Here is a 57671-nt window from a genome sequence, read left to right on the forward strand (position 1 = left end):
TTCGTTTATCGTCCGTAGACGTTAAGATATCAGTGCCCCGAGTGCCCACACAGATTGTCTGATAAATTGTTAAAGAGCGGTGCGACGCGGCATTCAGCCTGCTGTCGCGAGGTGGCGTATATTACGCCTTCCTCTTTCAGAGTCAAGCGTTTATTTTCGCTTTCCTCCGCCTGACGGGCCGGCTCATTTGCCGTTGTGCCGTGTCAGTGGAGGCGCATTATAGGGAGTAATCAGAATCTGACAAGAGGAAATTTAAAAAAAGTTTTCAAGCGCGCTTTTTTTCACCATTTATCACGTAAAACCGCCATATAGCCTGTTATTTGCCGTTTTTTACATCAGATCATGCTCTGCAGTGGCATACTACTGCGCGAAGTAAAGCTGAAGGAATTGCCATTATGTCGTTACTGGCGCATCAACAGGCCGCTCAAAAGAACCTTTCTTATGTCCTGGCCGAGAAGCTGGCGCAACGCATCCTTAAAGGAGAGTTCAAGCCAGGCGATATTTTACCTGGCGAGATGGAGCTGGGTGAACAGTTCGGCGTGAGCCGCACGGCGGTAAGAGAAGCCGTGAAAACGCTAACCGCCAAAGGGTTGGTTTTACCGCGCCCGCGTATCGGCACGCGCGTGCTGCCTCAAAGCCAGTGGAATTTCCTTGATAAAGAACTGCTGACCTGGTGGATGGGCATCGAAACCTTCACCACGGTGGTTAATCACTTTCTGGTGATGCGCTCAAGCCTTGAGCCTCAGGCCTGCGCGCTGGCTGCGCTAAACGGTACTGAAGAACAAAAGCAGCGCTTCAGGAAAACGCTTGATGAAATGGCCGCGCTACAGATCTCGTTTAACCGCGAGCGCTGGATAGAAACCGACATGGCCTATCATGAACAAATCTATGCAATGAGTGGCAATCCCTTTATGACCGCTTTCGCGAGTCTGTTCCGCTCCATCTATTACAATTATTTTACGTCGATAACACACAACCAGGTTATCAAGCCTGACATTCATCAGGCGATTGCGGACGCTATTCTTTCTTCCCAAAGCGAAGAGGCCTATCGCGCCTGTCAGACACTTTTGCAGGCGACCGCATCGCAGGAAAAATAACAACAGGATCCGCATGACTAAAAAAGCGCGCAGTATGGCGGGCCTGCCGTGGATAGCGGCAATGGCCTTCTTTATGCAGGCACTGGATGCCACTATCCTCAACACCGCCCTGCCGGCTATCGCTCAAAGTCTTAACCGCTCGCCGCTGGCGATGCAGTCTGCGATTATCAGCTACACCCTGACGGTCGCGATGTTAATTCCCGTCAGCGGCTGGCTGGCAGACCGCTTCGGCACCCGCCGCGTCTTTATGACCGCCGTCTCCCTGTTTACGCTGGGCTCGCTCGCCTGCGCCATGTCCGGCTCATTGAGTGAGCTGGTCATCTTCCGTATTGTGCAGGGTATCGGCGGGGCCATGATGATGCCAGTGGCGCGCCTCGCGCTTCTGCGCGCCTATCCGCGCAGCGAACTTCTGCCGGTGCTGAATTTCGTGACGATGCCAGGCCTGGTCGGCCCGATTCTCGGGCCGCTGCTCGGCGGCGTGCTGGTCACCTGGGCGAGCTGGCACTGGATCTTCCTGATTAATATCCCAATAGGCGTCGCGGGTCTGTTCTACGCGCGCAAATACATGCCGAACTTCACCACGCCGCGCCGCCGCTTTGATATGCCGGGTTTCTTTCTGTTTGGCCTGAGCCTGGTGCTGTTCTCAAGCGGCATGGAGCTGTTTGGCGAGCGTATCGTCTCGACGTGGATGGCCATTGCCGTTATTGCCGGTGGGTTATTGCTGATGATGGCTTATATCTGGCACGCCCGCCGACACAGCGCGCCGCTGATTTCGCTGTCTCTGTTCAGAACACGCACCTTTTCCGTTGGCATCGCCGGGAATATCGCTTCCCGTCTGGGCACCGGCTGCGTGCCGTTCCTCATGCCGCTGATGCTACAGGTGGGCTTTGGTTATCCGGCCTTTATCGCGGGTTGCATGATGGCGCCCACGGCGGTTGGGTCGATTATCGCGAAGTCTGGCGTGACGCAGGTGCTGCGCTGGTTTGGCTACCGAAAAACGCTGGTCGGCATCACGCTGTTTATCGGGCTGATGATTGCGCAGTTCTCACTGCAGTCGCCGGATAATCAGGTGTGGCTGCTGATCCTGCCGCTGTTTGTGCTGGGGCTTGCGATGTCCACGCAGTTCACCGCGATGAATACCATTACGCTTGCAGATCTCACAGATGAAAGCGCCAGCGGCGGCAACAGTATGCTGGCGGTCACACAACAGCTGTCGATAAGCCTTGGGGTGGCGGTCAGCGCCGCGGTGCTGCGCTTCTATGAGGGGTTCGATAACGCCAACACCGTTGAGCAGTTCCACTACACCTTTATTACGATGGGCGTGATTACGGTGGTGTCATCGCTGGTCTTCATGCTGTTACGTCCGAAAGATGGCCGTAACCTCATAAAAGATCGCCATAAAGCCTAAGCGGAGCCGCGTACCATCAGCTCTGGCGTTAACTGCAAACGCTGCTGCTGCAGCTCCGGCTGCGCCATGCGATGAATGAGTACATCGATGGCCAGCTCGCCCAGCTCATCTTTGGGCTGATGAATAGTGGTCAGCGGCGGCGTCATATAGCTTGCGAGCTCGATATCGTCGTAACCCACCAGCGCGATATCCTGCGGAATGCGAAGGCCAGCCTGATAGAGCGCCTGGTAAGCGCCGACCGCCATCGCGTCATTCCCCATAAATACCGCCTGCGGCGGCTCGGGCAGCGTCAGTAGCGACTGCATCGCCCGCAGGCCGCCCGCGAATTCGAAATCGCCGATCACTTCATAACCTTCTGCCACCGGCAGGCCCGCGCGCTGCATCGCGGTGCGATACCCTTCCAGGCGCAGGCGCGCCGGCGTTTTATCGAGCGGGCCAGTCACACAGGCGATGCGCGTATAGCCTTTGTCGATTAAATACCGCGTGGCGATATCGCCGCCTAAAAGCGAATTATCCTGAATCACGTCGCTGCCGCCATCGAAAGGCGACCAGTCCATCATCACGGTCGGGATGGCCGGGTAGCGTTTCATAATGGCGGGTGAAGGCTGATGCGTTTCGGTGCAGAGCAGCAGCAGTCCGTCGACGCGTTTTTGCAGCAGCGTCTCCAGATTGCGGTTCATGCGCTGTTCGTCGCCATCGGTATTACATAACACCAGGCTATAACCGCGCTCAAAACAGCTACGCTCCACGCCGCGCACCAGTTCCGAGAAAAAGGGGTTAGAACTTGCGGTGATCAGCATCCCGATGGTGCGGGTCTGGTTGAGCTTCAGGCTGCGCGCCAGTGCCGACGGCGCGTAATTCAGCGTTCTGATGGCCTCCTCCACCCGCAAACGGATAGCCTCACTCACAAAACGATCTTTATTAATGACGTGAGAGACGGTGGAGGTGGAGACACCCGCAAGGCGGGCGACATCTTTCATTGTCGCCACGATGGCTTACCCCTGCGCCTGTAAGAAGGCGTCAATCTCATCGCGCCACGGCACAGAAGGCTGCGCGCCAGGGCGCGTCACGGCAATAGCCGCGGCCGCATGAGCAAAACGAATGGCTTCAAGCATCGGCGTGCCTTCCAGCAGCGCCGTCATCAGCGCGCCGTTAAAGGTATCGCCAGCGGCGATGGTATCGACAGCTTTGACGCGAAAGCCGGGCACGCGTTGCCCTTCGCCGTTAACGCTCAGCCACACGCCGCGGCTACCGAGCGTAATGATGACCGTTTCAATGCCTTTTTGATGCAGCACCGCCGCGGCCTGCGCGGCACTCTCATCATCAGAGACTTTCACGCCAGTCAGTTTTTCCGCTTCAGTTTCATTCGGGGTAATGATATCCACCAGCGCCAGCAGTTCGTCAGAAAGCGCGCGGGCAGGGGCCGGGTTAAGAATCACTGTGGTCTGATTTTCATGCGCAATGCGCGCGGCCGCGATAACGCTTTCTACCGGCGACTCCATCTGCATCAGCAGCGCGCGGGCGTTGGCGATTTTCTCCCGCTGTTCGTTAACGCGCTCGGGCGTCAACGCCGCGTTCGCGCCAGCGTGAATGCCGATCACGTTTTCACCTTCGCCATTAACGAAAATGAGCGCCACGCCGGTCGATTCGCCCGCAACGGCGCTGACAGGCGCGACATCAATATTGTCGCGTGAAAGCTGCTGGCGGATACGCTCGCCGATATCATCCTCACCCACACAGGCGATAAACGCGATATCCGCGCCGCTGCGCCCGGCCGCGACGGCCTGGTTGGCCCCTTTACCGCCGAACGCCACCTGATACTGGCTGCCGGTGACAGTCTCGCCCGGCGCGGGGAAGGCTTCAAGGTTAAGGATATGATCGGCATTGATACTGCCGAAAACGACGAGTTGGCCAGCGCTTTTCATGATGTTTATCCCTGTAAAAGCGCCACATCCTGTGGCGCGTTGCCCTGCTTTTCTTAATGTCGGTTTTATTTGATAACCAGCTTCAGGTCGACCGGGATGCGGGCGCGTACTTTCTCGCCTTTCAGCACTTTATCCGCGGTCTGAACGCCGATAACGCCGATCTGCTCCGGCTGCTGTGCTACGGTCGCGCTCATCTTACCATCCTGAACGGCTTTCACGCCGTCGGCGGTGCCGTCGAAGCCAACGACCATGACATCGGTTTTACCGGCGGTTTGCAGCGCACGCAGCGCGCCCAGCGCCATTTCGTCGTTCTGTGCGAATACTGCTTTCACATCAGGGTGCGCGGTCAGCAGGTTCTGCATGACGTTCAGACCTTTGGTACGGTCGAAATCCGCCGGCTGGCTGGCCAGCACGTTCAGCTTGTGCGCTTCCACCGCCTGTTTAAAGCCTTCGCCACGCTCGCGCGCGGCAGAGGTGCCTGCAATGCCCTGCAGTTCAATCACTTTCGCGCCGTCACCGGCCTGCTTGGCAATATAGTTACCGGCGATTTTACCGCCTGTGATGTTATCAGACGCGATATGGCTCACCACGTCCCCTTTCGACGCCATACGGTCGAGGGTGATTACCGGGATTTTCGCCTGGTTAGCCATCTTCACGGCGTTACCTACCGCGTCGGAATCGGTCGGGTTAATCAGTACCAGTTTGGTGCCACGCACGGTCAGATCCTGCACGTTCGCCAGCTCTTTCGCCGGGTTGTTCTGGGAATCCAGCACCACCAGCTCGTAACCCAGTTTTTCCGCTTCTTTCTGCGCGCCATCTTTCAGCGACACAAAGAACGGGTTGTTCAGCGTTGAAACCACCAGAGCAATTGTGTCTTTCGCCATCGCGTTGGCACTGACGGTCGCGCTTAACGCCACGGCGGAAACCAGTGTAGCCAGCTTTTTCATATTCATAATCAGATGTCCTGTTGAGTAATGAGTTACTGCTTTTTGTTATCCACCAGCACCGCCAGCAAAATAACCACTGCTTTGACGATCATCTGGTAATAGGGAGAAACACCTAAGAGGTTCAGACTATTATTCAGGAAACCGAGGATCAGCGCGCCGATCAGCGTCCCAACAATGCGACCTTTACCACCGGCGAGGCTGGTGCCGCCGAGCACGACCGCCGCGATGGCGTCCAGCTCATAACCCGCGCCTGCCAGCGGCTGCGCCGACGAGAGACGCGCCACTTCTATCACGCCCGCCAGCGACGCCAGCAGGCCCGACAGCGAATAAACAATAATTTTGATTTTATTAACGCTGATACCAGACAGACGCGTCGCCGCCTCGTTACCGCCCAGCGCATAGATATAGCGGCCCAGACGGGTGTGATGCAGCACATACCAGGTCACCAGGAACACCAGCGCCATGATCCACACCGGTGTCGGCACGCCCAGCGGGCGGCCAATACCGAACCAGCCAAACAGATCGGCGTTGTCATTAAACCCCGTACTGACCGGGCTGCCGTTGGTGTACTGAAGCGTCACCCCGCGCAGCAGCAGCATCATCACCAGCGTAGCGATAAACGCCTGTACGCGGCCCTTCGCCACAATCACGCCGGTCACCGCGCCGATAGCCGCGCCAAGCGCGAGGGCGGCAGCCACCGCCACCAGCGCGTTGACCTCAATGCCGACGAGCGAGGCGGCGACCGCCCCGGTTAGCGCCAGCAGGGAACCGACGGACAGATCGATACCCGAGGTAAGGATCACCAGCGTCATCCCGACCGCCATGATGGCGTTCACCGACGTCTGCTGGAGAATGTTCAGCATATTGTTAACGGTAAAGAAATTCGGGCTCAGGGTGGAGACAATCGCAATCAGCACCAGCAGGGCTATCAGCGACTTTTGCTCCATCAGCCAGGCTTTGGTGAAAAAGCGACGAGTCGCAACGGTCTGGGTAGTCATACGTCTTTTACTCCTGGGTCACGCGATTGAGCTTGCCGACAGCCGCCGCCATCAGCAGTTCCTGGGTGGCCTGCTCGCGTGTGAATTCACCGCCGAGATGCCCTTCATGCATCACCATGATGCGATCGCTCATTCCCAGTACTTCCGGCATCTCAGACGAGACCAGAATGATGCTCAGCCCGTCGGCTTTGAACTGGTTAATGAGCTGATAAATCTCTTTTTTGGCACCGACGTCCACGCCGCGGGTCGGCTCGTCGAGGATTAGCACTTTCGGGCGCGTCATGAGCCCGCGGGCGATCGCCACTTTCTGCTGGTTGCCGCCCGAAAGCAGGCCAATGGCCTGATCCATCGACGGCGTTTTAACATTAAAGAGACGAATAAAATCGCCTACCGCCTGCTGTTCATCTTTATGCTTCAGGCTGCCGACATCGCGGCTGAAATAGCGCAGCGCGGTCAGCGACATGTTCTCTTTTACCGACATGCCGAGCACCAGCCCGTCGCGTTTGCGGTCTTCGGAGATATAAACGATGCCGTTGGCAAGCCCGTCCTGCGGGGAGCGCGTCACTACCTCGCGGTTATCCAGCGTAACGCGACCGCCCGTGCGCGGCAGCGCGCCGTACAGCACTTTCATGAGTTCAGTACGGCCCGCGCCCATCAGCCCCGACACGCCGAGAATCTCTCCCTGACGCAGCGTAAAGCTCACGCCGTTGACGCCAGGGCCGCTCAGGTTGTCGACTTTCAGGCGGATCTCGCCCGGCGCTTTGTCGAGATGCGGGTATTGATCTTCAAGCTTGCGGCCCACCATCATTTCGATCAGCGTCTCTTCGGTGAGTGAGCTGACCTCACGCTCGGCGATAAACTGGCCATCGCGCATCACCGTCACGTCATCGCAGATCTCAAAAATCTCTTTCATGCGGTGGGAGATATAGACAATCCCGCAGCCCTGCGCTTTCAGCTCGCGAATGGCGCGGAACAGGGATTCGGTTTCGGTATCGGTCAGGGCGTCGGTGGGTTCATCCATAATGATGACGCGCGATTCAAAGCTCAGCACTTTGGCGATTTCCACCATCTGCTGATCGCCTATCGACAGCTCGCCCACCAGCCGACGGCTGTTAAAGCGCAGGTTGAGCTTCGCCAGCAGTTTATCGGCTTCGGCATACATCTTTTTCCAGTCGATTTTGCCGAAATGGCTGACAAACTCGCGCCCTAAAAAGATGTTTTCCGCAATCGAGAGCTGCGGGATCAGGTTCAGCTCCTGGTGAATGATCCCGATACCGGCTTCCTGAGAGGCTTTCGGCCCGTTGAACGTGGTCTCCTGGCCAAGCCAGAGCAGCGAACCGGCGTCGCGGGTATAGATGCCGGTCAGCACTTTCATCAGCGTGGATTTACCGGCGCCGTTTTCCCCCACCAGCGCCATCACGCGTCCGGCGTAGACATTCAGCGTCGCGCCGGAAAGCGCCTTAACGCCGGGGAAGGATTTATCAATGCCTTTGAGCTGGAGTAAAGGTTCCATGGCGGCCTCAGAACGTGACGCCGGCACAGAGAATGATATTCGCATACGGGGAACACTCCCCGCTGCGAATGACCGCCTGACTGTCTGCGGTTTTTAGTTTGAACTGTTCATGTGAAACATAGCGAACAGTGATGGTATTCCCCTGGTGCTGCTGCAGCCGCTCGATCTGCCCGAGCAACGTTTCGTGGAGCTGCGGATTATGCTGTTTAATCTCTTCTGCGAGGATCGCCGCTTCAACCTGCATTTCTTGCGTGACGACATCAACCACCTGTAAGAATCCCGGCACGCCCTGGGTCAGCGCGAGATCGATACGTTCAGTCGTGGACGGAATCGGCAGCCCGGCGTCACACACCACAACGGTATCCGTATGGCCAAGACGCGAGATGACGGATGAAATGCCGGAATGAAGAACGGTGCCTTTTTTCATTTTTTGCTCCATCAGCGAAACGTTTCGCTAACAGGGAGTGTATCCGGCGAAAAGAACAATAAACAAACACCACGTTGCGAAACTGTGATCGCCATCGAAACGTTTCGCTTAAGGAAAAACTGAGGAAAAAAAGAGAGCGTGCCTATCAACAAAAAACGCCTCCCGGAGTTCGGAAGGCGTTTCGCTTAAGGATTAAATCTCGACCTGTGTTCCCAGCTCGATAACGCGGTTTGGCGGGATCTCAAACTGGTCTGGCGCGCGTAAGGCGTTGCGCTGTAAGAGGAGGAACAGCTTGCCGCGCAGGCGTAAATACCAGGGCCGTTTATCGCCGATGATGAGCGACTCGTGCGACATAAAGAAAGAGGTTTCCATCATCCGGCAGCTTAAGCCCTCAAGCCCACAGCGGTGGAAAATTTCTTCCACGTTCGGCGTTTCGCGCCAGCCGTAGCTCGCCACCACGCGCCAGAACGTCGGCGACAGCTGTTCGAGCGTCACGCGCTTCACATTATGAACGTAAGGCGCATCTTCGGTGCGCAGCGTCAGCAGGATCACACGCTCATGCAGCACTTTGTTGTGCTTGAGGTTATGCAGCAGGGCGAACGGAATGACGTTCAGCGCGCGCGACATATACACCGCGGTGCCCGGCACGCGAACCGGCGGCGATTTCTCAAGCGAAGTGATCATCGCGTCCAGTGAGTTGCCGTGCTCGTGCATGCGGCGCAGCAGGCGGAAGCGCTCGCTTTTCCAGGTCGTCATAATGATGAACATCACCAGACCCAGGCTTAACGGCAGCCAGCCGCCGGAGAAGAGTTTCTCCAGGTTCGCTGAAAAGAGTGGCACGTCGACACACAGAAACGCCACCACCATCAGGCCCACCAGGATGCGGCTCCAGTGCCAGTTTTTGCGTGCGGCGGTCGCAAACAGAATTGAGGTGAGAACCATCGTACCGGTCACCGCGATGCCGTAAGCCGCCGCGAGATTGCTGGAGTGCTCAAAGCTCACGATGACAATCACCACCGCGAAGTAAAGCAGCCAGTTCACCACCGGGATATAGATCTGGCCCGATTCCATCTCCGAGGTGTGAATAATGCGCATCGGCGACAGATAGCCCAGACGCACCGCCTGGCGGGTCAGCGAGAAGACCCCGGAAATGACCGCCTGCGACGCGATAACCGTAGCGAGCGTCGCCAGAATCAGCATCGGGATCAGTGCCCAGTCGGGTGCTAACAGGAAGAAGGGGTTTTTGATGGCTTCCGGCGTTTTTAGCAATAATGCGCCCTGGCCGAAGTAGTTCAGCACCAGCGACGGCAACACCACCGAAAACCACGCCACACGGATTGGCAACTTACCGAAATGCCCCATGTCGGCGTACAGCGCTTCAACGCCGGTGATAGACAGCACCACCGCGCCCAGCGCCGCAAAGGAGACCGCTTTATATTCCAGGAAGAAATGCACCGCCCAGACCGGGTTCAGCGCCTGCAACACTTCCGGGTTGTTCAGAATGCTGCGCGCGCCGAGCACCGCCAGCACCAAAAACCAGGCAAGCATAATCGGCGCAAAGAGTTTCCCCACCATGCCGGTGCCGTGCTTCTGGATCATAAACAGCAGCGTCAGCACCACGATAGAGAGCGGAACGATATACGGATCAAGCGACGGCGCTGCGATCTCCAGACCTTCAATGGCCGACATCACCGAAATCGCGGGCGTAATCACCACCTCGCCATAAAAGAAGCTGCCGCCGATAAGACCCAGGATCACCAGCACCGACGTCATGCGCGCCGAGGTGTTGCGCCCGGCCAGCGACATCAGCGTCAGGATACCGCCTTCACCGGCGTTGTCGGCGCGCATCACGAAGGTGAGGTATTTAAAAGAAACAACAAAAACCAACAGCCAGAAAATTAAAGAAAGAAAGCCAAAAACGGCGTCCCGCTCCACGCCAAACCCAAACTGGCCGGAAAGACACTCTCGTAATGTATAAAGCGGGCTGGTGCCGATATCACCGTACACCACCCCGATAGCCGCCAGCGTAATCGCAGGCAACGATTGCTTATTCTCAGTGCTCATAGACTAGTCTTCGTTGAAATCCCGTGTGCGCTTCGTCCCTTGGCCCACAAAAAGCGCACAGTATGCACGATTCGTTAAAAAATCGTACCCCTCAATCACCGAGTCTTTACCCAAATCAAGCCAAATAGATAATGGCATCAATCCATTATCAGCATGAATATGAAACGTCTATACTCGCACCAGAAACCAGGCGGCGTAGTCAGAATACAGAGTAACTATTATGGCTCAACCCAATTTATTGGCGGAAAGAATTTCACGTCTCAGCGCAGCGCTGGAGAAAGGGCTGTTTGAACGCAGCCACGCCATCCGAATGTGTCTGCTGGCGGCGCTGAGCGGCGAGAGCGTGTTTCTGCTCGGCCCGCCAGGCATTGCGAAAAGCCTTATCGCCCGGCGGCTTAAATTCGCGTTTCAGCACGCGCGCGCGTTTGAATATCTGATGACGCGCTTCTCCACGCCGGAAGAGGTCTTCGGGCCGCTCTCGATACAGGCTCTAAAAGATGAAGGGCGTTATGAACGTCTGACCGCAGGTTATCTGCCGGAAGCGGAAATCGTATTTCTGGATGAGATCTGGAAGGCGGGCCCGGCGATTCTGAACACGCTGCTCACTGCCATTAATGAACGCCGCTTTCGTAACGGCGCGCATGAAGAAAAAATTCCGATGCGCCTGCTGGTGACGGCATCCAACGAACTGCCCGAAGCGGACAGCAGTCTTGAGGCGCTCTATGACCGCATGCTGATTCGCCTGTGGCTCGATCGGGTGCAGGAGAAAAACAGCTTTCGCGCCATGCTGGTGAGCCAGCAGGATGAAAACGAAAATCCGGTGCCGCCAGGCTTGCAGGTGAGCGATGAAGAATATCAGCAGTGGCAGACCGGCATCGGCAACGTCAAACTACCGGATACCGTCTTCGAGCTGATCTTCACCCTGCGCCAGCAGCTTGATGCGCTGCCGAACGCGCCCTATGTCTCAGACCGCCGCTGGAAGAAAGCCATTCGCCTGTTGCAGGCCAGCGCCTTTTTCAGCGGGCGCGATGCCGTGGCGCCTATCGATCTGATCCTTTTGAAAGACTGCCTGTGGCATGACGCCAGCGCTATGACACTGATGCAGCAGCAAATCGCGCAGCTGATGACCTCACACGCGTGGGGCCAGTACGCGATGCTGAGCCGTCTTGGCGCTATCACCCAGCGCCGCATGCAGTTAGAACAGCAGCACAGCGATAAAACGGCGCTGCGCCTTGAGAAGCAGAGCGGCATGTTCAGCCGTCGTCCGCAATATCAGCTGCCCGCAAGCCTCACGGAGCCAACGCTGACGCTGCTGCTGCAAAAACCGCTGAAGCTGCACGATATCGACGTTATCCATGTGACGTTCGCGCGCGAGGCGCTGGAGACGTGGCTGCAAAAAGGCGGCGAGATCCGCGGCAAGCTGAACGGCATCGGCTTTGCCCAGGCGCTGGATCTGGAAGTGGACGCGAGCCAGCATCTGGTGCTACGCGACGTCAGCCTGCAGGGTACGCGCCTTTCGCTGCCGGGCGCGGCGTCTGCCAACGGCATGCCGGATGAAATCAAACAGCAGCTTGACGATCTGGATAACGAGTGGCACCAGCAACATACGCGCTTTAGCGAGCAGCAAAAATGTCTGTTCGTCGAAAGCGACTGGTTAGGACGCATCGAGGCCAGCCTTCAGGACGTCGGCGAGCAGATTAAACAGGCGCGCCAATGCTGACAGCGGATTCGCTGAACCTGATTCTGGCTATCAGCGAAGGCGAGCTGGTAGAAGAGATCGTCATTGCGCTGCTGGCGTCGCCGCAGCTGGCGGTCTTTTTCGAAAAGTTTCCGCGCCTGAAACATGCGCTGACCCAGGATATTCCGCGCTGGCGCGAACAGCTTAAAACCCGGCTTAAAGAGGCGCATGTGCCGCCAGAGCTGGAAGAAGAGGTGATCGGCTATCAGAAAAGCCAGTTGCTCTCTACCAGCCAGTTTATCGTTCAGTTACCGCAAATCAGCGCGCTGCTGCGCCGCGTCGGTTCCCCGTTTGCCGACCAGGCGCAGCGGCTTATCGCCGACAACCCGCATTTTACGCCCGCCCTGCATACGCTTTTTCTACAGCGCTGGCGGTTAAGCCTTGTCGTGCAGGCGACGTCGTTTAACCAGCAGTTGCTGGAAGAGGAGCGCGAGCAACTGCTGAGCGAAGTGCAGGAGCGCATGACGCTGAGCGGCCAGCTTGAGCAAGTGCTGGTGGAGAACGAAGATTCCGCCGGTCGTCTGTGGGATATGAGCGACGGCAAACTGCGGCGCGGCGATTATCAGCTTATCGTGAAATATGGCGATTTTCTGGCCGACCAGCCGGAACTGATGCAGCTTGCCGAACAGCTCGGGCGCTCGCGCGAGGCGAAATCGGTGCCGAAAAAAGAGGCGCCGCTGGAAACGTTCCGCACGCTGGTGCGTGAACCCGCCTCCGTGCCGGAACAGGTCGACGGCTTACAGCGCAGCGACGATATTCTGCGTCTGCTGCCGCCGGAGCTGGCGACGCTTGGCATCACTGAGCTGGAATATGAGTTTTACCGGCGGCTGGTGGAAAAACAGTTGCTGACTTACCGGCTTCAGGGCGACGCGTGGCGTGAAAAAGTGATGCAGCGGCCGGTGACGCGCCAGGATTATGACGAACAGCCGCGCGGGCCGTTTATCGTCTGCGTGGATACGTCCGGCTCGATGGGCGGCTTTAACGAGCAGTGCGCCAAGGCGTTTTGTCTGGCGCTGATGCGCATTGCGCTGGCCGATAACCGCCGCTGTTTTATCATGCTGTTTTCGAGCGAAGTGGTGCGTTATGAGCTGTGCGGGCGCGACGGTATCGAACAGGCGATCCGCTTTCTGAGCCAGCGCTTTCGCGGCGGCACCGATCTGGCGAGCTGTTTTCGCGCCATTGCGGAAAAGCTACAGGGCGGCGAGTGGTTCGACGCCGACGCGGTGGTGGTGTCCGATTTTATCGCCCAGCGGCTGCCGGATGAGGTGGTCAACAAAGTAAAGGAGCTGCAACGCGTTCATCAGCACCGCTTTCACGCGGTGGCGATGTCCGCGCATGGCAAACCCGGCATCATGCGCATTTTCGATCACATCTGGCGCTTTGATACCGGGATGCGCAGCCGTCTGGTGCGTCGTTTACGCCGCTGAATTACAGCAGCTCAGCGACGGTAGACTGCACCTGCTCCGGCCAGACGCCACACTGCACCTGACCGATATGCGGCAGTTGCAGCAGCAGCATAGTCAGACGCGACTGGCCGATCCCGCCGCCGATCGTTTGCGGCATTTCGCCGTTCAGCAGCGCCTGATGCCATTCCAGCGCCAGACGATCCTGATCGCCGGTGAGCGCCAGCTGGCGTTTAAGCGTGTCGGCATCGACACGGATCCCCATTGAGGAAATTTCAAACGCGTCTTCCAGTAGCGGGTTCCAGACGAGGATATCGCCGTTAAGTCCGGCAAAACCGCTTTCCGTCGGCGTGGTCCAGTCATCATAATCCGGCGCGCGCACGTCGTGGCGTTTGCCGTCGGCAAGTTTCCCGCCAATGCCAATCAGGAAGACCGCGCCCAGCTCTTTCGCAATCGCGCGCTCGCGCCCTTTGGCGTCCAGCTCCGGGAAGCGGCGCTGCAGCGTTTCGCTGTGCACAAAATGAATGGCGTCCGGCAGGAACGGCGTCAGCCCGGAGCGCTCCGCCGCCGCCAGCTCCGTTTCCTTAATCGCTGACCAGATGCTCTCCACCGTCTGCTTCAGCGTACCGAGATGGCGTTCGCCGTCGCCCATCACGCGCTCCCAGTCCCACTGATCCACATACACCGAGTGTACCGGAGAGAGACGGTCTTCATCGGGGCGCAGCGCTTTCATATGGGTATAAAGCCCTTCGCCCGCGCTGAAATCATGCTGGCCCAGTGTTTTGCGCTTCCATTTCGCGAGCGAATGCACCACTTCAAACTGCGCCTGCGGCAGCGTTTTGACATTGACCTGCACCGCTTTTTCACAGCCGGAAAGGTTATCCTGCGTCCCGTCGCCGACGCGGCTTAAGATCGGTGCCTGCACTTCAAGCAGACCGAGTTTCTCCTCAAGCAGGCGGGAAAAATGGGCTTTCACAAAGCTAATCTGACGCTGGCGTGTGATGTAGGCGGTTTTCATTTTTTAGGGCTCCTGTACCTCTGTTGCTTTTGATTAAGCAATAAAAAAGCCCGCCAGTTCAATAATCATCAATAAAAAAGGCCACGCATCTTTTAATCCGATAATATAGACGGCATGAAACTGACGATTACTGAATAATCATAAGGAAAACGTATGGAAAATTATCAGATCGATAATCTGGACCGCGGCATTCTGGAGGCATTAATGGCGAATGCGCGTACCGCCTATGCCGAACTCGCTAAACAGTTCGGCGTCAGTCCCGGCACGATTCATGTCCGCGTGGAAAAAATGAAACAGGCGGGGATCATCACTGGCGCGCGTATCGATATCAGCCCGAAACAGCTTGGTTACGATGTGTGCTGCTTTATCGGCATTATTCTCAAGAGCGCGAAAGATTACCCGGCCGCGCTCGAAAAGCTGGAAAGCCTGGATGAAGTGACCGAGGCCTATTACACCACCGGCCACTACAGCATCTTTATTAAAGTGATGTGTCGCTCGATAGACGCGTTACAGCAGGTGCTTATCAACAAGATCCAAACAATTGATGAAATTCAGTCCACCGAGACGTTGATCTCGCTGCAAAACCCGATCATGCGTACTATCCGCCCATAAAGGGATTTTTTAATACCCATATTATCCACAGGTAGATCCCAGCCCCTGCACAGCGTACAATACGCGTCGTTTACTCAAGGCGGACATCCATGACAGACATTACCCTGATCAGTGGCAGCACTCTTGGCGGCGCGGAATATGTGGCGGAGCACCTGGCTGAAAAGCTGGAAGACGCCGGTTTTAGCACCGAAACGCTGCATGGCCCGCTTCTTGAAGATCTTAAGCCTGAAGGCACCTGGCTTATCGTGACGTCCACGCATGGCGCGGGCGATCTGCCGGACAATTTGCAACCCTTATATGATGAGCTTGCAGAACAGCGTCCGGATCTCAGCCAGGTTCGCTACGGCGCTATCGGTATCGGAAGCCGCGAATACGACACGTTTTGCGGGGCGATTGAAAAACTGGACGCGCTGTTAATCGAATGCGGCGCGAAACGCGTCGGCGAACCGCTTAAGATCAATATTCTCGATCATGATATTCCCGAAGATCCGGCTGAGGTGTGGCTCGGATCGTGGAAAAATTTACTCTGATCGGCGAAATGATCGCCATTCAGCTGTGGATAAAAGAGCTTAAAAGCTTGGATCAACCCGTAGTTATCCAAGGTATAAGTGTTGTTCGCTTTTTGAGTTGTGTATAACCCTCATTTCTGATCCCAGCTTATACGGTCTGGGATCACCGATCATTCACAGCAAGCGATCCCGGATAACCTTTTGATCCCAAATGGGCGATCCGGGTTATCCACAAGGGATGTCGATCCTAATAAGAGATCATAATAAAACAGATCCTTTAGATAAAAGATCTTCTTTTTAATACCAACGATCCCGGCGCTTTCTCACCAGGCTAAAGTTGAGTAGAATCCACGCCCCGGGCTAGCTAACCCTCTTTCGCACAACCGCGAGGTCATACCAACATGTTTTATCCGGATCCTTTTGACGTCATTATCATTGGCGGGGGTCATGCAGGTACCGAGGCCGCAATGGCCGCTGCACGCATGGGTCAGCAGACCCTGCTTTTGACACACAATATCGACACGCTCGGACAGATGTCCTGCAACCCGGCGATCGGCGGTATTGGTAAAGGACATCTGGTTAAGGAAGTGGATGCCCTCGGTGGGCTTATGGCGAAAGCGATCGACCAGGCGGGTATCCAGTTTAGGATACTAAACGCCAGTAAAGGTCCGGCCGTACGCGCTACCCGCGCTCAGGCGGATCGCGTGCTGTACAAGCAGGCTGTGCGTACCGCGCTGGAGAATCAGCCGAATCTGATGATCTTCCAGCAAGCCGTTGACGATCTGATCGTGGAAAACGATCGCGTTGTCGGTGCCGTCACGCAGATGGGCCTGAAATTCCGCGCGAAAGCGGTTGTCCTGACAGTCGGTACGTTCCTCGACGGCAAGATTCACATCGGGCTTGATAACTACAGCGGCGGCCGTGCGGGCGATCCGCCTTCCGTACCGCTGGCGCGTCGCCTGCGTGAACTGCCGCTGCGCGTGAGCCGTCTGAAAACCGGAACGCCGCCACGTATTGACGCGCGTACCATCGATTTCAGCGTACTCGATCAGCAGCATGGCGATAACCCGATGCCGGTCTTCTCGTTCATGGGCTCTGCGGATCAGCATCCGCGTCAGGTGCCGTGCTACGTCACGCACACCAATGAGAAAACCCATGACGTGATCCGCAATAACCTCGATCGCAGCCCGATGTACGCGGGAGTCATCGAAGGGATCGGTCCGCGCTATTGCCCCTCGATTGAAGATAAAGTGATGCGCTTCGCCGATCGCAACGCGCACCAGATTTTCCTGGAGCCGGAAGGGCTGACCAGCAACGAAATTTACCCGAACGGCATCTCCACCAGCCTGCCGTTCGACGTGCAGATGCAAATTGTCCGTTCCATGAAAGGGATGGAGAACGCGAAAATTGTTCGCCCGGGTTACGCGATTGAGTACGATTTCTTCGATCCGCGCGATCTGAAGCCGACTCTGGAAAGCAAATATATCCACGGGCTGTTCTTCGCAGGCCAGATCAACGGCACGACCGGTTACGAAGAAGCCGCGGCTCAGGGGCTGCTGGCCGGTCTGAACGCGGGCCGTTACTCGGCGGAGAAAGAGGGATGGGCGCCGGGGCGCTCTCAGGCTTATCTTGGCGTGCTGGTGGATGACCTCTGTACGCTCGGCACCAAAGAGCCGTACCGCATGTTCACCTCGCGTGCCGAATATCGCCTGATGCTGCGCGAAGACAACGCTGATTTACGCCTGACCGAAGTTGGTCGCGAAATGGGACTGGTCGACGATGCGCGCTGGGCGCGCTTCAACGAGAAGCTTGAGAATATCGAACGCGAGCGCCAGCGCCTGAGAAGCACCTGGGTGACGCCGTCTACCGCCTCGGTGGAGGAGATCAACACGATGCTCACTGCGCCGCTCTCCCGTGAAGCCAGCGGTGAAGATCTGCTGCGCCGTCCGGAAATGACCTATGCTCAGTTAACCTCGCTATCGGCCTTCGCTCCGGCGCTGGATGACGCGCAGGCGGCCGAGCAGGTTGAAATTCAGGTGAAATACGAAGGCTATATCGCTCGTCAGCAGGATGAGATTGAAAAACAGCAGCGCAACGAAAACACGCTGCTGCCGGCGACGCTGGATTATCGCCAGGTGAATGGCCTCTCCAATGAAGTGATCGCCAAGCTTAACGATCATAAACCGGCATCGATTGGCCAGGCGTCCCGTATCTCCGGGATCACGCCAGCCGCTATCTCGATTCTGCTGGTCTGGCTGAAAAAACAGGGGCTACTGCGCCGCAGTGCCTGAGTTGAAACGCTCTTCGGGCCAGCCTTGTCTGGCCCTTTTTATATGGAAAAACCGTCGTGCTGAATACACTGACCCGCCTGCTTGATGACGCAGGGATTACGCTGCCCGAACACCAGAAAGCGCAGCTGGTGGCCTATGTCGATATGCTGAACAAGTGGAACAAGGCTTATAACCTCACCTCCGTACGCGACCCGAACGAGATGCTGGTGCGCCATATCATGGACAGCATCGTGGTGGAGCCGCACTTAAAAGGCACCCGTTTTATCGATGTCGGCACAGGCCCTGGCCTGCCGGGTATTCCGCTGGCGATTGTGCGTCCGGACAGCCATTTCACGCTGCTGGACAGTCTCGGCAAGCGCGTGCGTTTTTTGCGTCAGGTGCAACACGAGCTGAAACTCGACAACATCACGCCGGTTCAAAGCCGCGTCGAAGCCTTTCCTGCCGAGCCGCCGTTTGATGGCGTTATCAGCCGCGCATTTGCGTCGCTCTCGGATATGGTGAACTGGTGCCATCATCTGCCGGGAGAAGAAGGGCGTTTTTATGCTCTTAAAGGCCAGCGTCCGGATGATGAAATCAGCGCACTGCCGTCAGGTTTTGCTGTTGAGGAAATCGTCAGACTGTCTGTTCCGCGTCTCGATGGCGAACGCCATTTGGTTATCCTTAAAGCAAACAGAACTTAATATTTATCAAAAAAAGTAGAAATAAGGTGTCGGGATTGCGTCAGCAGAAAAAGAGGTATGGGGCGTGATTACAACATCTAATTTCACTTTTTATTAACTTGTTTGCAGCTTAAGGATAACTAAGCATCATTTGCGCCAAATAGTAAATAGTCACTGATGAAAATATAAGGGCGCTATGTACAGGTGTCTGTATGCTAATAGGGCGTAAATTGTTTCTCATAGATGTCAATGAAAGGTTTTAATCGTGTTTCGGGGTGTTTTAAAAAATTTTGGGTTTAAAGCGTCTTAAATTCAAAAGGTTATAAAACACGCATTCATAAAGGATCTGTCAAAGCTTGAGCAGAAATTGTTTAGAATGTGATCTCGTGCACGCTTTATTCGCAAGGTTTACGCGCGATTTGCAGTTTTTACATTTGCTTTCAGATTTAAGAGAAACTTAAAAAAAACGCCTCCTGAAAATTATTTAAACATTTATTCACCTTTTGGCTACTTATAGTTTGAAATCACGTGCTCGCCCCGTATAATTTGAGCGCTTTTTGAGGCTTGACTCAGAGCGTCAAAGAACGTTTTATACGACACGCGTCATACCTCGAAGGGAGCAGTGGCAAAATGTCTGCGTCGCTTATGAGTAAAAAAGTGGCTCGCAAGCTCCTGCTCATCCAGTTCATCGCGGTTCTGGCGGCAGGATTGTTGTTTTGCCTCAAAGACCCTTTCTGGGGCTTCTCTGCGTTATGCGGAGGGCTGGCAGTGTGGCTGCCGAATGTGCTGTTTATGAATTTTGCCTGGCGTCATCAGGCGCATACACCCGCTAAAGGCCGCGTGGCCTGGTCTTTCGCCTTCGGCGAAGCGTTTAAGGTGATTGCGACCTTTACCCTGCTGGTGGTGGCGCTGGCGTGTTTGAAGGCGGTTTTCTTGCCGCTGATTGTGACGTGGGTTTCGGTGCTGGTTGTGCAGATACTGGCGCCAGCTGTAATTAACAACAAAGGGTAAGAGGCATCATGTCTGCAGGAGAAATCTCGACGCCGCAGGAGTACATAGGCCACCATCTGAATAACCTTCAGATTGACCTGCGTACCTTCTCGCTGGTGGATCCGCATAACCCCCCGGCCACCTTCTGGACGCTCAACATCGACTCGATGTTTTTCTCGGTGGTGCTGGGCCTGTTATTCCTGGTTCTGTTCCGTAAAGTCGCCAAACACGCGACCAGCGGCGTACCGGGCAAATTCCAGACCGCGGTAGAGCTGGTTATCGGCTTTGTGCATGGTAGCGTACAAGACATGTACCACGGCAAAAGCAAGCTCATTGCGCCGCTGGCCCTGACGATTTTCGTCTGGGTATTCCTGATGAACCTGATGGATTTGCTGCCTATCGACCTGCTGCCGTACATCGGCGAGCACGTATTTGGCTTGCCAGCCCTGCGCGTGGTGCCGTCTGCGGACGTGAACATCACCCTTTCCATGGCGCTTGGTGTATTTATCCTCATTCTTTTCTACAGCATCAAAATGAAAGGCGTTGGCGGCTTTACTAAAGAGCTGACGCTGCAGCCGTTCAATCACCCGGTATTTATTCCGATCAACCTGATTCTGGAAGGTGTGAGCCTGCTGTCCAAACCGGTTTCTCTCGGTCTGCGACTGTTCGGCAACATGTATGCCGGTGAGCTGATTTTCATTCTGATTGCGGGTCTTCTGCCGTGGTGGTCACAATGGTTGTTAAATGTGCCCTGGGCCATTTTCCACATCCTGATCATTACGTTGCAGGCCTTCATTTTCATGGTTCTGACGATTGTCTATCTGTCGATGGCATCTGAAGAGCATTGATTTTTTACTCAACACTACTGCGTTTTAACTGAAACAAACTGGAGACTGTCATGGAAAACCTGAATATGGATCTGCTGTACATGGCTGCCGCTGTGATGATGGGTCTGGCGGCAATCGGTGCTGCGATCGGTATCGGCATCCTCGGGGGCAAATTCCTGGAAGGCGCTGCGCGCCAGCCTGATCTGATTCCTCTGCTGCGTACTCAGTTCTTTATCGTAATGGGTCTGGTGGATGCTATCCCGATGATCGCTGTGGGTCTGGGTCTGTACGTGATGTTCGCCGTCGCGTAGTAAACGAAGTTGTCTGAATTTCCAGACAATATCAGAACATTAACCAGATAAGAGGCATTGTGCTGTGAATCTTAACGCAACAATCCTCGGCCAGGCCATCGCGTTTGTCCTGTTCGTTCTGTTCTGTATGAAGTATGTATGGCCGCCAATTATGGCTGCCATCGAAAAACGTCAGAAAGAAATTGCTGACGGTCTGTCTTCTGCAGAACGCGCTAAAAAGGATCTGGAGCTTGCACAGTCCAACGCGACCGACCAGCTGAAAAAAGCGAAAGCGGAAGCCCAGGTGATTATTGAGCAGGCGAACAAACGCCGTGCTCAGATCCTGGACGAAGCGAAAGCTGAAGCAGAGCAGGAACGTAACAAAATCGTGGCGCAGGCCCAGGCCGAAATCGAAGCCGAGCGTAAACGTGCCCGTGAAGAGCTGCGCAAGCAGGTTGCTATCCTGGCTGTTGCTGGCGCCGAGAAGATCATTGAACGTTCCGTGGATGAAGCTGCTAACAGCGACATCGTGAATAAACTGGTCGCTGAACTGTAAGGAGGGAGGGGCTGATGTCTGAATTTGTAACGGTAGCTCGCCCCTACGCCAAAGCAGCTTTTGACTTTGCCGTCGAACACCAAAGCCTCGACCGCTGGCAGGATATGCTGGCGTTTGCCGCTGAAGTGGCCAAAAACGAACAGATGGCTGAGCTTCTCTCTGGCGCCCTGGCGCCAGAAACGCTCGCTGAGTCGTTTATCGCAATCTGTGGTGACCAGTTAGACGCCAACGGCCAGAACCTGATTCGGGTAATGGCGGAAAACGGCCGTCTGAAGGTACTTCCTGATGTTCTTGAGCAGTTCATTCAGTTACGCGCAGCCCTTGAGGCTACCGTTGAAGTCGAAGTGACTTCCGCCAGCGCACTGAGCGATGAACAGCTTGCGAAAATCAGCGCCGCGATGGAAAAACGTCTGTCACGCAAAGTGAAGCTGAATTGCAAAATTGATAAGTCTGTAATGGCGGGCGTCATCATCCGTTCGGGTGATACGGTCATTGACGGCAGCGTGCGCGGCCGTCTTGAGCGCCTCGCAGACGTCTTGCAGTCTTAAGGGGACTGGAGCATGCAACTGAATTCCACCGAAATCAGCGAACTGATCAAGCAGCGCATTGCTCAGTTCAATGTTGTGAGCGAAGCTCATAACGAAGGTACTATTGTTTCTGTAAGCGACGGTGTTATCCGCATTCACGGCCTGGCCGATTGTATGCAGGGTGAGATGATTTCCCTGCCGGGTAACCGTTACGCTATCGCACTGAACCTGGAGCGCGACTCCGTAGGTGCAGTGGTTATGGGTCCGTACGCTGACCTCGCCGAAGGCATGAAGGTGAAATGTACTGGCCGTATTCTTGAAGTGCCGGTTGGCCGCGGCCTGCTGGGCCGTGTGGTTAACACCCTCGGCGCGCCGATCGATGGTAAAGGTCCGGTTGAACACGATGGCTTCTCGCCAATCGAAGTTATCGCACCGGGCGTAATCGATCGTCAGTCCGTAGACCAGCCTGTACAGACCGGTTATAAGTCCGTTGACGCCATGATCCCAATCGGTCGTGGTCAGCGTGAACTGATCATCGGCGACCGTCAGACCGGTAAAACCGCGATGGCTATCGACGCCATCATCAACCAGCGCGATTCCGGCATCAAATGCGTGTACGTGGCTATCGGCCAGAAAGCGTCCACCATTGCTAACGTGGTTCGTAAACTGGAAGAGCACGGTGCGCTGTCCAATACCATCGTTGTGGTCGCGACCGCTTCTGAATCCGCTGCGCTGCAGTACCTGGCTCCGTATGCCGGTTGCGCGATGGGCGAATACTTCCGTGACCGCGGCGAAGACGCGCTGATCGTTTACGATGACCTGTCTAAACAGGCTGTCGCTTACCGTCAGGTTTCCCTGCTGCTCCGTCGTCCGCCGGGACGTGAAGCATTCCCGGGCGACGTGTTCTACCTCCACTCCCGTCTGCTGGAGCGCGCATCCCGTGTTAACGCGGAATACGTTGAGAACTTCACCAAAGGTGCAGTGAAAGGTAAAACCGGCTCTCTGACCGCACTGCCGATCATCGAAACCCAGGCGGGTGACGTTTCTGCGTTCGTTCCGACCAACGTAATTTCTATTACCGACGGTCAGATCTTCCTGGAAACCAACCTGTTTAACTCCGGTATTCGTCCGGCGGTTAACCCGGGTATCTCCGTATCGCGTGTGGGTGGTGCTGCTCAGACCAAGATCATCAAGAAACTGTCCGGTGGTATCCGTACCGCGCTGGCACAGTATCGTGAACTGGCGGCGTTCTCTCAGTTCGCCTCCGATCTGGACGAAGCTACCCGTAAGCAACTGAGCCACGGCCAGAAAGTGACTGAACTGCTTAAGCAGAAACAGTACGCGCCGATGTCCGTTGCACAGCAGGGCCTGGTCCTGTTCGCGGCGGAGCGCGGTTACCTCGAAGATGTGGAACTGGCGAAAATCGGTAGCTTCGAAGCCGCTCTGCTGGCTTACGCTGACCGTGATCACGCTCCGCTGATGCAAGAGATCAACCAGACCGGTGGCTATAACGATGAGATCGAAGGCAAGCTGAAAAGCCTCCTCGACTCCTTCAAAGCAACCCAGTCCTGGTAACGTCTGGCGGCTTGCTGTAAGGCAAGCCGCAAGGCATTGAGGAGAAGCTCATGGCCGGCGCAAAAGAGATACGTAGTAAGATCGCAAGCGTCCAGAACACGCAAAAGATCACTAAAGCGATGGAGATGGTCGCCGCTTCCAAAATGCGTAAATCGCAGGATCGCATGGCGGCCAGCCGTCCTTATGCAGATACCATGCGCAAAGTGATTGGTCACCTTGCTACCGGTAATCTGGAATACAAACACCCTTACCTGGAAGAACGCGACGTTAAGCGCGTGGGCTACCTGGTGGTGTCGACTGACCGTGGTCTGTGCGGCGGCTTGAACATCAACCTGTTCAAGAAACTGCTGGCGGATATGAAAGCATGGTCCGATAAAGGCGTTCAGTGCGATATCGCAATGATCGGCTCTAAAGGCGTTTCTTTCTTCAATTCAGTAGGCGGCAACATTGTGGCGCAGGTCACCGGCATGGGGGACAACCCTTCCCTGTCCGATCTGATTGGCCCGGTTAAAGTGATGTTGCAGGCTTATGATGAAGGCCGTCTGGACAAGCTTTACGTTGTCAGCAACAAATTTATTAACACCATGTCTCAGGCTCCGACCATCACTCAGCTGCTGCCGCTGCCGGCATCAGAAGACGATGAGTTGAAGCACAAATCCTGGGATTACCTGTACGAACCCGATCCGAAGGCGCTGCTGGATACCCTGCTGCGTCGTTATGTCGAATCGCAGGTTTATCAGGGTGTGGTTGAAAACCTGGCCAGCGAGCAGGCCGCACGAATGGTGGCGATGAAAGCCGCAACCGATAATGGCGGCAGCCTGATTAAAGAGCTGCAGTTGGTGTACAACAAAGCTCGTCAGGCCAGCATTACTCAGGAACTCACCGAGATCGTCTCGGGGGCCGCCGCGGTTTAACCAGGTTATTTCGTAGAGGATTCAAGATGGCTACTGGAAAGATTGTCCAGGTAATCGGCGCCGTGGTGGACGTCGAGTTCCCTCAGGATGCTGTACCGAAAGTGTACGACGCCCTTGAGGTAACGAATGGTAATGAGCGTCTGGTGCTGGAAGTCCAGCAGCAGCTCGGCGGCGGTATCGTGCGTACCATCGCGATGGGCTCTTCCGACGGTCTGCGTCGCGGTCTGCCTGTTGCAGACCTTGAGCACCCGATCGAAGTGCCGGTAGGTAAAGCGACGCTGGGTCGTATCATGAACGTCCTGGGTCAGCCTATCGACATGAAAGGCGACATCGGCGAAGAAGAGCGTTGGGCGATTCACCGCGCGGCGCCGTCCTATGAAGAGCTGTCCAGCTCTCAGGAACTGCTGGAAACCGGCATCAAAGTTATCGACCTGATGTGTCCGTTCGCGAAGGGCGGTAAAGTCGGTCTGTTCGGTGGTGCAGGTGTAGGTAAAACCGTAAACATGATGGAGCTTATTCGTAACATCGCGATTGAGCACTCCGGTTACTCCGTGTTTGCGGGCGTGGGCGAACGGACCCGTGAAGGTAACGACTTCTACCACGAAATGACCGACTCCAACGTACTGGATAAAGTATCCCTGGTGTACGGCCAGATGAACGAGCCGCCGGGAAACCGTCTGCGCGTTGCGCTGACCGGCCTGACCATGGCTGAGAAATTCCGTGACGAAGGTCGTGACGTTCTGCTGTTCGTCGACAACATCTACCGTTACACCCTGGCCGGTACTGAAGTATCCGCACTGCTGGGCCGTATGCCTTCAGCGGTAGGTTACCAGCCGACCCTGGCGGAAGAGATGGGCGTTCTGCAGGAGCGTATCACCTCCACCAAAACCGGTTCTATCACCTCCGTACAGGCGGTATACGTACCGGCGGATGACTTGACTGACCCGTCACCAGCCACCACCTTTGCGCACCTTGACGCAACCGTGGTACTGAGCCGTCAGATTGCCTCTCTGGGTATCTACCCGGCCGTTGACCCGCTGGATTCCACCAGCCGTCAGCTGGATCCGCTGGTAGTAGGCCAGGAGCACTACGACACCGCTCGCGGCGTGCAGTCCATCCTGCAGCGTTACCAGGAACTGAAAGACATCATCGCCATCCTCGGTATGGACGAGCTGTCTGAAGAAGACAAACTGGTCGTTGCGCGTGCTCGTAAAATTCAGCGTTTCCTGTCACAGCCGTTCTTCGTGGCAGAAGTGTTTACCGGCGCGCCGGGCAAATACGTATCGCTGAAAGACACCATCCGTGGCTTTAAAGGCATCATGGAAGGTGAATACGATCATCTGCCGGAGCAGGCGTTCTACATGGTTGGCTCCATTGATGAAGCCGTGGAAAAAGCCAAAAAACTTTAACGCCTTAATCGGAGGGTGACATGGCAATGACTTACCACCTGGATGTCGTCAGCGCAGAGAAACAGATGTTCTCTGGTCTGGTCGAGAAAATCCAGGTTACGGGTAGCGAAGGTGAACTGGGTATTTACCCGGGCCACGCGCCGCTGCTCACCGCCATTAAGCCTGGTATGATCCGCATCGTGAAACAGCACGGCCACGAAGAGTATATCTATCTCTCCGGCGGCGTGCTGGAAGTGCAGCCGGGCAACGTAACCGTGCTGGCTGACACCGCGATTCGCGGCCAGGATCTCGACGAAGCGCGAGCCCTGGAAGCGAAGCGTAAAGCGGAAGACCATATCCGTAGCTCCCACGGTGACGTGGACTACGCTCAGGCTTCTGCTGAGCTGGCCAAGGCGATCGCCAAACTGCGCGTTATCGAGTTGACCAAAAAAGCGATGTAACACCGGCTTGAAAGTTAAAAAGCCAGCCAGGGCGACCCGGCTGGCTTTTTTTATGTCTGCGTTATACGCAAGGACGTATGTTTGCTGGATTTTAGTCGGCATTTACTGCGCTTTATTCCAGCCGCAAAAAAACGGCATCCCATTGTTTTTATGAATGATAAGACGCCAGAAAGCGTTTACTCTCTCTTTTTACGCCTTCCGGCATGCATTACGCGGCTGTATAACGTGGTAAAACAGGCTTAAAGCGGCGATTTGCCAGCAGCCCGTTTTATGCTGAAAAATATGTAGAATTTCGGGCGCTAAATCGCTTTACTTCATTCACTTTCATAAGACAGGACGACTATGTCTAGCCATGCTATGAGCGTTGTGATCCTTGCCGCTGGCAAAGGCACGCGCATGTACTCCGATCTTCCAAAAGTGCTGCACACTCTGGCCGGGAAGCCGATGGTGCAACACGTGATTGACGCCGCGAAGCATGTCGGCGCGCAGCACATTCACCTGGTTTACGGTCACGGCGGCGATCTGCTGCAAAGCACCCTTAAAGACGCCTCGCTGAACTGGGTATTGCAGGCCGAGCAGCTCGGCACCGGCCATGCAATGCAGCAGGCGGCGCCGTTCTTTAGCGACGACGAAGATGTGCTGATGCTCTACGGCGACGTACCGCTGATCTCCGTTGACACCCTGCAACAGCTCTGCGCGGCGAAGCCGCAGGGCGGTATTGGGCTGTTAACCGTGAAGCTCGACGATCCGACCGGTTATGGCCGCATTACCCGTGAGAATGGCAATGTCTCCGGTATCGTTGAGCATAAAGATGCCAGCGACGAGCAGCGCCAGATTAACGAAATCAACACCGGCATCCTCGTCGCCAACGGCGCGGATCTGAAACGCTGGCTGGCGAAGCTCGATAACAACAATGCGCAGGGTGAATACTACATTACCGATATCATCGCGATGGCCTGGAACGAAGGCCGTGAGATTGCCGCCGTGCATCCGCAGCGTTTAAGCGAAGTGGAGGGCGTGAACAATCGCCTGCAACTGGCGCGTCTTGAGCACGTTTATCAGGCCGAGCAGGCAGAAAAACTGCTGCTGGCGGGCGTGATGCTACGTGATCCGGCGCGTTTTGATCTGCGCGGCACGCTGCAACACGGGCGCGATGTCGAAATTGACGCTAACGTGATTATTGAAGGCGACGTAGTGCTGGGCAATCGCGTGAAAATCGGCGCGGGCTGCGTGATTAAAAACAGCGTCATCGGCGACGACTGCGAAATCAGTCCTTACAGCGTGGTGGAAGACGCCCTTCTGGATACCGCCTGCACCATCGGGCCGTTCGCGCGTCTGCGTCCGGGCGCGGAGCTTCTCGAAGGCGCGCATGTCGGCAACTTCGTCGAGATGAAAAAAGCGCGTCTGGGTAAAGGCTCGAAAGCGGGTCACCTGACCTACCTCGGCGACGCGGAAATCGGCGATAACGTTAACATCGGCGCGGGCACCATCACCTGCAACTATGATGGCGCGAACAAGCACAAAACCATCATTGGCGACGATGTGTTTGTCGGCTCCGATACCCAACTGGTGGCGCCGGTGACGGTCGCGAAAGGCGCGACCATCGCCGCAGGCACTACCGTGACGCGCAACATCGCGGAAAACGAGCTGGTGCTCACCCGCGTGCCGCAGGTACACAAACAGGGCTGGCGTCGCCCGGTGAAGAAAAAATGAGTTATGTTCATGGCGGGCGCGCTGTATCTGCCCGCCATACGGTTTTGTCGGTCGCAGAGCAGTCATGCCCTGCGGCAGGCACGGGATGAGGGGATAACATAATCCTCCGCCCACAGGCAGTACCAAAACAATAACCCCACTCTCTACAAGGCTCGGGGAGCCCGGCAAACGGGCAAATACAGGTCGGCGACAACGCATGGCGAAATGCCATTGTCAGGAAATTAATTATGTGTGGAATTGTTGGCGCTGTAGCGCAACGTGATATTGCTGAAATCCTTCTCGAAGGTTTGCGTCGTCTGGAGTACCGCGGCTATGACTCCGCTGGTCTCGCGGTGGTGGATAACGCGGGGCATATGACCCGTCTGCGTCGTCTGGGCAAAGTACAGATGCTGGTTCAGGCGGCGGAAGAACATCCGCTGCACGGCGGCACGGGTATCGCGCACACCCGCTGGGCGACCCACGGCGAACCCTCAGAAGGCAACGCGCACCCGCATGTCTCCGGGCATATTGTGGTGGTGCATAACGGCATTATCGAAAACCACGAACCGCTGCGCGAACTGCTGAAAACGCGCGGCTACGAATTCGTCACCGAAACCGACACCGAAGTGATCGCGCACCTGGTGCACTGGGAGCTGGAGCAGGGCGGTACGCTGCGTGAGGCGGTGCTGCGCGCCATTCCTCAGCTGCGCGGCGCTTACGGCACCGTCATTATGGATAACCGCGATCCGAGCGTTCTGCTGGCGGCCCGTTCCGGCAGCCCGCTGGTAATTGGCCTCGGCGTGGGCGAAAACTTTATCGCCTCCGACCAACTGGCGCTGCTGCCGGTAACCCGCCGCTTTATCTTCCTCGAAGAGGGCGATATCGCCGAAGTGACCCGCCGCTCCGTCGCGATTTTCAACACCCAGGGCGAAAGCGTCTCCCGCCCGGAAATCGAATCTAACGTGCAGTATGACGCCGGTGATAAAGGCATCTACCGCCACTACATGCAAAAAGAGATCTACGAGCAGCCGAACGCGATTAAAAATACGCTGGCCGGGCGCATCAGCCACGGCGAGGTGGATTTAAGCGAGCTGGGTCCGAACGCCGACGAACTGCTCTCTAAAGTTGAGCATATTCAGATTGTCGCGTGCGGCACCTCTTACAACTCTGGTATGGTTTCCCGCTACTGGTTTGAAGCGCTGGCAGGCGTGCCGTGCGATGTCGAAATCGCCTCGGAATTCCGCTATCGCAAATCCGCCGTGCGCCGCAACAGCCTGATGATCACGCTGTCGCAGTCTGGCGAAACCGCAGACACCCTCGCGGCGCTGCGTCTGTCCAAAGAGCTTGGTTATCTCGGTTCGCTGGCCATCTGTAACGTTCCGGGCTCATCGCTGGTGCGTGAATCGTCGCTGGCGCTGATGACCAAAGCCGGCACGGAAATTGGCGTGGCGTCCACCAAAGCGTTCACTACCCAGTTAACCGTTCTGCTGATGCTGGTGGCGAAACTGGGCCGTCTGAAAGGCGTGGATGCCGCCGTTGAGCACGATATCGTTCACGGCCTGCAGGCGCTGCCGAGCCGTATCGAGCAGATGCTCTCTCAGGACAAACGCATCGAGGCGCTGGCGGAAGATTTCTCCGACAAGCACCACGCGCTGTTCCTGGGCCGTGGCGATCAGTACCCGATCGCCCTGGAAGGCGCGCTGAAGCTCAAAGAGATCTCCTACATTCACGCCGAAGCCTATGCGGCAGGCGAGCTCAAGCACGGCCCGCTGGCCCTGATTGACGCCGATATGCCGGTTATCGTGGTGGCGCCGAATAACGAACTGCTGGAAAAACTGAAGTCCAACATCGAAGAAGTTCGCGCCCGTGGCGGCGTGCTGTATGTCTTCGCCGATCAGGATGCCGGCTTCACCAGCAGCGATAACATGAACATCATCCCGATGCCGCATGTTGAAGAGGTTATCGCGCCGATCTTCTACACGGTTCCGCTGCAACTGCTGGCTTACCACGTCGCGCTGATTAAAGGCACCGACGTTGACCAGCCGCGTAACCTGGCGAAATCCGTTACGGTGGAATAACGCGTTCTCGCGCGTGTTATGCTCTGAAGAGGTTGCCGGAAGGCAGCCTCTTTTTTTTAACGTCACGCAAAGGGATGTTATGTCGCTAAAGCGCTTTCTCGCCGGTACGCGGTTTTATCAGCTCATCACCTACAGCGCAGAGGTGGATGACGATATCGCCCACCGCAGGCTGCATAAGCTCAAACTTAAAATGGCCGAGCGCCACGATCTGCCCGATGTCCGCATCATCGGCTCGCGCCGTTTCTGGCGAGTGCCGGTGGGGTGCGTCTATGCCATGGTGTTGAGTGCCGTCCTCAATCTCGCCGCGCTGCGGCCCGCTTTTTCTGTGCTGTGGATACTCTCAGGCGCTATCTGGCTGGTATTGCTGATATTCGTAATGTTGATGATAGAAAAAGGGCGGCATCGCGGTTTGCAGCTGTTTCTCTTCAGCGCGTTTTTTCATGCGGCGTTAAGCCTGGCGACGCTGATTGCCGGCCTGATACTGTGGCCGCTTTCAGTTGTGTTCTGGCTCTGCTGGAGCGCGGGCGCGCTGCTGGTGTGGGCCGCCTGGCGTATGATGAACAGTGAGGAGATGTTCAGGCTGGGCCGCTGGTGTCTTGCGAACAAAATGCGACGCGCTCATACCAAAGCCCTTCAGCGCCCTTCGGAAAAACGCGCCTTAAAACGGGCAAAACATCGTAATGAGCCTGACCGAAAATGATTAAGCTCCCTGCCTGAAGCCATACAGGGAGCCCACCGCTTATTTAATCTTGCGTTTCAAATCGTCCAGCTCACGGGACAGCTTGTCATTTTCCTGCTCCAGCGCCCGCAGGCGATTTTCCAGATCGCTATCTTTTCTGTCGTCCGAATAGCGGTTTTGCTCTTTGCGCTTATACGCCTCGACGGCCTTTTCCACATCCGAGATATCGACGTTAGACGGTGCCACGACGCCATCGCTGGTAAATATCGTCACCGGCGCGCCGTGAATACGGGTGCTGTGGTCATCCAGTTGAACCGGCGCGGCATAACTTATTGATGAAAAAGTAAGTAATGAGGCAGCGGAGAAAAGTGACATTTTTTTTATCATTACGGCTATCCTTATAAATGACGGGCGGGTTGCGGAATTATAAAAGCATTATTATTCAGATATTTAAGTAAGACATTTCTGCATCTTTTTCATTGTCATAAAACTGTCATAATTCGTACATTTATCTGTCACCTAACTGTCCTACTTTGCTCACCGTAGCCACGAAACAATAAATTACGAACACCAGCAGGAGACATTATGAAAGTTATGCGTACCACCGTCGCAACTGTTGTCGCCGCGACCTTATCTCTGAGCGCTTTTTCCGCTTTCGCGGCAGCAAGTCTGACTGGCGCGGGCGCAACATTCCCGGCGCCGGTGTATGCCAAATGGGCGGATACCTACCAGAAAGAAACGGGTAACAAGGTAAACTACCAGGGTATCGGCTCCTCCGGTGGCGTTAAACAAATCATTGCTAACACAGTTGATTTTGGTGCTTCTGACGCGCCGCTTTCTGACGAAAAATTACAGCAAGAAGGGCTTTTCCAGTTCCCGACCGTGATCGGCGGCGTGGTGCTGGCGGTTAACCTGCCGGGCTTCAAGTCTGGCGAACTGGTGCTGGATGGCAAAACCCTGGGCGACATCTACCTTGGCAAAATCAAGAAGTGGGATGACGAGGCTATCGCCAAACTGAACCCGGGCAAAAAACTGCCTTCTCAGAATATCGCCGTGGTGCGCCGCGCTGACGGTTCCGGTACGTCTTTCGTCTTCACCAGCTATCTTGCGAAAGTGAACGACGAGTGGAAATCCAAAATCGGCTCTGGCTCTACCGTTAACTGGCCGACCGGTCTTGGCGGTAAAGGTAACGACGGTATCGCCGCGTTCGTACAGCGTCTGCCGGGCTCTATCGGCTATGTGGAATACGCCTACGCCAAGCAGAATAACCTGACCTACACCAAACTGGTTTCTGCTGACGGCAAACCGGTCGCACCGACCGAAGAGAGCTTCGCCAACGCCGCCAAAGGCGCTGACTGGAGCAAATCCTTCGCGCAGGACCTGACCAACCAGAAAGGCGATGACGCGTGGCCAATCACCTCCACCACCTTCATTCTGGTTCACAAAGAGCAGAAGAAACCTGAGCAGGGCGCCGAAGTGCTGAAGTTCTTCGACTGGGCCTACAAGTCAGGCGCGAAACAGGCTAACGACCTGGATTACGCCTCTCTGCCGGACAGCGTGGTTGAGCAGGTTCGCGCCGCATGGAAGACCAACGTGAAAGACAGCAGCGGCAAAGCGCTGTATTGATCGAGATTTACCGATGATGGCGGATGGCGCTTCGCTTATCCGCCCTACAAAAATCCGGTAACATGCTGTTTTTTGTAGGCCCGGTACGCATCACGCTGCCGGGCATCATTCAAAACAGAGTTTAACTGAAGAGTGAAATATGGCTGCCACCAAGCCTGTATTTAACCCCCCCGGTAAAAAGGGCGATATGATCTTCAGCGCGCTGGTTCGTCTGGCTGCGCTGATTGTGCTATTGCTGCTGGGCGGCATTATCGTCTCCCTTATCTTCTCCTCCTGGCCAAGCATCCAGAAATTTGGTTTTTCTTTCCTCTGGACCAAAGAGTGGGACGCCCCTAACGATATCTACGGCGGGCTGGTGCCGATTTACGGCACGCTGGTGACCTCGTTTATCGCGCTGCTGATAGCGGTTCCCGTGAGCTTCGGCATTGCGCTGTTCCTGACGGAGCTGGCGCCTGGCTGGCTGAAACGCCCGCTGGGTATCGCCATTGAACTGCTGGCGGCTATCCCGAGTATCGTGTACGGCATGTGGGGGCTGTTTATCTTCGCCCCGCTGTTCGCGACCTATTTCCAGGAGCCGGTCGGCAACGTCCTTTCTGCCATCCCGTTTATCGGCGCGCTCTTTTCAGGCCCGGCGTTCGGTATCGGCATCCTGGCGGCGGGCGTCATTCTCGCCATCATGATCATTCCATACATCGCCGCGGTTATGCGTGATGTATTCGAACAGACCCCGGTGATGATGAAAGAGTCGGCTTACGGCATCGGCTGCACCACCTGGGAAGTTATCTGGCGCATCGTTCTGCCGTTCACCAAAAATGGGGTGATTGGCGGCGTTATGCTCGGCCTTGGCCGTGCGCTCGGCGAAACTATGGCGGTGACCTTTATCATCGGTAACACCTACCAGCTCGACAGCCCGTCGCTCTACATGCCGGGCAACAGCATCACTTCGGCGCTGGCTAATGAATTCGCCGAGGCGGAATCCGGGCTGCACGTGGCGGCGCTGATGGAGCTGGGCCTGATCCTCTTTGTGATCACCTTTATCGTGCTGGCCATCTCCAGGCTGATGATCATGCGTCTGGCGAAAAACGAGGGGGCACGCTAATGGCGACGATGGAACTGCAAAACACCACGGAGCTTGCGGAATCCCGCCGCAAAATGCAGGCGAAGCGCCGCATGAAAAACCGCATCGCCCTCACGCTCTCTATGGCGACGATGGCGTTCGGCCTGTTCTGGCTTATCTGGATCTTAATCTCCACGGTATCGCGCGGGTTTGACGGCATGTCGCTGGCGCTCTTTACCGAGATGACGCCGCCGCCGAACACCGCGGGTGGCGGCCTTGCGAACGCGCTGGCGGGCAGCGGGCTGCTGATCCTGTGGGCGACGGTTATTGGTACGCCGCTTGGCATCATGGCGGGTATCTATCTCGCGGAATATGGCCGCAAGTCGTTTCTCGCGGAAATCATCCGCTTTATTAACGACATTCTGCTTTCTGCGCCGTCTATCGTCGTCGGGCTGTTCGTCTACACCATCGTGGTGGCGCAGATGGAACACTTCTCCGGCTGGGCGGGCGTGATTGCGCTGGCGCTGTTGCAGGTGCCGATTGTTATCCGCACCACCGAGAACATGCTCAAGCTGGTGCCGGACAGCCTGCGTGAAGCGGCCTACGCGCTCGGCACGCCGAAGTGGAAGATGATCTCCGCCATTACGCTTAAAGCTTCTGTGTCGGGCATCCTGACCGGCGTGCTGCTGGCGGTCGCGCGTATCGCGGGCGAAACCGCGCCGCTGCTCTTTACCGCGCTCTCCAACCAGTTCTGGAGCACGGACATGATGCAGCCTATCGCCAACCTGCCGGTGACGATTTTCAAATTCGCCATGAGCCCGTTTGCCGAATGGCAACAGTTGGCCTGGGCAGGCGTGCTGATTATCACCCTTTGCGTACTGCTGCTGAACATCCTGGCGCGCGTGCTGTTCGCCAAACGTAAACACGGTTAATTTTTTGACGGCGTGGCCTCTTGCGACGCCGGATAAGGAAAACGATTGAGATGAGTATGGTTAATAAGGCCCCGGGCAAGATTCAGGTTCGCGATTTGAACTTTTACTACGGGAAATTCCATGCCCTGAAAAACATCAGCCTGGATATCGCCAAAAACGAAGTGACCGCGTTTATCGGCCCGTCTGGCTGCGGTAAATCCACGCTGCTGCGTACCTTCAACAAAATGTTTGAGCTCTACCCGGAGCAGCGCGCGGAAGGCGAAATCCTGCTGGATGGCGAAAACATTCTGAACCACTCCCAGGATATCGCGCTGCTGCGCGCGAAAGTGGGCATGGTGTTCCAGAAGCCGACGCCGTTCCCGATGTCGATTTACGACAACATCGCGTTTGGCGTGCGTCTGTTTGAGAAACTCTCCCGCGCCGATATGGACGAACGCGTGCAGTGGGCGTTGACCAAAGCCGCATTATGGAACGAAACCAAGGATAAACTGCACCAGAGCGGGTACTCTCTCTCCGGTGGTCAGCAGCAGCGTCTGTGTATCGCCCGCGGCATCGCTATCCGTCCGGAAGTGCTGCTGCTGGACGAACCGTGTTCGGCGCTGGACCCGATTTCCACGGGCCGTATCGAAGAGCTCATTACCGAGCTTAAGCAGGATTACACCGTCGTTATCGTGACGCACAACATGCAGCAGGCGGCGCGCTGTTCCGATCACACGGCGTTTATGTACCTTGGCGAGCTGATCGAGTACAGCAACACCGACGATCTCTTCACCAAGCCGAAAATGAAACAGACCGAAGACTATATTACCGGTCGCTACGGTTGATATGCCCGGATTTCTCATGTGGGCCGCTTTTGAATTTATCGGGCATGTGGAGTGCTAAATGGATAATCTGAATCTGAATAAACATATTTCCGGTCAGTTCAACGCTGAACTGGAATACATTCGCACCCAGGTGATGACCATGGGCGGGCTGGTGGAGCAGCAGCTCTCCGATGCGATCACCGCCATGCACAACCAGGACAGCGAACTGGCCAAACGCGTTATCGACGGTGATAAAAAGGTCAACATGATGGAAGTGGCGATCGATGAAGCCTGCGTGCGCATCATCGCCAAGCGCCAGCCGACCGCGAGCGATCTGCGTCTGGTGATGGCCATCATTAAAACCATCGCGGAGCTGGAGCGTATCGGCGACGTGGCGGATAAAATCTGCCGCACCGCGCTTGAGAAATTCTCGCACCAGCACCAGCCGCTGCTGGTGAGCCTGGAGTCGCTCGGCCGTCATACCGTACAGATGCTGCATGACGTGCTGGACGCCTTCGCGCGTATGGATCTCGATGAAGCGGTACGTATCTATCGCGAAGATAAAAAAGTCGACCAGGAATATGAGGGCATCGTGCGTCAGCTGATGACCTATATGATGGAAGATTCCCGCACCATTCCGAGCGTCCTGACCGCGCTCTTCTGTGCCCGATCTATCGAGCGAATCGGCGACCGCTGCCAGAATATCTGCGAATACATTTTCTATTTCGTGAAGGGCCAGGATTTCCGCCATGTGGGCGGCGACGAGCTGGATAAACTGCTCGCCGGTAAAGATCCGAAAGAGTAAGCCTGTCGCCCTCGCCACGCGCGAGGGCAATTTTGGGGCGCGCGTCGCCCCTTTTGCGGGTTTTACTCAATACTATAAGGGGTTACCGAGCCCGTTATAAAAGGATAAATCCGTGAAATTACCTTCCCGTACCGCTCTCGCGATGGCAGCCGTGATTGGTTGCGCCAGTTTATCCGCCTTCAGCGCGCCGCTGCCGGCAACCCCCGATCCGTCTATTCCGGTCAGCCATTACATCACGCAGGTGAATCCCGATAAATCCATTACCTTCCGCCTGTTCGCGCCTCAGGCGAAGCGCGTGGCGGTCGTGCTCGGCGCGACGGCGGACAGCCAGGTGTCCCATGAGATGCGCAAAGAGGCGAACGGCGTCTGGAGCTGGAAGAGCGCGCCGATGACGCCGGATCTGCACGAGTATTTTTTTGACGTTGACGGGTTTCGCTCCATCGATACCGGCAATCCGTATGTGAAACCGCAGCGCCAGCCGAATACCTCGCTGATTCTGGTACCGGGCAGCATTATTGATGACCGGGCGGTGCCGCACGGCGATCTGCGCACGCTGACGTACCACTCCGGCGCGCTGAAATCGGAGCGGCGGGTGTACGTCTGGACGCCGCCGGGCTACAGCCGCGAAAGCGAGCCGCTGCCGGTGCTCTACTTCTACCACGGCTTTGGCGATACCGGTCTTTCCGCCGTTACCCAGGGCCGTATCCCGCAGATGATGGATAACCTGCTGGCGGAGGGAAAAATTAAACCGATGCTGGTGGTTATCCCGGATACCGAAACGGATATCGCCGACGCGGTGCCGGAGAATTTTCCGCCCGCCGAACGTCGCAAAGATTTCTACCCGATTAACGCCCGCGCGGCGGATAAAGAGCTGATGAACGATATCATTCCGCTGATCGGGCAGCGATTTAACGTGCGCCAGGATGCGCAGGGGCGCGCGCTGGCGGGGCTGTCGCAGGGCGGCTACCAGGCGCTGGTGTCCGGCATGACGCATCTGCAAAGCTTTGGCTGGCTGGCGTCGTTGAGCGGCGTGACCACCGCCACGGTGCCGAATGACGACGTGACGAAACAGCTCTCCCGCGCGGATGAGGTGAACAGCCAGTTGCGTAACTTTACGCTGGTGGTGGGCGATAAAGACAGCGTGACGGGCCGGGATATCGCCGGGCTGAAAACCGAGCTTGAGCGTGACGGCGTGAAATTTGATTACCACGTTTATCCGCGGCTCGGCCATGAAATGGCCGTATGGCGCCCGGCCTATGCCGAGTGGGTGCAGAAGATTTTTTAATGGTGGTTGATGTGGGGCGGTAGGGGCGAGTTTTCAAAAGTGGGTGCGCCGGCGCTTACCCACCCTACAAAACCCTACGCCATTCTGTCGCCCATACCGTAGGGCGGATAAGCGAAGCGCATCCGCCGGAGTGTTGTCAAAGGTGGGTGCGCTGGCGCTTACCCACCCTACAAAACCCTACGCCATTCTGTCGCCCATACCGTAGGGCGGATAAGCGAAGCGCATCCGCCGGGGTGTTGTCAAAGATGGGTGCGCTGGCGCTTATCCACTCTACAAAACCCTACGCCATTCTGTCGCCCATACCGTAGGGCGGGTAAGCGAAGCGCACCCGCCGTCACCACCTGCAGATCAGCGCGTCACATCCCAGCCGCGAGCCCGCCATAAATCCGGCAGCTGCGCTAAATCGGTAAACACCGTCACATTCGGATGCTCCAGCGGCGGGTTATGCGGATCGGCACAGAAATAAAACACCTGCATCCCGGCGGCGATGCCTGCCTTTGCGCCGGCGGCGGAATCATCCACCAGAATGCAGCGCTCCACATTCACCTGCATCACATCGGCGGCAAAATGCATTAACGCCGGGTCGGGTTTCCAGCGCTGAATATCGTAGCCGCTGAAGAGTTTATCGGTGAAATAGCGCAGCATCCCGGTTTTGCCGAGCGACTGCTGCATTTTGCTCACCGGGCCGTTCGAGACGATACACATCGGCACCGCCATTTTCTCAAGCAGCGCCGCGGCACCGGGGATCTCTTCCAGCTCCGCGTCAAAAAGCCGGGCCACTTCTGCGCGGTAGACCGGCTCAAGCTCGGCTTTCTCCAGCTGTACGCCATATTCGGCATTGATGGTATCAATGATTTCGTAGAGCTTTACGCCCTTAAAGCGCTTAAACACCTCTTCCAGTTCAAGCGTAATGCCTGCCCTTGCGAACATATGTACATAGGCGCGTGAGCAGATCACTTCGCTATCCACCAGCGTACCGTCGCAGTCGAAAAATACCGCTTCAATTCGGGACATGCCGTTTCCTGTTGTTGCAAGTTGAACGATTACTCTAAGCGCTTTGCGTCACGCAATCGATGCCGTATAAGCAAATTCAATGAAAAAAAGTCTGTGATGACCATCAATATCGGGCCTTTTTGGTATAGGATAGCGACGAATTTTTCCCCTCCTTGTACGGAATTAAAGAATGAGCCAACAACAGACGTCCCAGGCCGAAGAGCAGGGATTGCTTGAGCGCGTGTTTAAATTACGCGCGCACGGCACCACGGCCCGCACCGAGGTGATCGCAGGCGTAACGACCTTCCTGACGATGGTGTATATCGTTTTTGTAAACCCGCAGATCCTTGGCGCGGCTGGCATGGACACCAGTGCAGTCTTCGTAACGACCTGTCTTATCGCCGCGTTTGGCAGCATTCTGATGGGCCTGCTGGCGAATCTGCCCGTTGCGCTGGCACCGGCGATGGGCCTGAACGCCTTCTTCGCGTTTGTGGTGGTTGGCGCGATGGGGCTTTCCTGGCAGGTAGGGATGGGCGCGATTTTCTGGGGCGCTGTCGGCCTGCTGCTGCTGACCATTTTCCGCGTGCGCTACTGGATGATTGCCAATATTCCGGTGAGCCTGCGTATCGGGATCACCAGCGGTATCGGCCTGTTTATCGGCATGATGGGGCTTAAAAACGCGGGCGTTATCGTCGCGAACCCGGAAACGCTGGTGGCTATCGGTAATCTCACGTCGCATACCACGCTGCTTGGCGTGCTGGGCTTCTTTATCATCGCTATTCTCGCCTCCCGCAACATTCACGCGGCGGTGCTGGTCTCTATCATTGTGACCACACTGCTGGGCCTCGCGTTTGGCGATGTGCATTTCAAAGGCGTGGTGTCAGAGCCGCCGAGCGTAATGACGGTGCTGGGCCATGTTGACCTCGCGGGCTCGCTGGATATCGGCCTCGCGGGCGTGATTTTCTCGTTTATGCTGGTCAACCTGTTCGACTCCTCCGGCACGCTGATTGGCGTGACCGATAAGGCCGGGCTTGCCGATGAAAGCGGCAAATTCCCGCGCATGAAGCAGGCGCTGTATGTGGATAGCATTTCCTCTGTGGCGGGCTCGTTTATCGGTACGTCGTCCGTAACCGCTTATATCGAATCTTCGTCCGGCGTCTCCATTGGCGGGCGCACCGGCCTTACGGCGGTCGTGGTCGGCCTGCTGTTCCTGTTGGTGATTTTCCTCTCGCCGCTGGCGGGCATGGTGCCGCCTTACGCCGCTGCGGGCGCGCTGATTTACGTGGGTGTGCTGATGACGTCCAGCCTGTCGCGCGTGAAGTGGGATGACCTGACCGAAGCGGTGCCGGCGTTTATCACCGCCGTCATGATGCCGTTTAGCTTCTCGATTACTGAAGGCATCGCGCTGGGCTTTATCTCCTACTGCGTGATGAAAATTTTCACCGGTCGCCTGCGCGATCTGAACGCCTGTGTGCTGGTTGTGGCGCTGCTGTTCCTGCTGAAAATCGTCTTTATCGACGCGCATTAATCAAAAAGGCCAGCGAATCGCTGGCCTTTTTATTATTCGCGGCGCACCCGCTTGATGTACTCCGCAAACGCGGTCAACTGGCCGGTCAGGTGATCCAGCGTGCTTTGGTCCACCACTTCGCCGGTCTGCGTATCGACTTTGTTCTGAATCGCCCCGCCCATAAACTCCGGTTTGTTCATCACCATCGCATCGAGAAACACTAGAATCTGACGCAGATGATACTGGCAGCGTGCGCCGCCAATCGCGCCCATTGAACTGGTTTGAATAAGCACCGGCTTGCCCGCGAGCGGCTGGTCGGGCAGGCGCGACAGCCAGTCAATGGCGTTCTTCAGCCCGCCCGGCACCGAATAGTTATACTCCGGCGTCACAATCACCACGCCGTCCGCCTCGCGGATCTGCGCGGCTATCGCTTCCACCGTCTGCGGAAAGCCTTCTTCCTGCTGGATATCGGCGTCATAAATCGGGATGTCGCGAATCGAGGGCAGCTCGTCCACCGTCATACCGGCGGGGGCCAGTTTTGGCAACGTGCGTGCGACCATCGCGTTAAAGGAGCCTTTGCGCAGGCTGCCAATCAGCGTTACTACCTTAAGCGTGTCAGACATTGAAACCTCCGGGCGTGTCAAAGCTTAGTTAATACTCATCGCTTTTTCCGAGGGCAGACTGGTAAAGCGCATCAGACGCGTATCCGGGCTGGTGCTGCGTTTACGCATATCCGGCAGGCTGCGCCAGCCCTGTATGCTGTCATATTCCCACAGATACAGCTTTTCAATAGCGGGCGATACCGCCACTGTCCAGATTAATACGTCTTCAGCATCGCACGCCGCTTCCACATGCGGAAATTGCGCCACGCGCAGTTTGCCGGCGCCTGGCAACAGCTGGAAATGCTGACCGTCATCATTCTGCTGGCCTGTCAGCTTCAGCAGGCTGCGGCGCAGCGTCACCAGCTGAGTACGCGCTTCCAGCGGGTCATTTTGATTATCCACCCAGATGGTTTCATTTTTGCTAAGCGTATGGCCGGTTTGCGGTGCGAGAGGGTGCGTAAACGTGCGAGTGGCGGGTTGAAGTTCCATATCCAGCCCACAACAGCCTTCGGTGGTAATCGCCACACCCAGCATATTGCCGGTATGGGCGAGAGAAAAATCCGCAAGGCCTGGGTCAGTAAAGCGCGGACGGCCCTGCTCATTCACCACGATTTCCGGCAGCACAGGAATGCCATAGAGCATAAATACCAGCTCGGCCAGCAGCGAGCGCGACGCCAGAAAACGGCTGCGGCGGTGCTCCGGCAGGTGTTGCGCGGCTTTCAGCGCGTCGGCTGAGAGCCTGGGGGAGATGCTGAGTTCGGGGCCAAGCGTCCTTCTTGCAAAATGCGTTGCCATTTTTCGCTCCGTGATAATGGTCACTAACGGGTAATTATCGAAATGATAAATGCATAATCTGCAACTCATCAGCCCGATAGTGTTTAGGTTTTAATGCCTAATGCGGACGCTGAAAAGTACTCTGTACGGACTTTTACAAAATTATCACACGGCCAGGGGCAACACACCGTTATAAAAGCGCGATCCTGCGCTCTCAGGGCTGTGGCAGAACCGTTTATGCGGTCAGCGGGATCTCTGGCAGATGCACCACATTGTTATAGAACGATTCCAGATCGTGCTCGGTCAGAATCGGTTCTTTCATTATCAGATGCACATCAAGTACATCTTCAAAGCCCGGCAAAATATTCAGGCCGTTCGCCTGCGCCAGATCCTGAGAAATAATCCCGATGCTGCTGAAACTCTTCATCAGGGAAACGGTAATCAGCTCACTGCCGGAGAAAATCACGCTGGCCTCCTGCAGGAGCGGCTTATGCCGGGCGGTAAATTTATCAAAGCTCGCGGAGTACGGGCATTCCGCCAGCGGTTGCACCAGCGTGGTGGCGGCGGAGGCGCTGTCTGCCGAGCAGGCGGCAATCACTTTAATATTCAGCCCGGTTAATTTGATGCTGTAGAAGCCGGGCGGCACGTTCCCACCCAATACCACTGCGATGTCCGTTTCGTCTTTGGCGATTTTCACCAGATTTTCCGGTGATTCCGACGTGCTGAAAATTACGCTGTAGTCGCTCAGTTTGTCGATCATAAAGTTGATGATTTTCTTATTAGTATCGACAGAGAAGGTACTGTTGAGTGCGATGCGAATGGGCGTTGTCGTGCTTTTCTTAAGCTGTTCGGCTTTGAGGCGCAGGTGCTCAGAAGTTTTGACGACATTCATAATATAGGGCAGTAAATCCTTACCCTCAGACGTTAGTACCACGCCTTTATTATTGCGATTAAATATTTTAAAACCGAAATATTCTTCCGCTTTGTTAAGTTGCGCCGCCAGCGCCTGAATAGTGATATTCGCCTCTTCCGCGGCACAGGTTAACGAACCCATCTGCGCGGTTTTTAGCAGATTCCTCAAAACCTTAATATCCATATGTCACCCCATGACGTGCCGGTCTTTCCTTTATATCAACCGCCATAAGAATTATCAATTGATACGCGGACATTACGCTGACCGAAAACTCCGGTTTTGCTGGGTTTTTCGGTCAGAAAGACCTCAAAACGGCTTGCTTAAAATGATTATTAAGGTGACTGAAAAAGAATTGAATATAAATAACTTAATTAGCTGGTAGTTTAACACAAAACCTCCCTAACAACCCTGGATGAATATAGAATATATGTTACAGCTCAATAAAAACATCGGCGATGACCTGAGAAAAAATAAAGCGGTAAATGTTCTGGGTTTAGATTTCTCACTGACGGGTGGATTTAGCGACTTCGTTAAATTCACGCAAAGCTGGGAAACGATGGGCATTGATAAATTCTATGGTCAGGCCGATCGCGGAACGCGTTATCGCCGTTACAGTGATTTTGATTACAACCCGGTTACTAAAACGCTAACGCCGCTCGGCCATCGCGCGTATGAACAATCGGTCGAGCATAATAAATATGTTGGTGGTATTGAACGTCACTTTGATGATATTACCACTGAGGTATTACATTCACCGGTATTACGTGCGCTGGTGGAGCTGGATTTCAACGTCTATAAAGAAGTGCTGCCGCCGGAATTGCATAATGAAGTCTGGCAGTGCCAGATTCATCAAATCCGCATTGAAATTAAACCTGGCTGTGAGCTGGAAATCACGCCAGAAGGCATCCACTGCGACGGCTATCCGTTCAGCGGTGTTCACTTCTGGGGCCGTCATAACGTTGAAGGCGCCATGAGCCAGGTCTTTAAGAAAGACGGCACGCTGGTGGATTCCGGTACCTATCGCAATATTCTCGACACTACCTTTTTCCTCGATCGCGAAATGCTGCATTACGTGACCAGCGCGTTTAACCCGACAGAAGACGCGATGGGCTTTCGTCAGATAATCGCCGTTTCGTTTTCAAGACCGGGGACGGAATATGATATCATCAAATAAACTCCAGCTTGTTTCTTCGGACGTTGAAAAAAACACGGCACCGGATGGGTTAGTCATTTCTAAAGCGACTATTAACGATGCCTGCGATATCGTCAGCTTTTTAAAATTCTTTAAAGAGGTTGCGTTTTGTGAATGGCAGGATGAAGAGCATATTCGCAAAATTGTCGCGGCAGAAAATGCCCGCTGTTATTTAGCGAAAGACCAGAATGGCGTCCTGGTGGGCGCTATTATTGGCGGTATGCTCGGTACGCGCGCCACGCTAAATCACATCGCGATTTCGCCTATTTTCAGGAATAACAAAATAGGCACGGTACTGACAAAAACCATTCTGAATGATTTTTATCTGAGCGGTATTAAACGTGTCTTTTTGTTTATTGAAGATAAAAACCAGGTCGCGTTCAAATTCTGGCGTTCCCAGGGTTTTCAACCGACCACAGGAGAAACGACGTGCGAACTGGATCTTTAAAAAACCTGAATTACGCCGAGCGTAGCGATCTTAAAGAAAGCCTGTTGAATGCCTCGCCGATTATGGCGGGGTATTTCGTCGTCGCGTTTGTCTTCGGCGTCATGTGCATCAACGCCGGTCTGCCGGTCTGGTTCCCGGCGGCGATGTGCCTGTTTGTCTACGCGGGAACGGCGCAATTCGCCGCGCTGGCGCTGCTCACTTCGGGCGCGTCGCTGCTGCCCATTGTGCTCTCGACACTGCTTATCAATTCCCGACATATTTTAATGTCGATGTATATGTCGAAGAAACTCGGCCCTGTCGGCATGTCCGGGCTGAAAAAGTCGCTCTACGCCTTCGGGCTTACCGATGAATCCTTCGCAATGCACAGCCAGCGCCTGGAGAGCCGTATTGCGACGACGGCGAGTTATCTGCTGAGCTTCAATGCCTTTTGCCATGTGTCGTGGGTGGTGGGCGGCTTTGCGGGGGCCGTGGCGTCTGAGTATCTGGCGAAATTCATCAGCTTCAAACTCGACTACGCGCTCACGGCCATGATGCTGTTCGTGCTGGTCGCGCTCTGTAATACCACCGGTAAGCGCATCGTCGCGCTGGTCTCTGTTGCGACCACGATCGGTATGAACTTTATCCATATTTCACCGTTGAACGTCTTTGTGGCGACGGCGGTCGGTTGCGGAGTCGGCGTATGTCTCAAGAAATCTTCCTCCTGATTGTCATCTTCTCAATGATGGCGGTGACGTTTGCTATTCGTCTGATCCCGCTGCATTTAAGCCCGGAGCGCACGCCGCGCTTTATTAACGCGGTGATTGAGTACATTCCGGCCGCGGTGATTTCCAGTATTACGATTCCGGCGCTGTGCTTTCCGCAAAACGCGGGGTTCAGTTTATATAACGCCAGCGTCCTGGCGGCGTTGCCCGTCGTATTCGTCGCCTGGTTTACGAAGAATTTAATTGTCAGTGTGGTGGTGGGTGTTATCTGTCAGGTGCTCGCCAGCCATTTTCTTTTTGGGTAATTCACCGCTTCGGCGCACGGACAAAGGATCGACGCTATTAATGAAACGTATTGCCTGCGTGGCCTGCCTTGATCCGAAATTTTCTGTGCATGCGCATACTTTTTTACGTGCCGTAGTGCTCGCCAGACATGGACAGCTGGTAAAAGAGGCGCAGATCAGACTGTTTGACGACGGCGGCAGTCGGGAGGGCGCGCTGCGCGCTGCGCGGGAGATAGCGGCCTGGGGGGCGGACGCTGTCGTCGGGCATTATGTCTCTTCCGCGGCGGCGGCCGCCGCGCCCGAATACGCCAGACGCGGCGTACCGCTGTTTCTGCCTGCCGCGACCGCCAGCCAGCTGACGCGCAATGAGACGACATGGCGGCTCTGCGATAACGACGCCGACTATGTCGCCTGGCTGAAAGAGCGTGTCAGTCAGGCGCAGTGGCAGGTCGCTACACCTGAACATGACGGCTCGCTGCATGGCATCAGCGTATCAGAACAACTGGCGGCAGCGCTGCCGATTACGCCTTATGGCCAGACGCGGATATTTTCAGGCCGCTACGCCGCGTCGGTTCGCTATGCCATTCGCTGGGCGCATATTGAACTGCCCGGGCGGTTGATTTTGACAGACGACGCGGGCTCACCCGCGCTGGTGCCGGATTTACTGGCGCACGGTATCGATCCTAATCAGCACGAGATCCTGATTGCGGGCATTAGTCCGCACCCTGTTGGTGAAATAGCCCATTTGGTACGCCAGACCTGGCAGCGACGCTGGGGCGGCGAGCCAGGCGCGTACTTGTGGGAAACGCTGGCGGCTATCCAGACGGCGGCGGTGTTTCCGCATATCCCCGCCCGAACGGTACTGGGGCCGCTGCGTTTCGATGCGCGGCGCGAGAGCCGCCCTGGCCATTTTCGACTCTGGCAGGTGACGCGCCAGGGCTTTATCGCTTATCAGCCCGTACCTGAGACGATATGACATCGCCCAGTGCGCTGACTGGCGCTTCACCATTACCCATCTGACGACACGAGGAATTTATGTCAAACCTTGAGCAACTGGCCTATTACCAGAAAAAACTCTCCTTTGAAGCCGATTCATGGGATCTCTATCTCGCGCTTAATGCCGGGGAAAATATTGTCGTCGTGGATGGCCGTAGTGAAGAGGCGTACCAGCGCGAGCATATTCCGGGCGCGATTAACCTGCCGCATAAAGCGCTGTGTTTTAACAACACCGCGGAGCTGGATAAATCTAAAGTCTATATCTGCTATTGCGATGGCATCGGCTGCAACGGCTCGACCAAAACCGCGATGAAACTACTGACGCTGGGGTTTCAGGTAAAAGAGCTGATCGGCGGGCTGGACTGGTGGAAACGCGATGGTTACGCCACCGAAGGCCATCAGGGCCGCGACGGTACGCCGGTCAGCTGCGGCTGCTGATTTACAAGGCGTGGTGCTGCGGTAAGAAGGAGCACCACGGAAAAAATAACGGAGAACGGCTGACGATGCCGTTCTTTTTTTACCTGAACCATGCTGCTGGTTAATAAGATCGGTTGTTGAGAGCCCGCTTATCGCGGCGTCCGGATATTCATTTTATGAAGCGCAATCAGGTTGATATTCCTGCCAATAATTAACGTTACTGGCAGGAAAATAAATTACATGTTGCAAAGCCGGTTGGTTGTAAGTTTCGTTATTCATGAAAGGAGTTTTACCGTGCAGTGAGGGTGCACATCATATGAAAAAAGCAGCCCTGTTTTTCCTGCTGGCAATCTTTGTTTGCCCTTTAGCGCAGAGTCGTGAATGTTCTAAAGAGAAAGCAGAAGCGGCAGAAAACGCCGTAGATAACCTTAAAACATGGAAAGCGGTTTATGAGAGTTATAGGCGTTATTCGTCATGTGATGAGGGAAGTATTGGTGAAGACTATTCTGAAGCGATAATTCGTCTTTTAGCTGATCGCTGGAGCGAATTACCGGCTTTAGATGCACTGGGAAAACGTAGCGCATCTTTTGAAGGTTGGGTGCTGAGTCATATCGACTCCACGCTCGGCTCAGACGATCTGCAAAAGGTGAGTGATATCGCTAAAACGCAATGCCCATCAGGACATACCGCGCTATGCGAAAAGAGAGCGGTGGCAGCTTCTAAAGTGATAAACGAAGGTTGATTCACCTTTTAGGATGCCATGCTGTATTACTGCTCTTTATAAATAAAAACCCACCTTAACAAGTACTAAGGTGGGTTAGTGGATGCTTACTAATCAGGCGACGTGGGCGTTATTTACCAATACAGAAGCTGGAGAAAATACGGCCGAGCAGGTCGTCGGAGGTAAATTCGCCGGTGATCTCGCTTAGCGCCTGCTGCGCCAGACGCAGCTCTTCGGCCAGCAGTTCGCCAGCCCATGCGCCAAGCAACTGCGCTTTGCCCTGCTGCAAGTGATTCGCCGCGTCTTCCAGTGCCTGGAGATGACGACGGCGGGCCAGGAAGCCGCCTTCCATGCTGGTATCAAACCCCATGCTTTGCTTCAGATGATTGCGCAGCACGTCCACGCCCTCATTCGTGCGCGCCGAAAGGCGGATAAGTGAGTGACCATTCACTTCGCTTATGCCGGGCTGTTCGCCGGTGACGTCCGCTTTATTACGCACCACGGTGATCGGCAGTTTCGCGGGCAGACGGGCGATAAAATCGGGCCAGATTTGCGCCGGGTCGGTGGCGTCGGTCGTCGTACCGTCAACCATAAACAGTACGCGGTCGGCCTGTTCGATTTCCTGCCAGGCGCGCTCAATGCCGATGCGCTCCACTTCGTCGCTCGCCTCGCGCAGACCGGCGGTATCGATGATGTGCAGCGGCATACCGTCGATATGAATATGTTCGCGCAGCACGTCGCGGGTGGTGCCCGCAATATCCGTCACAATCGCCGCCTCGCGGCCCGCCAGCGCGTTCAGCAGGCTCGATTTGCCTGCGTTCGGACGACCTGCAATCACCACTTTCATCCCTTCGCGCAGCAGGCTGCCCTGACGTGCTTCGGCGCGTACCGCGTCGAGATCGCCGATGACCTCGTTAAGCTGCGCCTCGATTTTGCCGTCGGAGAGAAAGTCGATCTCTTCATCGGGGAAATCGATAGCCGCTTCGACAAAAATGCGCAGGTGCGTCAGCGCTTCGACCAGATGGTTCACGCGCGCGGAGAATGCGCCCTGTAGCGAGTTCAGCGCCGAGCGCGCCGCCTGTTCAGAGCTGGCGTCAATCAGATCGGCGATGGCTTCCGCCTGGGCGAGATCGAGCTTGTCGTTGAGAAACGCCCGCTCGGAGAATTCGCCGGGCCGGGCGATACGCACGCCGGGCAGGGTGAGGATGCGCTTTAACAGCAGATCCAGAATCACCGGGCCGCCGTGACCCTGCAGCTCCAGCACATCTTCGCCGGTAAAGGAGTTCGGGCCAGGGAACCACAGCGCGATGCCCTGATCGAGCGCGGTGCCGTCCGCGTCTTTAAATGGCAGATAATCGGCATAGCGCGCTTTCGGCAGCTTGCCGAGCACGGCCTGCGCCACGTTCCGCGCCTGTTGGCCGGAGACGCGAAGAATGCCCACGCCGCCGCGTCCGGGAGGCGTCGCCTGGGCGACAATAGTGTCGTTATGGCTCATGGTCTTTCTGTCACTCTGTATGGCGGGGCGTTTTCTCTGCCCCACGTAAAGAAAAAGGCGGTCATCAGACCGCCTTCCATTTTAGCGTTGCCCTGACGAATCAGGCTTTTTTCTTCTTCTCGCGGCTGTGCAGACCGCGTTTTTCCAGACCGCGGTAGATCAACTGCTGCTGAAGGATGGTCACCAGGTTGCTGACGATATAGTACAGCACCAGACCGGACGGGAACCACAGGAAGAAGACCGTAAAGATGACCGGCATAAAGGTCATGATCTTCTGCTGCATCGGGTCGGTCACGGTGGTCGGCGACATCTTCTGGATGAAGAACATGGTCGCGCCCATCAGGATCGGCAGAATGTAGTACGGGTCCTGCGCGGAAAGGTCGTGGATCCACAGCGCGAACGGCGCGTGACGCAGTTCCACCGAGCCCATCAGCATGTAGTACAGCGCAAGGAAGATTGGCATCTGGATGAGCAGCGGGAAGCAGCCGCCCAGCGGGTTTACTTTCTCCGCTTTGTACAGCGCCATCATCTCCTGGCTCATGCGTTGCTTATCGTCGCCCAGACGCTCGCGCATCGCCTGAATCTTCGGCTGCAGCAGGCGCATTTTCGCCATGGAGGTGTACTGCGCTTTGGTCAGCGGGTACATCACGCCACGAACGATAAAGGTGATGGCGATAATCGAGAAGCCCCAGTTGCCAAGGAAGCTGTGGATCCATTTCAGCAGCTTGAACAGCGGCTGAGAGATGAACCACAACCAGCCGTAGTCAACGGTCAGGTCAAGATGCGGCGCGACCTGCGCCATTTTGTCCTGAATTTCCGGACCCACCCACAGGGTGCTGGCAAGTTTGGCGGTCTGGCCTGGCTGAACCTGAACCGGCTCAGATTTGTAACCGATAGCCGCAACGCCATGCCCCAGATCAGCGGTATAGAAGTTGCTGGTCACATTGCTTGCCGGAACCCACGCGGTCGCGAAGTACTGCTGGAGCATCGCTACCCAGCCGCCTTTGGCGTTTACGTTCAGGTTCTCGTCGTCAGCGATGGTATCGAACTTATATTTCTCGTACTTCTCGTCCGGCGTGGAGTAAGCCGCGCCGCGGAAAGTATGCAGAGCAAAGTTGCTGCTGCCGGTGTCGCGGTGGCTCGGCAGGTCGATAGTTTGCTTCAGCTGACCGAATGAAGAGATTTCAAGCGGCTGCGTACCGGCGTTCTTCACGTCGTAACCCACATAGACCGCGTACTGGCCGCGTTTCAGGGCGAACGTTTTGGTGAAGGCGTTACCTGCCTCGTCAGTGAAGGTCATCGGGATCACCAGCTCATCCTGGCCGTCAGCCAGAACATAGGTGTCACGCTCGGTGTTATACAGCGGGCGACCCTTGTTGTTATTCGGGTTGTCCGGGCCGTTACGACCGGTCAGGCCGCTCTGAGCCTGATAAACGAAGTTTGGCGTCGTTTCCAGCAGCTGGAAAGGTTCGCTGGAGCCCAGCTCTTTCGGGTATGCCAGCAGAAGCGCCTGCTCGATGTCGCCACCACGGGTATTGATGGTAAGAGAGAGGACATCGGTCTTAACGGTAATGAGTTTCCCCTGGCCACTGGCCGGTACGCCCTGGCTTGCGGCGCTACCCGCTGCGGTGGTCGTAGTCTGCGTGGTCTGCTGAACCTGAGGTTTTGGAGCTTTATCTTGCTCCCAGGTTTGCCAGATCATGAAAGACACGAACAACAAAGCGATGACAAGAAGATTGCGTTGCGAATCCATCGTTAGTGTTCTCTGGTATCAAAAGGTCCTGGCGGGACGGGGTCGTCGCCACCCGGGTTCAAAGGGTGGCATTTTAATACGCGTTTCACTGTCAACCAACTGCCTTTTAACACCCCAAACCTGCGCAATGCCTCAATTCCGTACTGCGAACAGGTGGGGTGAAAACGGCAATGCGGCCCGAGAAGCGGACTAATGAAGCGTTGATAGACCCGGATGAGGGCTATCAGGAGCCGCGAACCAGGCGACAATGACGACGCCATAATTTTTCCAAAGCTTCCGAAAGCTCCCGGTTATCGAGGTCGGCAATCCCGCGCTTCGCCACCACCACGAAATCCATCGGAGGGAGTTCATGTTGACGTAAACGGAAGCTTTCACGCGTCAGACGTTTAATCCGATTGCGTTCATGCGCGCGTTTAACGTTTTTCTTGGCGACGGTAAGACCGATGCGGGGATGCCCCAGCGAATTAAGGCGGCCGAGGATGGTGATTTGCGGCGTGCCAGCCCGTTGTGGCTGCTGGAAGACGAAGGTGAAATGAGCGGGAGTTAACAAACGTAACTCCCTGGGAAATGCGAGCTTAACCACTAAAGGGTTAGCTATTACTTGGAAACGGTCAGACGAGCGCGGCCTTTAGCACGACGACGTGCCAGAACCTGACGACCATTTTTAGTAGCCATACGAGCACGGAAGCCGTGAGAACGGTTGCGCTTCAGTACAGACGGTTGAAAAGTGCGTTTCATGGCGATTTCTACCTAAACTTGAATAAATTCACTGACTTTGCGTATGCGCGAACGGCCTGCCGGACGACTTACGCCAAAGTAATCGACGATTAAAGAGGCCGGATTGTAATAATTGTACACTCCGGAGTCAATTCACTTTCCTTATTTCCCGCGCTTTTCCCCTCGGTTTGAGGATAAAAAACACGCAAAATTCAGGCGATAAACCGCGCTTTACGCACCGGGTGGGGAATTATACGGGCTCGCCGCCAAAGCGCAAGGATCGTCAGGGATCTTCCTTAGATCGATAACGCGCGGTTTTCCGGATCGTCATTAATTTTTCCGATATGCCGGGTAAAATGCACCGCAGCCGCCAAAGGATCGATTACACTTAAGCGTCCTGACGCAGGCCTGTGGATAAATCGGGAAGAATCTGTGAGAAACAGGAGATCTCTGGCTCGCTTTAGGCTATGATCCGCGGTCCCGATCGGGAGCCCTGATCTCAGCCTCGGGTAAAAAACCGCAAATAGCGGTTCGCACGCCTCCCGACTCGGGGCTTATCGGCGTGTGTCAACAATCATGAATGTTTCAGTCTTCGTCTTTTATCGACTTTTGTTCGAGTGGAGTCCGCCGTGTCACTTTCGCTTTGGCAGCAGTGTCTTGCCCGATTGCAGGATGAGTTACCAGCCACTGAATTCAGTATGTGGATACGCCCCCTACAGGCGGAACTGAGCGATAACACGCTGGCTTTGTATGCGCCAAACCGGTTTGTGCTCGATTGGGTAAGGGACAAATACCTCAATAATATTAACGGATTACTGAATGATTTCTGCGGCTCTGACGCGCCGCTGCTGCGCTTTGAAGTCGGCACGAAACCCCTGGCGACTGCGACAACCGCACCGGCAAGCCAGGCGGTAAAACCTGCGCAGGCCGCGCCCGCGGCCGCACCCGTGCGCCCGGCGTGGGACAACGTGCCCGCTCCTGCGGAGCCTTCTTACCGTTCGAACGTCAACGTCAAACACACCTTTGATAACTTCGTTGAGGGTAAATCTAACCAGCTGGCCCGCGCGGCGGCGCGCCAGGTGGCGGACAACCCTGGCGGCGCGTATAACCCGCTCTTCCTTTATGGCGGCACGGGTCTGGGTAAAACGCACCTGTTGCACGCGGTGGGCAATGGCATTATGGCCCGCAAGCCCAACGCCAAAGTGGTCTACATGCACTCTGAGCGTTTCGTTCAGGACATGGTAAAGGCGCTGCAAAACAACGCTATCGAAGAGTTCAAACGCTACTACCGTTCGGTGGATGCGCTGCTTATTGATGATATCCAGTTCTTCGCCAATAAAGAGCGATCCCAGGAAGAGTTTTTCCACACCTTTAACGCCCTGCTGGAAGGCAATCAGCAGATCATTCTGACCTCGGATCGCTATCCAAAAGAGATCAACGGGGTTGAGGATCGTCTGAAATCGCGCTTCGGCTGGGGTCTTACGGTAGCCATTGAGCCGCCGGAGCTGGAAACTCGCGTAGCGATCCTGATGAAAAAGGCGGATGAGAACGATATCCGTCTGCCGGGCGAAGTGGCCTTCTTTATTGCCAAGCGTCTGCGATCCAACGTGCGTGAGCTTGAGGGCGCGCTGAACCGGGTGATCGCCAACGCCAACTTTACTGGCCGCGCGATTACTATCGATTTTGTGCGCGAGGCGCTGCGCGATCTGCTGGCGCTCCAGGAAAAACTCGTCACTATCGACAATATTCAGAAGACGGTGGCCGAGTACTACAAGATCAAGGTGGCGGATTTGCTCTCCAAGCGGCGTTCCCGCTCGGTGGCACGTCCACGCCAGATGGCGATGGCGCTCGCCAAAGAGCTGACCAACCACAGCCTGCCGGAGATCGGCGATGCGTTTGGCGGCCGCGACCACACTACGGTGCTGCACGCCTGCCGCAAGATTGAGCAGCTGCGTGAGGAAAGCCACGATATCAAAGAAGATTTCTCCAATTTAATCAGAACATTATCTTCGTGACGCTATGAAATTTACCGTTGAACGTGAACACTTATTAAAGCCGCTCCAGCAGGTCAGCGGCCCGCTGGGCGGCCGTCCGACGCTGCCTATCCTCGGCAACCTGTTGCTTCAGGTCGCGGATGGCGCGCTGTCGCTGACCGGCACCGATCTGGAAATGGAAATGGTGGCGCGCGTCGCGTTGGTGCAGCCGCATGAGCCGGGCGCGACCACAGTCCCTGCCCGTAAATTCTTTGATATCTGCCGCGGCCTGCCGGAAGGCGCGGAAATCGCGGTTCAGCTGGATGGCGACCGTATGCGCGTGAGCTCCGGGCGTAGCCGTTTCTCGCTCTCCACGCTGCCCGCGGCGGATTTCCCGAATCTGGACGACTGGCAGAGCGAAGTGGAATTCACGCTGCCTCAGGCGACCATGAAGCGTCTTATCGAAGCTACGCAGTTTTCCATGGCGCATCAGGATGTCCGTTATTATCTCAACGGCATGCTGTTTGAAACCGAAGGTGAAGACCTGCGAACCGTTGCGACCGACGGCCACCGTCTGGCGGTCTGCGCGATGCCGGTCGGCCAGCCGTTGCCGAACCATTCGGTGATCGTGCCGCGTAAAGGGGTGCTGGAGCTGATGCGTATGCTTGATGGCGGCGACGCCCCGCTGCGTATTCAGATCGGCAGCAACAATATTCGCGCGCACGTCGGCGATTTCATCTTTACCTCGAAACTGGTCGATGGCCGCTTCCCGGATTACCGCCGCGTACTGCCGAAGAACCCGGACAAAACGCTGGAAGCCGGCTGCGATATTCTCAAGCAGGCGTTTGCCCGCGCGGCCATTCTCTCCAACGAGAAATTCCGCGGCGTGCGTCTGTATGTGAGTGAAAACCAGCTCAAAATCACCGCGAATAACCCGGAGCAGGAAGAGGCGGAAGAAATTCTCGACGTCACTTATGCGGGCGCGGAGATGGAGATCGGCTTCAACGTCAGTTATGTGCTGGACGTACTGAACGCGCTCAAATGCGAGAATGTTCGTATTTTGCTGACGGATTCAGTATCGAGCGTGCAGATAGAAGATGCGGCGAGCAGTTCCGCGGCCTATGTTGTTATGCCCATGCGTCTATAGAAAATATCGGGCTATCTTACTTGCCATTTTCAACCTGGGCAGTGCTCGCCCCTGTCACGTACGCCGTGTACGCTCCAGGGCCTGCGCGCTGTCCGCGTTGAAACTGGCTGCGCCGATAACGCCCTGGGTTTGCTGTAAAGGCGGAAAAGTCACTCTATGTCTCTGACGCGTCTCCTTATCAAAGATTTCCGCAATATTGAAAACGCGGATCTCGCGCTCTCTCCCGGTTTTAACTTTCTGGTTGGCGCGAACGGCAGCGGGAAAACCAGCGTGCTGGAAGCGATTTACACGCTGGGCCACGGACGCGCGTTTCGCAGTCTGCAAATCGGTCGCGTGATCCGCCACGAGCAGGATGCCTTTATTCTCCACGGGCGGTTGCAGGGCGACGAGCGCGAAGTCTCGGTCGGCCTGACGAAAGATCGCAACGGCGACAGTACGGTGCGCATCGACGGCAGCGACGGTCACAAAGTGGCCGAGCTGGCGCAGCTGATGCCGATGCAATTAATTACCCCCGAGGGGTTTACTTTACTCGGCGGCGGCCCCAAATATAGAAGAGCGTTCCTTGACTGGGGATGCTTCCATAACGAACCGGGCTTCTTTGTGGCCTGGAGCAACTTAAAGCGCCTGCTCAAACAGCGCAACGCCGCGCTGCGACAGGTGACCCGCTATGAACAACTGCGCCCGTGGGACCGTGAACTGGTTCCGCTGGCCGAACAGATAAGCCAGTGGCGCGCCAGCTATAGCGAAGCGATCGCCAACGACATGGCCGATACCTGCGCGCAATTTTTGCCGGAATTTTCGCTCACGTTTTCTTTCCAGCGCGGCTGGGAGAAAGAGAGCGACTATGCCGATGTGCTGGAGCGCGGCTTCGAGCGCGACCGGATGCTGACTTACACCGCGCATGGCCCGCACAAGGCCGATTTCCGCATTCGCGCCGACGGCGCGCCGGTGGAAGATACGCTGTCGCGCGGCCAGCTTAAGCTCCTGATGTGCGCACTGCGTCTGGCCCAGGGCGAGTTTCTGACTCGCGAAAGCGGGCGGCGCTGTCTGTATCTGATAGATGATTTTGCCTCTGAACTCGACGATGCCCGACGTGGGCTTCTGGCGCAGCGCCTGAAGGCTACGCAGTCGCAAGTCTTTGTCAGCGCGATCAGCGCTGAACATATTCTCGACATGACGGACAAAAATTCGAAGATGTTCGCTGTCGATCAGGGTAAAATAACGGATTAACCCAAGTTAAAATGAGCGAGAAACGTTGATGTCGAATTCTTATGACTCCTCCAGTATCAAAGTCCTGAAAGGGCTGGATGCGGTGCGTAAGCGCCCGGGTATGTATATCGGCGATACGGATGACGGCACCGGTCTGCACCACATGGTATTCGAGGTGGTAGATAACGCTATCGACGAAGCGCTCGCGGGTCACTGTAAAGATATCGTCGTGACTATCCATGCCGACAACTCCGTCTCGGTATCGGATGACGGGCGCGGCATTCCGACCGGTATCCACCCGGAAGAAGGCGTTTCGGCGGCGGAAGTTATCATGACCGTTCTGCACGCAGGCGGTAAATTCGATGATAACTCCTATAAAGTCTCCGGTGGTCTGCATGGCGTAGGCGTATCCGTGGTTAACGCCCTGTCCCAGAAACTGGAGCTGGTGATTCGCCGCGAAGGTAAAATCCACCAGCAAACTTACGTGCACGGCGTGCCGCAAGCGCCGCTGGCTGTAACCGGCGACACCGATCAGACCGGTACTCAGGTCCGTTTCTGGCCAAGTCTCGAAACCTTCACCAACGTCACTGAGTTTGAATACGATATTCTGGCGAAGCGCCTGCGCGAACTCTCGTTCCTGAACTCCGGCGTGTCGATCCGTCTCGTGGATAAGCGCGACGGCAAGCAGGACCACTTCCATTACGAAGGCGGCATCAAAGCGTTCGTGGAGTACCTGAACAAGAACAAAACGCCGATTCACCCGAATATCTTCTATTTCTCTACCGAAAAAGACGGTATCGGCGTGGAAGTGGCGCTGCAGTGGAACGACGGCTTCCAGGAAAACATCTACTGCTTCACCAACAATATTCCGCAGCGCGACGGCGGTACGCACCTGGCGGGCTTCCGTGCGGCGATGACCCGTACCTTGAACGCCTATATGGATAAAGAAGGCTACAGCAAGAAAGCGAAAGTCAGCGCCACCGGCGATGACGCGCGTGAAGGCCTGATTGCCGTTGTGTCCGTTAAAGTGCCGGACCCGAAATTCTCCTCCCAGACCAAAGACAAGCTGGTCTCATCCGAGGTGAAATCGGCGGTTGAGCAGCAGATGAACGAACTGCTGGCGGAATACCTGCTGGAAAACCCGAACGACGCGAAAATCGTGGTCGGCAAAATTATCGATGCCGCGCGCGCCCGTGAAGCGGCACGTAAAGCGCGTGAAATGACCCGTCGTAAAGGCGCGCTCGATCTCGCAGGGCTGCCGGGCAAACTGGCGGATTGCCAGGAGCGCGACCCGGCGCACTCCGAACTCTACCTGGTGGAAGGGGACTCCGCGGGCGGTTCTGCAAAACAGGGCCGTAACCGTAAGAATCAGGCGATCCTGCCGCTGAAAGGGAAAATCCTGAACGTGGAGAAGGCGCGCTTTGACAAGATGCTCTCTTCCCAGGAAGTGGCGACGCTGATTACCGCGCTCGGCTGCGGCATCGGCCGTGACGAATACAACCCGGATAAACTGCGCTACCACAGCATCATCATCATGACCGATGCTGACGTCGACGGCTCGCACATCCGTACGCTGCTGTTGACCTTCTTCTATCGTCAGATGCCGGAAATCATTGAGCGCGGCCATGTCTATATCGCCCAGCCGCCGCTCTATAAAGTGAAAAAAGGCAAGCAGGAACAGTACATTAAAGACGACGAGGCGATGGATCAGTACCAGATCGCCATCGCGCTGGACGGCGCGACGCTGCATGCGAATGCCAGCGCGCCTGCCATTGCCGGTGAAGCACTGGAAAAACTCGTCTCTGAGTACAACGGCGCGCAGAAGATGATCAACCGTATGGAGCGTCGTTACCCGCGCGCGCTGCTGAAAGAGCTTATCTATCAGCCGACGCTGTCCGAAGAGACGCTGGCCGATGAAGCGAACGTGACCCGTTGGGTCTCTGCGCTTATCACCACACTCAATGACAACGAGCAGCACGGCAGCGTCTGGAAATACGATATCCGTGAAAACGCGGAAACGCGTCGTTTCGAGCCAGTGGTGCGCGTGCGTACCCACGGCGTTGATACCGATTACGTGCTCGACCACGAGTTTGTGACCGGTGGTGAATACCGTCGTCTGTGTACGCTTGGCGAGAAGCTGCGCGGCCTGATTGAAGAAGACGCGTTTATCGAGCGCGGCGAACGCCGTCAGCCGGTGGCAAGCTTCGAGCAGGCGCTGGACTGGCTGGTGAAAGAGTCCCGCCGCGGCCTGTCGATTCAGCGTTATAAAGGTCTTGGCGAGATGAACCCGGAGCAGTTGTGGGAAACCACCATGGATCCGGAAAGCCGCCGTATGCTGCGCGTGACGGTAAAAGACGCGATTGCGGCCGATCAGCTCTTTACCACGCTGATGGGCGACGCCGTTGAACCGCGTCGCGCCTTTATCGAAGAAAACGCCCTGAAAGCGGCGAATATCGATATCTGATGGCCGTTATGGCGGGTGGCGCTTCGCTTACCCACCCTACAACAGCACACAAGGCGGGTAAGCGCAGCTTCACCCGCCTTTATCATTTATAGCGCCACCCAATGCAGGGCGGGTAAGCGAAGCGCACCCGCCACTCGCCCTTCATACACCCGCCACCCTGTTCTTCCCTTCGCCACGGGCGCATTAACCGGCATTTTCCCTGCGGATCCATCCCCTTTTCTCGCCCCGGCTGCTACTGTGTTTTGAGCACAATCGCGTTAGCATGCGAAAA

The 57671-nt window shown here is 55.9% G+C and carries 56 protein-coding genes; 38 read left to right on the top strand and 18 right to left on the bottom strand.

Annotated elements, in window-relative coordinates; genetic code table 11:
• Window positions 1-395 precede the first annotated feature (395 nt).
• A complete protein-coding gene (locus G6041_RS16500) occupies window positions 396-1097 on the top strand; it encodes a FadR/GntR family transcriptional regulator (RefSeq protein ID WP_012126204.1) in 702 nt (233 codons plus the stop codon).
• Window positions 1098-1110: 13 nt separating this feature from the next.
• The gene (gene mdtD / locus G6041_RS16505; protein WP_004386192.1) at window positions 1111-2505 is read left to right on the top strand and encodes a multidrug transporter subunit MdtD; all 1395 of its coding nucleotides are present in this window, start codon (window positions 1111-1113) and stop codon (window positions 2503-2505) included.
• Here mdtD and rbsR read toward each other — a convergent pair.
• From rbsR to kup, 7 genes are all read right to left on the bottom strand, one after another.
• Window positions 2502-3485: a ribose operon transcriptional repressor RbsR gene (gene rbsR, locus G6041_RS16510; RefSeq protein ID WP_012126203.1), complete on the bottom strand. Its 984-nt coding sequence runs from the start codon at window positions 3483-3485 to the stop codon at window positions 2502-2504. The two genes, mdtD and rbsR, sit on opposite strands and share 4 nt — an antisense overlap.
• A gap of 15 nt (window positions 3486-3500) precedes the next feature.
• A complete protein-coding gene (gene rbsK, locus G6041_RS16515) occupies window positions 3501-4430 on the bottom strand; it encodes a ribokinase (RefSeq protein WP_012126202.1) in 930 nt (309 codons plus the stop codon).
• 65 nt (window positions 4431-4495) lie between these two features.
• Window positions 4496-5383 (bottom strand): ribose ABC transporter substrate-binding protein RbsB, encoded by an 888-nt coding sequence (gene rbsB, locus G6041_RS16520; protein ID WP_012126201.1) that lies wholly within the window; start codon window positions 5381-5383, stop codon window positions 4496-4498.
• A gap of 26 nt (window positions 5384-5409) precedes the next feature.
• Complete coding sequence (gene rbsC / locus G6041_RS16525; protein WP_004386188.1) at window positions 5410-6375, bottom strand: ribose ABC transporter permease; 966 nt, start codon at window positions 6373-6375, stop codon at window positions 5410-5412.
• Window positions 6376-6382: 7 nt separating this feature from the next.
• Complete coding sequence (gene rbsA / locus G6041_RS16530) at window positions 6383-7888, bottom strand: ribose ABC transporter ATP-binding protein RbsA (protein ID WP_012126200.1); 1506 nt, start codon at window positions 7886-7888, stop codon at window positions 6383-6385.
• Window positions 7889-7895: 7 nt separating this feature from the next.
• Window positions 7896-8315, bottom strand: coding sequence for a D-ribose pyranase (rbsD, locus tag G6041_RS16535; RefSeq protein ID WP_029039520.1), 420 nt, complete (start codon window positions 8313-8315; stop codon window positions 7896-7898).
• A 192-nt stretch (window positions 8316-8507) separates the two neighbouring features.
• Complete coding sequence (kup, locus tag G6041_RS16540; protein ID WP_007872196.1) at window positions 8508-10379, bottom strand: low affinity potassium transporter Kup; 1872 nt, start codon at window positions 10377-10379, stop codon at window positions 8508-8510.
• Between the two features lie 220 nt (window positions 10380-10599).
• Here kup and ravA point away from each other — a divergent pair, with 220 nt between their 5' ends.
• Both ravA and viaA read left to right on the top strand, forming a co-directional pair.
• Window positions 10600-12099: an ATPase RavA gene (gene ravA, locus G6041_RS16545; protein WP_004386181.1), complete on the top strand. Its 1500-nt coding sequence runs from the start codon at window positions 10600-10602 to the stop codon at window positions 12097-12099.
• On the top strand, window positions 12093-13544 hold the full coding sequence (gene viaA, locus G6041_RS16550; protein WP_012126199.1) for an ATPase RavA stimulator ViaA: 1452 nt from the start codon (window positions 12093-12095) through the stop codon (window positions 13542-13544). The genes ravA and viaA overlap by 7 nt, the downstream gene beginning before the upstream one ends.
• A gap of 1 nt (window position 13545) precedes the next feature.
• On the opposite strand, the gene asnA is transcribed toward viaA, so the two are convergent.
• On the bottom strand, window positions 13546-14538 hold the full coding sequence (asnA, locus tag G6041_RS16555; RefSeq protein WP_012126198.1) for an aspartate--ammonia ligase: 993 nt from the start codon (window positions 14536-14538) through the stop codon (window positions 13546-13548).
• Between the two features lie 153 nt (window positions 14539-14691).
• On the opposite strand from asnA, the gene asnC reads away from it, so the two are divergent.
• The 16 genes from asnC (at window position 14692) to G6041_RS16635 (ending at window position 30607) form a co-directional block, all read left to right on the top strand.
• Window positions 14692-15150: a transcriptional regulator AsnC gene (gene asnC / locus G6041_RS16560; protein WP_004386178.1), complete on the top strand. Its 459-nt coding sequence runs from the start codon at window positions 14692-14694 to the stop codon at window positions 15148-15150.
• Window positions 15151-15239: 89 nt separating this feature from the next.
• Window positions 15240-15680, top strand: coding sequence for an FMN-binding protein MioC (gene mioC, locus G6041_RS16565; protein ID WP_004386176.1), 441 nt, complete (start codon window positions 15240-15242; stop codon window positions 15678-15680).
• A 380-nt stretch (window positions 15681-16060) separates the two neighbouring features.
• Window positions 16061-17950 carry a tRNA uridine-5-carboxymethylaminomethyl(34) synthesis enzyme MnmG gene (gene mnmG, locus G6041_RS16570; RefSeq protein ID WP_012126197.1) on the top strand — a complete coding sequence of 630 codons (1890 nt, stop codon included), beginning with the start codon at window positions 16061-16063 and terminating at the stop codon, window positions 17948-17950.
• Window positions 17951-18006: 56 nt separating this feature from the next.
• A complete protein-coding gene (gene rsmG, locus G6041_RS16575; protein WP_012126196.1) occupies window positions 18007-18630 on the top strand; it encodes a 16S rRNA (guanine(527)-N(7))-methyltransferase RsmG in 624 nt (207 codons plus the stop codon).
• Between the two features lie 609 nt (window positions 18631-19239).
• On the top strand, window positions 19240-19620 hold the full coding sequence (atpI, locus tag G6041_RS16580) for a F0F1 ATP synthase subunit I (protein WP_007779647.1): 381 nt from the start codon (window positions 19240-19242) through the stop codon (window positions 19618-19620).
• An 8-nt stretch (window positions 19621-19628) separates the two neighbouring features.
• On the top strand, window positions 19629-20447 hold the full coding sequence (gene atpB, locus G6041_RS16585) for a F0F1 ATP synthase subunit A (protein ID WP_004386172.1): 819 nt from the start codon (window positions 19629-19631) through the stop codon (window positions 20445-20447).
• A gap of 50 nt (window positions 20448-20497) precedes the next feature.
• Window positions 20498-20737, top strand: a complete 240-nt coding sequence (gene atpE / locus G6041_RS16590; RefSeq protein WP_000429386.1) for a F0F1 ATP synthase subunit C — start codon at window positions 20498-20500, stop codon at window positions 20735-20737.
• Window positions 20738-20801: 64 nt separating this feature from the next.
• Window positions 20802-21272, top strand: coding sequence for a F0F1 ATP synthase subunit B (gene atpF / locus G6041_RS16595; RefSeq protein WP_004386171.1), 471 nt, complete (start codon window positions 20802-20804; stop codon window positions 21270-21272).
• A 14-nt stretch (window positions 21273-21286) separates the two neighbouring features.
• Entirely contained in the window at window positions 21287-21820 is a 534-nt protein-coding gene (gene atpH / locus G6041_RS16600; protein ID WP_004386170.1) for a F0F1 ATP synthase subunit delta, read from the top strand.
• A gap of 12 nt (window positions 21821-21832) precedes the next feature.
• Complete coding sequence (gene atpA, locus G6041_RS16605) at window positions 21833-23374, top strand: F0F1 ATP synthase subunit alpha (protein WP_004386169.1); 1542 nt, start codon at window positions 21833-21835, stop codon at window positions 23372-23374.
• A gap of 50 nt (window positions 23375-23424) precedes the next feature.
• A complete protein-coding gene (gene atpG, locus G6041_RS16610) occupies window positions 23425-24288 on the top strand; it encodes a F0F1 ATP synthase subunit gamma (RefSeq protein ID WP_004386168.1) in 864 nt (287 codons plus the stop codon).
• 26 nt (window positions 24289-24314) lie between these two features.
• Window positions 24315-25697: a F0F1 ATP synthase subunit beta gene (atpD, locus tag G6041_RS16615; RefSeq protein ID WP_004386167.1), complete on the top strand. Its 1383-nt coding sequence runs from the start codon at window positions 24315-24317 to the stop codon at window positions 25695-25697.
• A 20-nt stretch (window positions 25698-25717) separates the two neighbouring features.
• Window positions 25718-26137, top strand: coding sequence for a F0F1 ATP synthase subunit epsilon (locus G6041_RS16620; RefSeq protein ID WP_004386166.1), 420 nt, complete (start codon window positions 25718-25720; stop codon window positions 26135-26137).
• 342 nt (window positions 26138-26479) lie between these two features.
• Window positions 26480-27850, top strand: a complete 1371-nt coding sequence (gene glmU, locus G6041_RS16625; protein ID WP_041460645.1) for a bifunctional UDP-N-acetylglucosamine diphosphorylase/glucosamine-1-phosphate N-acetyltransferase GlmU — start codon at window positions 26480-26482, stop codon at window positions 27848-27850.
• 227 nt (window positions 27851-28077) lie between these two features.
• Complete coding sequence (gene glmS, locus G6041_RS16630) at window positions 28078-29907, top strand: glutamine--fructose-6-phosphate transaminase (isomerizing) (RefSeq protein ID WP_004386164.1); 1830 nt, start codon at window positions 28078-28080, stop codon at window positions 29905-29907.
• A gap of 79 nt (window positions 29908-29986) precedes the next feature.
• A complete protein-coding gene (locus G6041_RS16635) occupies window positions 29987-30607 on the top strand; it encodes a hypothetical protein (RefSeq protein ID WP_012126191.1) in 621 nt (206 codons plus the stop codon).
• A gap of 39 nt (window positions 30608-30646) precedes the next feature.
• Here G6041_RS16635 and G6041_RS16640 read toward each other — a convergent pair whose 3' ends face one another.
• The gene (locus G6041_RS16640) at window positions 30647-30973 is read right to left on the bottom strand and encodes a hypothetical protein (RefSeq protein ID WP_004387548.1); all 327 of its coding nucleotides are present in this window, start codon (window positions 30971-30973) and stop codon (window positions 30647-30649) included.
• Window positions 30974-31171: 198 nt separating this feature from the next.
• On the opposite strand from G6041_RS16640, the gene pstS reads away from it, so the two are divergent.
• From pstS to G6041_RS16670, 6 genes are all read left to right on the top strand, one after another.
• Window positions 31172-32212: a phosphate ABC transporter substrate-binding protein PstS gene (gene pstS, locus G6041_RS16645; protein WP_004387547.1), complete on the top strand. Its 1041-nt coding sequence runs from the start codon at window positions 31172-31174 to the stop codon at window positions 32210-32212.
• A gap of 139 nt (window positions 32213-32351) precedes the next feature.
• Window positions 32352-33311 carry a phosphate ABC transporter permease PstC gene (pstC, locus tag G6041_RS16650; RefSeq protein WP_004387546.1) on the top strand — a complete coding sequence of 320 codons (960 nt, stop codon included), beginning with the start codon at window positions 32352-32354 and terminating at the stop codon, window positions 33309-33311.
• Entirely contained in the window at window positions 33311-34201 is an 891-nt protein-coding gene (pstA, locus tag G6041_RS16655) for a phosphate ABC transporter permease PstA (protein ID WP_007891048.1), read from the top strand. The genes pstC and pstA overlap by 1 nt, the downstream gene beginning before the upstream one ends.
• Window positions 34202-34251: 50 nt before the next feature.
• Window positions 34252-35025, top strand: coding sequence for a phosphate ABC transporter ATP-binding protein PstB (gene pstB, locus G6041_RS16660; protein ID WP_004387544.1), 774 nt, complete (start codon window positions 34252-34254; stop codon window positions 35023-35025).
• Window positions 35026-35083: 58 nt separating this feature from the next.
• A complete protein-coding gene (gene phoU, locus G6041_RS16665) occupies window positions 35084-35809 on the top strand; it encodes a phosphate signaling complex protein PhoU (protein WP_004387543.1) in 726 nt (241 codons plus the stop codon).
• A 142-nt stretch (window positions 35810-35951) separates the two neighbouring features.
• Window positions 35952-37094 (top strand): alpha/beta hydrolase-fold protein, encoded by a 1143-nt coding sequence (locus G6041_RS16670; RefSeq protein ID WP_012126190.1) that lies wholly within the window; start codon window positions 35952-35954, stop codon window positions 37092-37094.
• Between the two features lie 348 nt (window positions 37095-37442).
• Here the strand turns inward: G6041_RS16670 and yieH are convergent, their stop codons facing one another.
• Window positions 37443-38108: a 6-phosphogluconate phosphatase gene (yieH, locus tag G6041_RS16675; RefSeq protein WP_012126189.1), complete on the bottom strand. Its 666-nt coding sequence runs from the start codon at window positions 38106-38108 to the stop codon at window positions 37443-37445.
• A 169-nt stretch (window positions 38109-38277) separates the two neighbouring features.
• Between yieH and G6041_RS16680 the strand changes: the two genes are divergently transcribed.
• Window positions 38278-39615 carry an NCS2 family permease gene (locus tag G6041_RS16680; protein WP_004388039.1) on the top strand — a complete coding sequence of 446 codons (1338 nt, stop codon included), beginning with the start codon at window positions 38278-38280 and terminating at the stop codon, window positions 39613-39615.
• A 32-nt stretch (window positions 39616-39647) separates the two neighbouring features.
• Here the strand turns inward: G6041_RS16680 and G6041_RS16685 are convergent, their stop codons facing one another.
• From G6041_RS16685 to G6041_RS16695, 3 genes are all read right to left on the bottom strand, one after another.
• Window positions 39648-40217, bottom strand: coding sequence for an NADPH-dependent FMN reductase (locus G6041_RS16685; protein WP_004388038.1), 570 nt, complete (start codon window positions 40215-40217; stop codon window positions 39648-39650).
• A 24-nt stretch (window positions 40218-40241) separates the two neighbouring features.
• On the bottom strand, window positions 40242-40991 hold the full coding sequence (locus G6041_RS16690) for a 4'-phosphopantetheinyl transferase family protein (RefSeq protein ID WP_041460644.1): 750 nt from the start codon (window positions 40989-40991) through the stop codon (window positions 40242-40244).
• A gap of 214 nt (window positions 40992-41205) precedes the next feature.
• Entirely contained in the window at window positions 41206-42066 is an 861-nt protein-coding gene (locus tag G6041_RS16695) for a LysR family transcriptional regulator (protein WP_012126186.1), read from the bottom strand.
• A gap of 244 nt (window positions 42067-42310) precedes the next feature.
• On the opposite strand from G6041_RS16695, the gene G6041_RS16700 reads away from it, so the two are divergent.
• The 7 genes from G6041_RS16700 to G6041_RS16730 all read left to right on the top strand — a co-directional run bounded on the left by G6041_RS16700 (window position 42311) and on the right by G6041_RS16730 (window position 46663).
• Window positions 42311-43057, top strand: coding sequence for a 2OG-Fe dioxygenase family protein (locus tag G6041_RS16700; RefSeq protein ID WP_041460643.1), 747 nt, complete (start codon window positions 42311-42313; stop codon window positions 43055-43057).
• Complete coding sequence (locus G6041_RS16705) at window positions 43041-43523, top strand: GNAT family N-acetyltransferase (RefSeq protein ID WP_004388034.1); 483 nt, start codon at window positions 43041-43043, stop codon at window positions 43521-43523. The genes G6041_RS16700 and G6041_RS16705 overlap by 17 nt, the downstream gene beginning before the upstream one ends.
• On the top strand, window positions 43505-44227 hold the full coding sequence (locus G6041_RS16710) for an AzlC family ABC transporter permease (RefSeq protein WP_007872254.1): 723 nt from the start codon (window positions 43505-43507) through the stop codon (window positions 44225-44227). The genes G6041_RS16705 and G6041_RS16710 overlap by 19 nt, the downstream gene beginning before the upstream one ends.
• Window positions 44203-44529: an AzlD domain-containing protein gene (locus tag G6041_RS16715; protein WP_007781175.1), complete on the top strand. Its 327-nt coding sequence runs from the start codon at window positions 44203-44205 to the stop codon at window positions 44527-44529. Before G6041_RS16710 ends, G6041_RS16715 begins: the two co-directional genes overlap by 25 nt.
• 40 nt (window positions 44530-44569) lie before the next feature.
• Complete coding sequence (locus G6041_RS16720) at window positions 44570-45484, top strand: ABC transporter substrate-binding protein (RefSeq protein WP_012126182.1); 915 nt, start codon at window positions 44570-44572, stop codon at window positions 45482-45484.
• Between the two features lie 59 nt (window positions 45485-45543).
• Window positions 45544-45942 carry a rhodanese-like domain-containing protein gene (locus G6041_RS16725; protein WP_007781103.1) on the top strand — a complete coding sequence of 133 codons (399 nt, stop codon included), beginning with the start codon at window positions 45544-45546 and terminating at the stop codon, window positions 45940-45942.
• Window positions 45943-46237: 295 nt separating this feature from the next.
• Window positions 46238-46663 carry a hypothetical protein gene (locus tag G6041_RS16730; RefSeq protein ID WP_041460642.1) on the top strand — a complete coding sequence of 142 codons (426 nt, stop codon included), beginning with the start codon at window positions 46238-46240 and terminating at the stop codon, window positions 46661-46663.
• A gap of 109 nt (window positions 46664-46772) precedes the next feature.
• On the opposite strand, the gene mnmE is transcribed toward G6041_RS16730, so the two are convergent.
• The 5 genes from mnmE to rpmH form a co-directional block, all read right to left on the bottom strand.
• Complete coding sequence (mnmE, locus tag G6041_RS16735; protein WP_012126181.1) at window positions 46773-48137, bottom strand: tRNA uridine-5-carboxymethylaminomethyl(34) synthesis GTPase MnmE; 1365 nt, start codon at window positions 48135-48137, stop codon at window positions 46773-46775.
• A 100-nt stretch (window positions 48138-48237) separates the two neighbouring features.
• A complete protein-coding gene (yidC, locus tag G6041_RS16740; RefSeq protein WP_012126180.1) occupies window positions 48238-49890 on the bottom strand; it encodes a membrane protein insertase YidC in 1653 nt (550 codons plus the stop codon).
• 2 nt (window positions 49891-49892) lie between these two features.
• The gene (gene yidD, locus G6041_RS16745; RefSeq protein WP_004386003.1) at window positions 49893-50150 is read right to left on the bottom strand and encodes a membrane protein insertion efficiency factor YidD; all 258 of its coding nucleotides are present in this window, start codon (window positions 50148-50150) and stop codon (window positions 49893-49895) included.
• Entirely contained in the window at window positions 50114-50473 is a 360-nt protein-coding gene (gene rnpA / locus G6041_RS16750) for a ribonuclease P protein component (protein ID WP_004386002.1), read from the bottom strand. The genes yidD and rnpA overlap by 37 nt, the downstream gene beginning before the upstream one ends.
• Before the next feature lie 14 nt (window positions 50474-50487).
• Complete coding sequence (gene rpmH, locus G6041_RS16755; protein WP_000831330.1) at window positions 50488-50628, bottom strand: 50S ribosomal protein L34; 141 nt, start codon at window positions 50626-50628, stop codon at window positions 50488-50490.
• 608 nt (window positions 50629-51236) lie between these two features.
• Between rpmH and dnaA the strand changes: the two genes are divergently transcribed.
• From dnaA to gyrB, 4 genes are all read left to right on the top strand, one after another.
• Window positions 51237-52622 (top strand): chromosomal replication initiator protein DnaA, encoded by a 1386-nt coding sequence (gene dnaA / locus G6041_RS16760; RefSeq protein ID WP_029039570.1) that lies wholly within the window; start codon window positions 51237-51239, stop codon window positions 52620-52622.
• 4 nt (window positions 52623-52626) lie between these two features.
• Entirely contained in the window at window positions 52627-53727 is a 1101-nt protein-coding gene (dnaN, locus tag G6041_RS16765) for a DNA polymerase III subunit beta (RefSeq protein ID WP_004386000.1), read from the top strand.
• A 156-nt stretch (window positions 53728-53883) separates the two neighbouring features.
• On the top strand, window positions 53884-54957 hold the full coding sequence (gene recF / locus G6041_RS16770; protein WP_004385999.1) for a DNA replication/repair protein RecF: 1074 nt from the start codon (window positions 53884-53886) through the stop codon (window positions 54955-54957).
• A gap of 28 nt (window positions 54958-54985) precedes the next feature.
• Window positions 54986-57400 (top strand): DNA topoisomerase (ATP-hydrolyzing) subunit B, encoded by a 2415-nt coding sequence (gene gyrB / locus G6041_RS16775; protein ID WP_004385998.1) that lies wholly within the window; start codon window positions 54986-54988, stop codon window positions 57398-57400.
• Window positions 57401-57671 lie beyond the last annotated feature (271 nt).

This window comes from Cronobacter sp. HA18003, from assembly GCF_011605905.1.
Taxonomy (GTDB): Bacteria; Pseudomonadota; Gammaproteobacteria; order Enterobacterales; family Enterobacteriaceae; genus Cronobacter; species Cronobacter sakazakii.

Coding starts and splice junctions, on each gene's coding strand:
- G6041_RS16500 (WP_012126204.1), top strand. CDS start 396: ATGTCGTTACTGGCGCATCAACAGGCCGCTCAAAAGAACCTTTCTTAT.
- mdtD (WP_004386192.1), top strand. CDS start 1,111: ATGACTAAAAAAGCGCGCAGTATGGCGGGCCTGCCGTGGATAGCGGCA.
- rbsR (WP_012126203.1), bottom strand. CDS start 3,485: ATGAAAGATGTCGCCCGCCTTGCGGGTGTCTCCACCTCCACCGTCTCT.
- rbsK (WP_012126202.1), bottom strand. CDS start 4,430: ATGAAAAGCGCTGGCCAACTCGTCGTTTTCGGCAGTATCAATGCCGAT.
- rbsB (WP_012126201.1), bottom strand. CDS start 5,383: ATGAATATGAAAAAGCTGGCTACACTGGTTTCCGCCGTGGCGTTAAGC.
- rbsC (WP_004386188.1), bottom strand. CDS start 6,375: ATGACTACCCAGACCGTTGCGACTCGTCGCTTTTTCACCAAAGCCTGG.
- rbsA (WP_012126200.1), bottom strand. CDS start 7,888: ATGGAACCTTTACTCCAGCTCAAAGGCATTGATAAATCCTTCCCCGGC.
- rbsD (WP_029039520.1), bottom strand. CDS start 8,315: ATGAAAAAAGGCACCGTTCTTCATTCCGGCATTTCATCCGTCATCTCG.
- kup (WP_007872196.1), bottom strand. CDS start 10,379: ATGAGCACTGAGAATAAGCAATCGTTGCCTGCGATTACGCTGGCGGCT.
- ravA (WP_004386181.1), top strand. CDS start 10,600: ATGGCTCAACCCAATTTATTGGCGGAAAGAATTTCACGTCTCAGCGCA.
- viaA (WP_012126199.1), top strand. CDS start 12,093: ATGCTGACAGCGGATTCGCTGAACCTGATTCTGGCTATCAGCGAAGGC.
- asnA (WP_012126198.1), bottom strand. CDS start 14,538: ATGAAAACCGCCTACATCACACGCCAGCGTCAGATTAGCTTTGTGAAA.
- asnC (WP_004386178.1), top strand. CDS start 14,692: ATGGAAAATTATCAGATCGATAATCTGGACCGCGGCATTCTGGAGGCA.
- mioC (WP_004386176.1), top strand. CDS start 15,240: ATGACAGACATTACCCTGATCAGTGGCAGCACTCTTGGCGGCGCGGAA.
- mnmG (WP_012126197.1), top strand. CDS start 16,061: ATGTTTTATCCGGATCCTTTTGACGTCATTATCATTGGCGGGGGTCAT.
- atpI (WP_007779647.1), top strand. CDS start 19,240: ATGTCTGCGTCGCTTATGAGTAAAAAAGTGGCTCGCAAGCTCCTGCTC.
- atpB (WP_004386172.1), top strand. CDS start 19,629: ATGTCTGCAGGAGAAATCTCGACGCCGCAGGAGTACATAGGCCACCAT.
- atpE (WP_000429386.1), top strand. CDS start 20,498: ATGGAAAACCTGAATATGGATCTGCTGTACATGGCTGCCGCTGTGATG.
- atpH (WP_004386170.1), top strand. CDS start 21,287: ATGTCTGAATTTGTAACGGTAGCTCGCCCCTACGCCAAAGCAGCTTTT.
- atpA (WP_004386169.1), top strand. CDS start 21,833: ATGCAACTGAATTCCACCGAAATCAGCGAACTGATCAAGCAGCGCATT.
- atpG (WP_004386168.1), top strand. CDS start 23,425: ATGGCCGGCGCAAAAGAGATACGTAGTAAGATCGCAAGCGTCCAGAAC.
- atpD (WP_004386167.1), top strand. CDS start 24,315: ATGGCTACTGGAAAGATTGTCCAGGTAATCGGCGCCGTGGTGGACGTC.
- G6041_RS16620 (WP_004386166.1), top strand. CDS start 25,718: ATGGCAATGACTTACCACCTGGATGTCGTCAGCGCAGAGAAACAGATG.
- glmU (WP_041460645.1), top strand. CDS start 26,480: ATGTCTAGCCATGCTATGAGCGTTGTGATCCTTGCCGCTGGCAAAGGC.
- glmS (WP_004386164.1), top strand. CDS start 28,078: ATGTGTGGAATTGTTGGCGCTGTAGCGCAACGTGATATTGCTGAAATC.
- G6041_RS16635 (WP_012126191.1), top strand. CDS start 29,987: ATGTCGCTAAAGCGCTTTCTCGCCGGTACGCGGTTTTATCAGCTCATC.
- G6041_RS16640 (WP_004387548.1), bottom strand. CDS start 30,973: ATGATAAAAAAAATGTCACTTTTCTCCGCTGCCTCATTACTTACTTTT.
- pstS (WP_004387547.1), top strand. CDS start 31,172: ATGAAAGTTATGCGTACCACCGTCGCAACTGTTGTCGCCGCGACCTTA.
- pstC (WP_004387546.1), top strand. CDS start 32,352: ATGGCTGCCACCAAGCCTGTATTTAACCCCCCCGGTAAAAAGGGCGAT.
- pstA (WP_007891048.1), top strand. CDS start 33,311: ATGGCGACGATGGAACTGCAAAACACCACGGAGCTTGCGGAATCCCGC.
- pstB (WP_004387544.1), top strand. CDS start 34,252: ATGAGTATGGTTAATAAGGCCCCGGGCAAGATTCAGGTTCGCGATTTG.
- phoU (WP_004387543.1), top strand. CDS start 35,084: ATGGATAATCTGAATCTGAATAAACATATTTCCGGTCAGTTCAACGCT.
- G6041_RS16670 (WP_012126190.1), top strand. CDS start 35,952: ATGGCAGCCGTGATTGGTTGCGCCAGTTTATCCGCCTTCAGCGCGCCG.
- yieH (WP_012126189.1), bottom strand. CDS start 38,108: ATGTCCCGAATTGAAGCGGTATTTTTCGACTGCGACGGTACGCTGGTG.
- G6041_RS16680 (WP_004388039.1), top strand. CDS start 38,278: ATGAGCCAACAACAGACGTCCCAGGCCGAAGAGCAGGGATTGCTTGAG.
- G6041_RS16685 (WP_004388038.1), bottom strand. CDS start 40,217: ATGTCTGACACGCTTAAGGTAGTAACGCTGATTGGCAGCCTGCGCAAA.
- G6041_RS16690 (WP_041460644.1), bottom strand. CDS start 40,991: ATGGCAACGCATTTTGCAAGAAGGACGCTTGGCCCCGAACTCAGCATC.
- G6041_RS16695 (WP_012126186.1), bottom strand. CDS start 42,066: ATGGATATTAAGGTTTTGAGGAATCTGCTAAAAACCGCGCAGATGGGT.
- G6041_RS16700 (WP_041460643.1), top strand. CDS start 42,311: ATGTTACAGCTCAATAAAAACATCGGCGATGACCTGAGAAAAAATAAA.
- G6041_RS16705 (WP_004388034.1), top strand. CDS start 43,041: ATGATATCATCAAATAAACTCCAGCTTGTTTCTTCGGACGTTGAAAAA.
- G6041_RS16715 (WP_007781175.1), top strand. CDS start 44,203: ATGTCTCAAGAAATCTTCCTCCTGATTGTCATCTTCTCAATGATGGCG.
- G6041_RS16720 (WP_012126182.1), top strand. CDS start 44,570: ATGAAACGTATTGCCTGCGTGGCCTGCCTTGATCCGAAATTTTCTGTG.
- G6041_RS16725 (WP_007781103.1), top strand. CDS start 45,544: ATGTCAAACCTTGAGCAACTGGCCTATTACCAGAAAAAACTCTCCTTT.
- G6041_RS16730 (WP_041460642.1), top strand. CDS start 46,238: ATGAAAAAAGCAGCCCTGTTTTTCCTGCTGGCAATCTTTGTTTGCCCT.
- mnmE (WP_012126181.1), bottom strand. CDS start 48,137: ATGAGCCATAACGACACTATTGTCGCCCAGGCGACGCCTCCCGGACGC.
- yidC (WP_012126180.1), bottom strand. CDS start 49,890: ATGGATTCGCAACGCAATCTTCTTGTCATCGCTTTGTTGTTCGTGTCT.
- yidD (WP_004386003.1), bottom strand. CDS start 50,150: ATGGCGTCGTCATTGTCGCCTGGTTCGCGGCTCCTGATAGCCCTCATC.
- rpmH (WP_000831330.1), bottom strand. CDS start 50,628: ATGAAACGCACTTTTCAACCGTCTGTACTGAAGCGCAACCGTTCTCAC.
- dnaN (WP_004386000.1), top strand. CDS start 52,627: ATGAAATTTACCGTTGAACGTGAACACTTATTAAAGCCGCTCCAGCAG.
- recF (WP_004385999.1), top strand. CDS start 53,884: ATGTCTCTGACGCGTCTCCTTATCAAAGATTTCCGCAATATTGAAAAC.
- gyrB (WP_004385998.1), top strand. CDS start 54,986: ATGTCGAATTCTTATGACTCCTCCAGTATCAAAGTCCTGAAAGGGCTG.